The 49,918-nt window shown below is 59.1% G+C and carries 45 protein-coding genes and 6 pseudogenes; 19 read left to right on the top strand and 32 right to left on the bottom strand.

Features of this window, described 5'->3' with window-relative positions; genetic code table 11:
- The 3 genes from ASD36_RS17920 to ASD36_RS17910 all read right to left on the bottom strand — a co-directional run.
- The coding region (locus ASD36_RS17920) for an IS66 family transposase (protein ID WP_060510665.1) at nucleotides 1-1,178 on the bottom strand (1,178 nt) is incomplete at its 3' end.
- 62 nt (nucleotides 1,179-1,240) lie between these two features.
- A complete protein-coding gene (gene tnpB, locus ASD36_RS17915) occupies nucleotides 1,241-1,594 on the bottom strand; it encodes an IS66 family insertion sequence element accessory protein TnpB (protein WP_047637286.1) in 354 nt (117 codons plus the stop codon).
- Nucleotides 1,591-2,022 (bottom strand): transposase, encoded by a 432-nt coding sequence (locus ASD36_RS17910; protein WP_060641740.1) that lies wholly within the window; start codon nucleotides 2,020-2,022, stop codon nucleotides 1,591-1,593. The genes tnpB (ASD36_RS17915) and ASD36_RS17910 overlap by 4 nt, the downstream gene beginning before the upstream one ends.
- Nucleotides 2,023-2,324: 302 nt before the next feature.
- Between ASD36_RS17910 and tnpB (ASD36_RS17905) the strand changes: the two genes are divergently transcribed.
- From tnpB (ASD36_RS17905) to ASD36_RS30250, 4 genes and pseudogenes are all read left to right on the top strand, one after another.
- Nucleotides 2,325-2,678 (top strand): IS66 family insertion sequence element accessory protein TnpB, encoded by a 354-nt coding sequence (gene tnpB / locus ASD36_RS17905; protein WP_060510663.1) that lies wholly within the window; start codon nucleotides 2,325-2,327, stop codon nucleotides 2,676-2,678.
- A gap of 49 nt (nucleotides 2,679-2,727) precedes the next feature.
- A pseudogene (locus ASD36_RS17900) lies at nucleotides 2,728-4,298 on the top strand (IS66 family transposase).
- A pseudogene (locus ASD36_RS17895) lies at nucleotides 4,295-4,867 on the top strand (YecA family protein); the annotation flags it as partial. The pseudogenes ASD36_RS17900 and ASD36_RS17895, both read left to right, overlap by 4 nt.
- Before the next feature lie 101 nt (nucleotides 4,868-4,968).
- Nucleotides 4,969-5,151: pseudogene (locus ASD36_RS30250) on the top strand (aldehyde dehydrogenase family protein); the annotation flags it as partial.
- Nucleotides 5,152-5,254: 103 nt separating this feature from the next.
- On the opposite strand, the gene ASD36_RS17890 reads toward ASD36_RS30250, so the two are convergent.
- The 3 genes from ASD36_RS17890 to ASD36_RS17880 all read right to left on the bottom strand — a co-directional run bounded on the left by ASD36_RS17890 (nucleotide 5,255) and on the right by ASD36_RS17880 (nucleotide 8,785).
- Nucleotides 5,255-6,631, bottom strand: coding sequence for an aspartate aminotransferase family protein (locus ASD36_RS17890; protein WP_060510657.1), 1,377 nt, complete (start codon nucleotides 6,629-6,631; stop codon nucleotides 5,255-5,257).
- Between the two features lie 40 nt (nucleotides 6,632-6,671).
- Nucleotides 6,672-8,168, bottom strand: a complete 1,497-nt coding sequence (locus ASD36_RS17885) for an NAD-dependent succinate-semialdehyde dehydrogenase (RefSeq protein ID WP_060510655.1) — start codon at nucleotides 8,166-8,168, stop codon at nucleotides 6,672-6,674.
- Between the two features lie 122 nt (nucleotides 8,169-8,290).
- Entirely contained in the window at nucleotides 8,291-8,785 is a 495-nt protein-coding gene (locus ASD36_RS17880) for an Lrp/AsnC family transcriptional regulator (RefSeq protein ID WP_060504914.1), read from the bottom strand.
- 106 nt (nucleotides 8,786-8,891) lie between these two features.
- Here ASD36_RS17880 and ASD36_RS17875 point away from each other — a divergent pair, with 106 nt between their 5' ends.
- From ASD36_RS17875 to doeB, 10 genes are all read left to right on the top strand, one after another.
- Complete coding sequence (locus ASD36_RS17875) at nucleotides 8,892-10,277, top strand: PLP-dependent aminotransferase family protein (protein WP_060510653.1); 1,386 nt, start codon at nucleotides 8,892-8,894, stop codon at nucleotides 10,275-10,277.
- A gap of 121 nt (nucleotides 10,278-10,398) precedes the next feature.
- Nucleotides 10,399-11,184, top strand: coding sequence for an ectoine/hydroxyectoine ABC transporter ATP-binding protein EhuA (gene ehuA, locus ASD36_RS17870; RefSeq protein WP_060510651.1), 786 nt, complete (start codon nucleotides 10,399-10,401; stop codon nucleotides 11,182-11,184).
- A 61-nt stretch (nucleotides 11,185-11,245) separates the two neighbouring features.
- Entirely contained in the window at nucleotides 11,246-12,100 is an 855-nt protein-coding gene (gene ehuB / locus ASD36_RS17865; RefSeq protein ID WP_060510649.1) for an ectoine/hydroxyectoine ABC transporter substrate-binding protein EhuB, read from the top strand.
- Between the two features lie 90 nt (nucleotides 12,101-12,190).
- On the top strand, nucleotides 12,191-12,850 hold the full coding sequence (ehuC, locus tag ASD36_RS17860; RefSeq protein ID WP_060504918.1) for an ectoine/hydroxyectoine ABC transporter permease subunit EhuC: 660 nt from the start codon (nucleotides 12,191-12,193) through the stop codon (nucleotides 12,848-12,850).
- Between the two features lie 2 nt (nucleotides 12,851-12,852).
- Nucleotides 12,853-13,515 (top strand): ectoine/hydroxyectoine ABC transporter permease subunit EhuD, encoded by a 663-nt coding sequence (ehuD, locus tag ASD36_RS17855; protein ID WP_060510647.1) that lies wholly within the window; start codon nucleotides 12,853-12,855, stop codon nucleotides 13,513-13,515.
- On the top strand, nucleotides 13,515-14,294 hold the full coding sequence (eutA, locus tag ASD36_RS17850; protein WP_060510727.1) for an ectoine utilization protein EutA: 780 nt from the start codon (nucleotides 13,515-13,517) through the stop codon (nucleotides 14,292-14,294). Before ehuD ends, eutA begins: the two co-directional genes overlap by 1 nt.
- A gap of 3 nt (nucleotides 14,295-14,297) precedes the next feature.
- Nucleotides 14,298-15,302 carry a hydroxyectoine utilization dehydratase EutB gene (eutB, locus tag ASD36_RS17845; protein ID WP_060510646.1) on the top strand — a complete coding sequence of 335 codons (1,005 nt, stop codon included), beginning with the start codon at nucleotides 14,298-14,300 and terminating at the stop codon, nucleotides 15,300-15,302.
- Nucleotides 15,299-16,291 carry an ectoine utilization protein EutC gene (eutC, locus tag ASD36_RS17840; protein WP_060510644.1) on the top strand — a complete coding sequence of 331 codons (993 nt, stop codon included), beginning with the start codon at nucleotides 15,299-15,301 and terminating at the stop codon, nucleotides 16,289-16,291. The genes eutB and eutC overlap by 4 nt, the downstream gene beginning before the upstream one ends.
- A gap of 31 nt (nucleotides 16,292-16,322) precedes the next feature.
- Entirely contained in the window at nucleotides 16,323-17,504 is a 1,182-nt protein-coding gene (doeA, locus tag ASD36_RS17835) for an ectoine hydrolase DoeA (RefSeq protein ID WP_060510642.1), read from the top strand.
- A gap of 7 nt (nucleotides 17,505-17,511) precedes the next feature.
- Complete coding sequence (doeB, locus tag ASD36_RS17830) at nucleotides 17,512-18,516, top strand: N(2)-acetyl-L-2,4-diaminobutanoate deacetylase DoeB (protein WP_060510640.1); 1,005 nt, start codon at nucleotides 17,512-17,514, stop codon at nucleotides 18,514-18,516.
- Between the two features lie 578 nt (nucleotides 18,517-19,094).
- On the opposite strand, the gene ASD36_RS17825 is transcribed toward doeB, so the two are convergent.
- The 3 genes and pseudogenes from ASD36_RS17825 to ASD36_RS17820 all read right to left on the bottom strand — a co-directional run.
- Complete coding sequence (locus tag ASD36_RS17825; RefSeq protein ID WP_060510638.1) at nucleotides 19,095-20,018, bottom strand: homocysteine S-methyltransferase family protein; 924 nt, start codon at nucleotides 20,016-20,018, stop codon at nucleotides 19,095-19,097.
- A gap of 832 nt (nucleotides 20,019-20,850) precedes the next feature.
- On the bottom strand, nucleotides 20,851-20,994 hold the full coding sequence (locus ASD36_RS31135) for a hypothetical protein (RefSeq protein WP_200954912.1): 144 nt from the start codon (nucleotides 20,992-20,994) through the stop codon (nucleotides 20,851-20,853).
- Between the two features lie 146 nt (nucleotides 20,995-21,140).
- A pseudogene (locus ASD36_RS17820) lies at nucleotides 21,141-21,413 on the bottom strand (integrase core domain-containing protein); the annotation flags it as partial.
- A gap of 135 nt (nucleotides 21,414-21,548) precedes the next feature.
- Between ASD36_RS17820 and ASD36_RS17815 the strand changes: the two are divergent.
- Nucleotides 21,549-22,808 carry an IS110 family transposase gene (locus tag ASD36_RS17815; protein ID WP_060510636.1) on the top strand — a complete coding sequence of 420 codons (1,260 nt, stop codon included), beginning with the start codon at nucleotides 21,549-21,551 and terminating at the stop codon, nucleotides 22,806-22,808.
- Nucleotides 22,809-23,050: 242 nt separating this feature from the next.
- Here the strand turns inward: ASD36_RS17815 and ASD36_RS30240 are convergent.
- The 8 genes and pseudogenes from ASD36_RS30240 to ASD36_RS17780 form a co-directional block, all read right to left on the bottom strand.
- Nucleotides 23,051-23,920, bottom strand: a pseudogene (locus ASD36_RS30240) (IS3 family transposase); the annotation flags it as partial.
- A gap of 211 nt (nucleotides 23,921-24,131) precedes the next feature.
- Entirely contained in the window at nucleotides 24,132-24,575 is a 444-nt protein-coding gene (locus ASD36_RS31510; protein ID WP_244489856.1) for a hypothetical protein, read from the bottom strand.
- A 464-nt stretch (nucleotides 24,576-25,039) separates the two neighbouring features.
- Nucleotides 25,040-25,459, bottom strand: coding sequence for a sulfatase-like hydrolase/transferase (locus ASD36_RS31715; RefSeq protein WP_277996006.1), 420 nt, complete (start codon nucleotides 25,457-25,459; stop codon nucleotides 25,040-25,042).
- Between the two features lie 5 nt (nucleotides 25,460-25,464).
- Nucleotides 25,465-26,052: a sulfatase-like hydrolase/transferase gene (locus ASD36_RS31710; protein ID WP_277996005.1), complete on the bottom strand. Its 588-nt coding sequence runs from the start codon at nucleotides 26,050-26,052 to the stop codon at nucleotides 25,465-25,467.
- Between the two features lie 373 nt (nucleotides 26,053-26,425).
- Nucleotides 26,426-27,817 (bottom strand): IS701 family transposase, encoded by a 1,392-nt coding sequence (locus ASD36_RS17795; RefSeq protein WP_082562833.1) that lies wholly within the window; start codon nucleotides 27,815-27,817, stop codon nucleotides 26,426-26,428.
- Nucleotides 27,818-28,106: 289 nt separating this feature from the next.
- Nucleotides 28,107-29,252, bottom strand: coding sequence for a site-specific integrase (locus ASD36_RS17790; protein WP_060510632.1), 1,146 nt, complete (start codon nucleotides 29,250-29,252; stop codon nucleotides 28,107-28,109).
- Entirely contained in the window at nucleotides 29,249-29,653 is a 405-nt protein-coding gene (locus ASD36_RS17785) for a type II toxin-antitoxin system VapC family toxin (protein ID WP_060510630.1), read from the bottom strand. The genes ASD36_RS17790 and ASD36_RS17785 overlap by 4 nt, the downstream gene beginning before the upstream one ends.
- Nucleotides 29,650-29,907: a type II toxin-antitoxin system VapB family antitoxin gene (locus ASD36_RS17780; protein ID WP_060510628.1), complete on the bottom strand. Its 258-nt coding sequence runs from the start codon at nucleotides 29,905-29,907 to the stop codon at nucleotides 29,650-29,652. The genes ASD36_RS17785 and ASD36_RS17780 overlap by 4 nt, the downstream gene beginning before the upstream one ends.
- 655 nt (nucleotides 29,908-30,562) lie before the next feature.
- On the opposite strand from ASD36_RS17780, the gene ASD36_RS17775 reads away from it, so the two are divergent.
- Nucleotides 30,563-31,519: a sugar-binding domain-containing protein gene (locus ASD36_RS17775; RefSeq protein ID WP_060510626.1), complete on the top strand. Its 957-nt coding sequence runs from the start codon at nucleotides 30,563-30,565 to the stop codon at nucleotides 31,517-31,519.
- Nucleotides 31,520-31,525: 6 nt separating this feature from the next.
- Here ASD36_RS17775 and dhaL read toward each other — a convergent pair whose 3' ends face one another.
- The 15 genes and pseudogenes from dhaL to ASD36_RS17705 all read right to left on the bottom strand — a co-directional run bounded on the left by dhaL (nucleotide 31,526) and on the right by ASD36_RS17705 (nucleotide 47,145).
- Nucleotides 31,526-33,292, bottom strand: a complete 1,767-nt coding sequence (dhaL, locus tag ASD36_RS17770; RefSeq protein WP_060510624.1) for a dihydroxyacetone kinase subunit DhaL — start codon at nucleotides 33,290-33,292, stop codon at nucleotides 31,526-31,528.
- Between the two features lie 37 nt (nucleotides 33,293-33,329).
- On the bottom strand, nucleotides 33,330-34,292 hold the full coding sequence (locus ASD36_RS17765) for an ABC transporter permease (protein WP_060510622.1): 963 nt from the start codon (nucleotides 34,290-34,292) through the stop codon (nucleotides 33,330-33,332).
- Nucleotides 34,282-35,781, bottom strand: coding sequence for a sugar ABC transporter ATP-binding protein (locus ASD36_RS17760; RefSeq protein WP_060510620.1), 1,500 nt, complete (start codon nucleotides 35,779-35,781; stop codon nucleotides 34,282-34,284). The genes ASD36_RS17765 and ASD36_RS17760 overlap by 11 nt, the downstream gene beginning before the upstream one ends.
- Nucleotides 35,782-35,857: 76 nt before the next feature.
- Nucleotides 35,858-36,805, bottom strand: coding sequence for a substrate-binding domain-containing protein (locus ASD36_RS17755; protein ID WP_060501562.1), 948 nt, complete (start codon nucleotides 36,803-36,805; stop codon nucleotides 35,858-35,860).
- Nucleotides 36,806-37,065: 260 nt separating this feature from the next.
- Nucleotides 37,066-37,315 (bottom strand): annotated as a pseudogene (locus ASD36_RS31500) (aspartate aminotransferase family protein); the annotation flags it as partial.
- Between the two features lie 360 nt (nucleotides 37,316-37,675).
- Nucleotides 37,676-38,074 carry a hypothetical protein gene (locus tag ASD36_RS17750; RefSeq protein ID WP_156393885.1) on the bottom strand — a complete coding sequence of 133 codons (399 nt, stop codon included), beginning with the start codon at nucleotides 38,072-38,074 and terminating at the stop codon, nucleotides 37,676-37,678.
- 415 nt (nucleotides 38,075-38,489) lie between these two features.
- Entirely contained in the window at nucleotides 38,490-39,563 is a 1,074-nt protein-coding gene (locus ASD36_RS17745) for a saccharopine dehydrogenase C-terminal domain-containing protein (RefSeq protein WP_112834638.1), read from the bottom strand.
- A gap of 7 nt (nucleotides 39,564-39,570) precedes the next feature.
- A complete protein-coding gene (locus ASD36_RS17740; protein WP_277996004.1) occupies nucleotides 39,571-40,344 on the bottom strand; it encodes an amino acid ABC transporter ATP-binding protein in 774 nt (257 codons plus the stop codon).
- Between the two features lie 19 nt (nucleotides 40,345-40,363).
- Nucleotides 40,364-41,029, bottom strand: a complete 666-nt coding sequence (locus ASD36_RS17735; protein WP_060510615.1) for an amino acid ABC transporter permease — start codon at nucleotides 41,027-41,029, stop codon at nucleotides 40,364-40,366.
- Nucleotides 41,030-41,218: 189 nt separating this feature from the next.
- Nucleotides 41,219-42,142 (bottom strand): 4-hydroxy-tetrahydrodipicolinate synthase, encoded by a 924-nt coding sequence (dapA, locus tag ASD36_RS17730; RefSeq protein WP_060510613.1) that lies wholly within the window; start codon nucleotides 42,140-42,142, stop codon nucleotides 41,219-41,221.
- Nucleotides 42,143-42,162: 20 nt separating this feature from the next.
- Entirely contained in the window at nucleotides 42,163-42,906 is a 744-nt protein-coding gene (locus ASD36_RS17725; RefSeq protein ID WP_060510610.1) for a dihydrodipicolinate reductase C-terminal domain-containing protein, read from the bottom strand.
- Between the two features lie 10 nt (nucleotides 42,907-42,916).
- Complete coding sequence (locus ASD36_RS17720) at nucleotides 42,917-44,314, bottom strand: aldehyde dehydrogenase family protein (RefSeq protein ID WP_060510609.1); 1,398 nt, start codon at nucleotides 44,312-44,314, stop codon at nucleotides 42,917-42,919.
- 14 nt (nucleotides 44,315-44,328) lie between these two features.
- The gene (locus tag ASD36_RS17715; protein WP_060510607.1) at nucleotides 44,329-45,669 is read right to left on the bottom strand and encodes an FAD-dependent oxidoreductase; all 1,341 of its coding nucleotides are present in this window, start codon (nucleotides 45,667-45,669) and stop codon (nucleotides 44,329-44,331) included.
- Nucleotides 45,662-45,916 (bottom strand): 2Fe-2S iron-sulfur cluster-binding protein, encoded by a 255-nt coding sequence (locus ASD36_RS17710; protein ID WP_060510604.1) that lies wholly within the window; start codon nucleotides 45,914-45,916, stop codon nucleotides 45,662-45,664. The genes ASD36_RS17715 and ASD36_RS17710 overlap by 8 nt, the downstream gene beginning before the upstream one ends.
- Nucleotides 45,913-47,145 (bottom strand): FAD-binding oxidoreductase, encoded by a 1,233-nt coding sequence (locus ASD36_RS17705; RefSeq protein WP_244489855.1) that lies wholly within the window; start codon nucleotides 47,143-47,145, stop codon nucleotides 45,913-45,915. Before ASD36_RS17705 ends, ASD36_RS17710 begins: the two co-directional genes overlap by 4 nt.
- Nucleotides 47,146-47,239: 94 nt before the next feature.
- Between ASD36_RS17705 and ASD36_RS17700 the strand changes: the two genes are divergently transcribed.
- From ASD36_RS17700 to ASD36_RS17690, 3 genes are all read left to right on the top strand, one after another.
- Nucleotides 47,240-48,163: a LysR family transcriptional regulator gene (locus tag ASD36_RS17700; RefSeq protein WP_060510602.1), complete on the top strand. Its 924-nt coding sequence runs from the start codon at nucleotides 47,240-47,242 to the stop codon at nucleotides 48,161-48,163.
- A gap of 167 nt (nucleotides 48,164-48,330) precedes the next feature.
- Nucleotides 48,331-49,155, top strand: a complete 825-nt coding sequence (locus ASD36_RS17695; RefSeq protein ID WP_060510600.1) for a transporter substrate-binding domain-containing protein — start codon at nucleotides 48,331-48,333, stop codon at nucleotides 49,153-49,155.
- A 204-nt stretch (nucleotides 49,156-49,359) separates the two neighbouring features.
- Nucleotides 49,360-49,689: a transposase gene (locus tag ASD36_RS17690; protein ID WP_244489854.1), complete on the top strand. Its 330-nt coding sequence runs from the start codon at nucleotides 49,360-49,362 to the stop codon at nucleotides 49,687-49,689.
- The last annotated feature ends 229 nt before the right edge of the window (nucleotides 49,690-49,918 follow it).

Here is a 49,918-nt window from a genome sequence, read left to right as displayed (position 1 = left end):
GCGGCGATGCGAATGAGCGCCTCGTCGACGATGGGTGATCCGCTCTTTGGCGTGGCCTTGATCAGCTTTCTGCGCCCATGTGCCCAACAGAAAGCCAGCTTCAAGGGAACGCCACCCATCCGGTCCGACGTGGCGAGGTGCGAATAGCCACCGTAGGCATCCACCTGGATTGTCCCGTTGAACCCGTCGAGGATTTCAGCGGCATATTCGCCTTTACGCCCGGGCCGGTAATGGAACACCACGCCCGGCGGCGCGGAGCCATTCCAGCCGCGGTCGTCACGCAACACGGCCCAGAGATAACCGGCCTTCGTCTTACCTCGCCCCGGATCAAGAACCGGAGCTGTTGTCTCGTCGACATAGAGCCGCGTGCTTTCCCACAGCAGCCGTTTGGCCATGTGGTCGACCACCGGTGCGATTTCGCTGCCCGTGCGCCCCATCCAATCGGCCAGCACCGTGCGGTCGATCGGCACGCCGTGTCGCGCCATGACCTCGGCCTGCCGGTTGAGCGGCATATGTTCGGAATGCTTGGAGACGGCAATCTCCGCCAGTAGGGCTTCGGTCGGCCAGCTTCCTTCCAGGAGATGCGCCGGCGCTCTGGCCTGGACGACGCCCGTTCGACCCTTGGGACATGCGTATTTCGGGCGGATCGTGACGATCACCTCGTAGCGCGCCGGGACCCGGTCGAGCCGTTCCGTCCGGTCCTCGCCGATCCGGACCATGTTGCCGCAACCGCAGGGACAAGCGATGCTCTCGGGCTCGATCACGCGCTCGACCCGCGGCAGGTGTTCGGGCAGTGCACGAGCCTTCCGCTCCTTGCGAGGAGCGGCCTTTTCCGGATCGGATGTGCTGGCTTCGATCTTTTTCTCGACGGCGGCGATCCGCGCCTGTGTTTCGGCGATCGCCGTTTCAAGGTCTTCCAGCGCCAGTTCCATCTGCGCCGGATCTAGCTTTTCCGATTTCGGCCCGAACTTCGTGCGCCGATAGTCGTGAACCTGCCCCTCAAGCTTCTCGATCAGTTCCTTCAACTCGGAGATGAACGCGTCCTTTTCGGCCACCACAGCCTGCTCATGCTGACGTGCAGCACGCTCGACCGACAGCTCGAACTGCATCGCCGCAAAGGCTTTGACAACCTCTGGCGGAAGGTCCGGAAACAGGCTGAGATCAAGGGGCGATGACATGCGCCCTTATAGCAAGGCAGCACGAAAAAGCCAAATAAAACAATGCAAAGACGGCCAGATATTCACCCTGCCGCCGATGGCGCAATCACCCGTTGCGCCATGACCCGCCGCCAGTCAAGACCCTCGAACAAAGCCTCGTATTGACCCCTGGAAAGACGCATCGTCCCATCCTGCACCTTGGGCCAGGCAAAGCTTCCATGTTCAAGAATTTTGTAAGTTAGCACCATTCCTGTGCCATCCCACACCAGGATCTTCAGACGATCCCCGCGCTTCGACCGGAAGATCACCGTCACCCCGGAATGCGGATCAAGCTTCAATTCGGTTTGAACCATCAAAGCCAGCGCCTGATGCCCGCAGCGGAAGTCCACCGGCCGCGTCGCGATCAGGATCGGCAGTCGTTGGCCAGCGACGATCATGCCGTCCCTCGCATCGCTCGCACCAGAGCCGCCACACGTTCAACCGGCACGTCACCGGGAACCCGCATCACAACGTCCGGGCCGATCTCCAGCGTCAAGACCGCTGAAACCGCCTCCGGCAGTTTCGGCGGCGCTAAAACACCCACAGCCTCGCTCGGCTCCGCTGTGATCGCCAAAGGCACAAATGCAGGCTCGGCATCCACGTTCTCCGAAGGGCCCGGCATAGCCTCAAAAGGCAGGGCCAAAACCCCATCTCGTGCTTGTCGCCGCCAACTGGAAAGTTGGTTTGCTATAACGTCATGACGACGCGCAACATCAACAACACGAACACCGGGCTGAAAGCTTTCCGCTACAATCCGAGCCTTAACGTCATCCGGCCAACGCCGATTTCCCCGGCGCGGCTCGACAACTTCGTTTCTGCCATGCAAATCTCCAGTTAGTCCTGGAAACCTTCTCGCACACGCAGCAAGCCTCAAAATATAGCCAATCCAATGGGGCGGAGACGGCGCTTACCGCCGCCAAGGCGAAAATCATTGTCAAAAATGACAGGCTTTCCTCGCCCGGTTCACCCGGAAAACGGCTATGCCCACCCATCAACTCCACGGCCGCCGGTAAATAGAGGTGTCCAGCTGACTGTGCGCATTGAGATTCACGGTGCTTGTGTCGTTATCGAAGGCGGCGTTGACGAGCAGGCACTACGGACGGTGTTCAGTGCGCTGYGAGGGTTGGCTTGATCTCGCTTGGATCGGATTTGCGGATCCTGATTGCTTCAAAGCCGGTGGATTTTAGGAAAGGCATCAACGGTCTAGCGGCACTGGTGTCGACAGCGCTTGGCGCGAACCCTTATTCGGGTGACGTCTATATCTTCCGCAGTAAGCGCAACGATCGTTTGAAGATGGTGGTTTGGGACGGCAGTGGCATGGTGATGGTGRCCAAGGTTTTAGAAGATCGCCACTTTACCTGGCCCGCCGTTCGTGACGGGGCGGTTCACCTTGGCGCGAGCGAATTGGCGCTTTTGCTCRATGGCCTGGACTGGACAAAGGTAGAGAAAARGCCCGTGAAACGCCCYACAAAAATAGCGTGATCCCGTTGTAATCTATCGACAATTATGTGAACTCCGGCTAGTGTTGGTCATGCTCAACCGTGGCCAACACCTGCCTCGGGACCCTGACATTTTGGTCGGCATGGTCCTGGAAAGAGACGCTGAAATCGAGCGTCTGAAAGGCATGTTGAAGGCGGCCAACGCCCAGCCTTTTGGGCAAAAATCCGAAAAGTCGATTACTGTCTTGGAAGGACAAATACGTCTCGACCTGGGGGACGCGGAGCTTAACGTTGAGGTCGCTGCGGCCAACGATGAGCCAARGCCAGCTAGGGAGCCGGGCCAAGCAAGCGCCAAATCTCAACCCCGTCGCAACCTCGGTGCCCTACCTGAACATCTTGAACGCGTCGTTGAGGTCATTGAGCCATCATCCTTGGAATGTGCCTGCTGCCAGGGACAACTCCATCGCATCGGTGAAGAAGAAAGCGAGGCGCTGGCGTCACGGCCGGCTACGCTTTATGTTTTGCGCACCGTGCGGCCGAAATACGCCTGCCGGGCCTGTGAAGCCGGCATCGTTCAAGCCAAGGCGAGGCCGCGTTTGTTCGACGGCGGCCTGGCGACGACTTCCATGATCAGCAATGTGGTCGTGTGGCGATATGCCTGGTACCTGCCGCTCCACCGCCAGGTTCAGATGCTGAAAGGACAAGGGGTCCGTTTAGACACGTCAACGCTTTGTGGCTGGGTAAAGCGCTCAGCTTGGTGGCTGAAAACGCTCTATGATAAGCTCTTGGCCTATATCCATAGCCATTCCCGTGTGTTCGTGGATGAACCCGAATGCCGGTCCTCAAAAAAGGTCGAAAACGAACGAAAACCTGTCAGTTCTGGGCCCATGCGGTGGACGATCGTCCGTGGAACGGCCCGGCCTATCCGGCAGTGGCCTATGTCTTTGCGCAAGGTCGTGGCAAGGCGGAAATCCAATCGCAACTGGTGAACTACCGCGGGCTTTTGCAGGTCGATGCCTATAAAGCCTATAAGAGTTTGACCCGATCCGGCCGTCGGGCCGGAAAGATTACCCTTGCCTATTGTCTGGCCCATGCGCGTCGTAAGTTCGTAGATGTCTTCAAAAAGTACAAATCCGAGCTGGCAAAAACGGTGCTTGAGCGCCTGGCCGAAATCTATGCGATCGAAGCCAAGATCCGCGGCACGAGCGCCGAACATCGGCTCTCTGTTCGTCAGGCCAAAACCAGAGGCCTGATGGCTGATCTGAAAGTGCTTCTGGTGGACACGATCAAGGATATATCCGCGAAGGACCCCGTCGCATCCGCCATCAGATACACGCTGGGGCTTTGGTCCGGCCTAACCCTATTCCTGGATGACGGCAGGCTTGAGGTCGATTCCAACACCGTGGAGCGCAATATGCGGAGCATTGCGCTTGGGCGCGTCAATAGCCTATTTGCCGGCAGTGATGGCGGCGCCGAATCTTGGGCCATTCTAGGATCCTTGCTGACGACAGCCAAGTTGAACGGCCTCGATCCCTATACGTGGCTGAACGACGTGCTTGAGCRCATCGTGTCGGGCGAGATAAAGTCGACCTCCCTTGAGCGTTGCCTGCCATGGCATTGGAAACGAGAACACGCAGATATGAATTTGGCGGTGGCGGCGTGAAACGGCCCAAGCGTGCGAAACTTCTAACYCTGGAACAGTTGGAGGCCTGGTTCGACAAGACTGAGCCGGCACCGCCTTGTGGCGGCGTCTCGATGATGAACGGCTTCCTGACCGGTTTGGCGGCTGGTCCGGTCTTCCTGTTGCCAAATGACTGGATGTTCCATGTCATAGGCGATCACGAGAAGAGAGCGTTCATTGGCAACAAGGTCCAGGCGGTGATCGAYACGATCGTCGATCATTACAACCTCATAGCCCACCAGCTAACGACGCCCCACCGATATGCTCCGATGTTGATGCGCACTGACGAGGAAGAGGTGCTTTCCGGAGACTGGGCTGACGGGTTCTTTGGGGCCATCGGCTTAAACTTTGAAGAATGGGCGCCCCTGTTCGCTCACAAGCAGACCGGCGAACCAATCATGGGCATTCTCATTCAATGCACAAAGCCCGATCTGATCGAAATGATCGCGACGGCGTTTCCAAAGCCGCCTGAGGCCATTCTTAAAGACGCCTGGCGTACGATTCCGTTCGCGGTCGAGAGCATCTACGCGCACTGCAAGCCGATACGCTTTAGGCGCTTCCTATGTTGCCTTTGGCGTCAGGCGACATCACGACGTAGCGAACCCATCGAACGTCAAGGCAAATTGCTGTGGGGCGCTCGCAACGGATACCCTTTACCGGTTCGATCGGTACGGGAAAGCGTGTCGCTGCTGCTTCCATCGAACATAACCGCAAGTTCCAGCTGGAAATGGGCGGCAAGAACCCGATGGTCGTGCTTGATGATACCGACCTGACCGTTGCCGTCGAGGCTGCTGCCAATTCCGGCTTCTTCGCGACCGGTCAGCGTTGCACTGCTGGAACGTTGAGCATCCTGCGCCCTGATGGCAAAAACAACTCTGCCGTGCCCCGAGGAGAGCACGGCAGCGACTATCTTTGTATTGGTATTGGGTGGCTTCTCGTCACCGGCCTAAAACGGCTTCGATGGCGCTGGCCGCAGCCTTCACGACGGTGTCGGCCTCTTCGCGGGTCAGGCAGAGGGGCGGGGCAAAGCCGAGGATGTCGCCCTGCGGCATCGCGCGGCCGATGACACCGCGCTCCAGCAGTGCCGCCGAGATCTGAGGGCCGATCTTGCGTGATGGATCGAAAAATTTCCGGTCGTCCCTGTCTTCGACGAACTCGATCGCCGCCATCAGGCCGTCGCCGCGCACCTCGCCGACATTCCTGTGGCTGGAGACGGCCTTTGCCAGTTCGGCGCGGAAATAGGCGCCGGTGGAGCCGGCATTTTCGACAAGGCCGAGTTCATCCACCAGTTCCAGATTGGCAATGCCGGCTGCGGCGCAGATCGGGTGGGCGGAATAGGTCCAGCCATGGCCGATGGCGCCCATCCTGTCGGAACCCTCGACCAGCACCTGCCACATCCTGTCCGAGACGATCGAGCCGGAGAGCGGTGCATAGGCCGATGTCAGGCCCTTGGCTATGGTGATCAGATCCGGCTTGATGCCGTAATGGCTGGAGCCGAACATCGAGCCGAGACGGCCGAAACCGGTGACGACTTCATCGGCGATCAGCAGGATGTCGTATTTTTCAAGCACGGCCTGGATCTTCTGCCAGTAGCCGGCCGGCGGTGGCACAATGCCGCCGGTCCCGAGGATCGGTTCGCCGATGAAGGCGGCAACCGTCTCCGGACCTTCTGCCAGGATCATCTCTTCCAGCGTGTCGGCGCAGTGTTGCGAAAACTGCTCTTCGCTCATCGACCGGTCGGCGCGGCGAAAATAGTAGGGGGCTTCCGTATGCAGGATCGGCGCACGCGGCAGGTCGAACAGATTGTGGAACAGGTCGAGACCGGTGAGGCTCCCGGTCATGACGCCGGAACCGTGATATCCCCGCCAGCGTGAAATGATCTTCTTCTTTTCCGGACGGCCGAGGATGTTGTTGTAGTACCATATCAGCTTGATATTGGTCTCGTTGGCATCCGATCCGGAAAGTCCAAAATAAACGCGGCTCATATGCGATGGCGCCCGGTCGATGATCATCTTCGACAGGGTTATTGAGGCTTCCGTGCCGTGGCCGACATAGGCGTGATAATAGGCCAGGTTCTTTGCCTGTTCGGCGATAGCATCGGAAATCTTCTGGCGGCCATAGCCGACATTGACACAATAGAGGCCGGCAAATGCATCGAGACTGGTGCGGCCGTTGGTATCGGTGATGTAGACACCTTCGCCGCCGGCAATGATCCTCGTCGAAGCCTCGCCGCGCGCGTGCATGCCCATATGGGTTGACGGATGGAAGAAGTGGTCGCGGTCCCAGGCGGTCATTTCGTTGCTGTGGTCGGACATATGCGGATTCCTTGAGTCTGTTTAAAAAGGGGGCGCGCGTTCAGGCGGCCGTGTCGATGCAAAGATATTTGAGCTCGGTGAAAGCCTCGATCCCGTGGCGCGAACCTTCGCGGCCGATACCGGATTGTTTCCAGCCGCCGAAGGGAATAGGGCCGCCGGTGACTTTCACCCGGTTGATGGCGACCATGCCATATTCGAGCGCCCGGCCGAGCCGCATCTGACGTGCACCGTTTTCGGTGACTATATAGACGACGAGGCCATACTCGGTGTCGTTGGCACGATCGATCACCTCGGCTTCTGTGTCGAATGCCGTTACGGCCGCCACTGGACCAAACGTTTCCTCGCGCATGATCAGGGCACCTTCGGGGACATTGACGAGAAGCGTCGGCGTGAAGAACAGCGGTCCGGCCTCATGGCGTTTTCCGCCGGTAAGGCAGCGTGCGCCACGCTTGATCGCGTCCGCCACATGCTCTTCAACCTTTTCCACCGCGCGATCATGCATCAGCGGGCCAATTTCCGTACCGGGTTCGAGGCCGTTGCCGATTTCCAGAGCTTCGATGCGCGCCCTGAAAGCAGCGTTGAAGGCATCGAGGATCGGGCGTTGCACGAAGATACGATTAGCGGCGAGGCAATCCTGCCCCGACGTTGCGAACTTGGCGTTGACGGCGATATCGACCGCTTTGGCGATATCCGCGTCGTCAAAGACGATCAGTGGTGCGTGGCCGCCGAGCTCCATCACCAGCCGTTTCAGCGTCGGTGCGCATTGCCCGGCGATAAGCTTGCCGATCTCGGTGGAGCCGGTGAAGCTGACGGCGCGGACACGACTGTCTTCGCACAAACGGCCGACAATGGTAGCAGCATCACCGGTAACAACGTTGAAGACGCCGGCGGGAATGCCTGCCCGTTCTCCAAGCTCTGCCAGCGCCAGCGCCGAAAGAGGGGTTTGTGAGGAGGGGTGGGCGACGACCGTGCAGCCCGCAGCCAGTGCCGCCGCCGCCTTGCGAGTGATCATGGCGGAAGGGAAGTTCCAGGGGGTGACAATGCCAGCAACACCCAGCGCTTCACGGCGTACGATCATCTCGGCGCCGGGTAGATGGCTGGTGACGTTCTCGGCGTTCAGCCGCTTTCCTTCCTCGGCGTACCATTCGATGAATGAGGCGGCGTAATCGATTTCACCTCTGGACTCTGACAGCGACTTTCCCTGTTCCAGAGTCATGATCAACGCCAGATCATCCTTGGCAGCGAGGATCAGTTCATACCAGCGGCGCAGGATTTTGGCGCGCTCCTGCGGCAATAGCGAGCGCCATTTTGGAAAGGCGCGTGTGGCAGCATCGATGGCTTGCGTGGTCTCGTCGGCGTCCAGTCCGGAAACCCAGGCAAGCGGTACGGACGTGGCGGGGTCGCACACTTCAAAAGTGCGGTTCGCAGCATTGGCAACCCAGTGCCCGCCGACATAAGCGAGCGATTTCAAGAGATGCTTGTCGTTTAGCCGCGCGAGAGCGTCGTGACAGGCGGGTCGTGCGAAAACAGCATTCATCTGCGGCTCCTCGTGCTTTCGATTGGCACCCAGTCTGACAGCTTCGAGGCGAGAGATGGTCTCTTGGGCGGGACGCCGGAAGAGGATCTGTCCAAATGAAGGGCTTGCCGCAGAGGAAATGTCTAGCCGTCCGCGGCCTCACCTTGCGACAGGAGGACTGGGAGCGGCAGGACGGTCTCTTCCTTCACTGTCTTGGTCACAATGTAGGTGAAATAGCGGGCAATCCCGATTTCGCGGTCCAGCAGGTCATCGACCAGCCGCTGATACGCATCGATGTCCGGTGCCATTATTTTCAGGATGTAATCGACACCGCCGCCAACCGACCAGCAGGCGACAATTTCGGGAATGGCGGTTACTGCGCGCTCGAAGCGATCGAAATCCATCTGACGGTGATTGCCAAGCGTAACTTCCATCATCACGCTGGCAACGGGCGCCACGCGGCGCACCGCGACCCGGGCGTGATAGCCTGAGACAATCCCTGCCTTTTCGAGCTTGCGCAGCCGCATCCAGCACGGTGTCGCCGATAAGCCGACTTCTTCTGCCAGCGCCACTTTGGTGATGCGGCCATCCCGTTGAACAGCTTCCAGAATGCGCAGGTCGATGGCGTCAAGTTTCATTCGGACTGGTATCCCGGTGTGAAAATCATGGCAGATGTTATGAAATCGAGAGGGTGAATGCAAATTTTGGATTGTCAATTGACCTGAATTTTAGCACTGTAAAATCATGACAAATTGGCGCCCCGATCCACAGCAGCTTCGCCGTCCGGCCTATCTCTCACTTGCTGAGCAGATTGCCAACGCGATTCACGACGGCAAGCTGATCAATGGCGAACGATTGCCGACGCATAGAAGGCTCGCGGAAGATCTGAAGCTGTCGATCCAGACGGTCAGTCGCGCCTATGACGAGTTGATCCGTCGCGGCATGATCGCCGGCGAAATCGGACGTGGCAGTTTCGTGCAGACCCAGCCAAAAGAGCCGGAGCCGCCTTATCTGCCGGAACGGTTGGGCGAGGTCATCGACCTGTCGATCCTGAAGCCGGTTTGTGAGCAGATTCACCTTGATAGAATGCGCGAGGCCTTCGGCTGGCTGGCAGAGAACCTGCCGTCGAGTTCGGCCTTGTCGTTTCGGCCGAACATGGTGTTTCCGCGCCATCGGGCAGTAGCGGCCGAGTGGCTGGCGCAATGCGGATTGGAGGTTTCTCCGCTCAACGTCAATCTCACCAATGGTGCCACCTCGGGTATGACAGTGGCGTTGATGAGCGTCGCGCCACCAGGGTCAACCGTGGCAACCGAGGCGATCAGCCACCACACGCTGGTCCCACTCTCAAGCTATCTGGGCATTCATCTGGAAGGCCTGGCCATCGACGAAGACGGAATGATCCCGGAGGCCTTGGACGAAGCCTGCCGGAAGGGGCCGATCCGGGCCGTTTTCCTTCAGCCTTCGGTGGTTAATCCGACCGCAACATTGATGAGCGCCGAAAGGCGTCAAGCGCTGGCGGCCGTTGCGGCCAGGCATGATATTGCCATCATCGAAAACGATATCCTCGGCCCATTGGTCGAAAATAGGCCGCCGCCGCTGCAAACCTTTGCGCCTGAGCGCACGCTCTATGTCACGAGTTTCACCAAGATCACCGTACCGGGCTTGCGCATCGGTTATCTCGTCGCGCCCGACCGCTACGTTGCGGCGGTTGCCAATCGGCATCTCGTTTCCAACTGGATGGCGACGCCCGCGATTGCCGAGATCGCAACGCGTTGGGTCAGTAACGGTACCGCGTTGGAACTGGTCAACTGGCAGCGCCGTGCGCTGGCGCGGCGTCATGAGATTGCGACGGAAGCCTTGGGCGCGCTTGTTTACCATTCTCATCCACAAAGCCTGCATATCTGGCTGCCGCTGACCTGCCAGCATACGGAAGAAGGGTTCGTGGCGCAGGCGCGGCTGCGCGGCGTGGCGATCGCGCCGGGCATCTCTTTCCAGACGGCTGATCATGGCCGCGCGCCTGCGGTGCGTATCTCGCTTGGTTCGACATCCGAGACGGAGCTGCGCACAGGGCTCGGCATCGTCGCATCGCTGGCGCACGGAAATCCGGAAGCGCTGCTGCTTGCGATTTGACAGCTTCGCCCGTCAAATGGGCAGGGAAAGAATAATTGTCATGAGATTATTTTGACAATTGACATGATTTGATACGCTCGTCATCGTTAGGCATCGCTCGTCTCAACAGGAAGAGATCTGCATGCCTTCGCCCATTATCCGCATCGACAATATATTAAAGACCTACGGGCCGTTGACAGTGCTCGACGGTCTGTCGATGGATGTCATGCCGGGTGAGAAACTGGCGCTGATCGGCCCCTCCGGGTCGGGCAAGACGACCATCCTGCGTATCCTCATGACGCTGGAAAAGATCAATGGCGGTCATATTGAGGTCGATGGGGATCAACTGTACCACATGCAGAAGGCGGGCAGCCTGGCAGCTGCCGATGAAAAGCATCTGCAAAAGATGCGCACGAAGATCGGCATGGTCTTCCAGCACTTCAATCTGTTCCCGCATAAATGTGTGCTCGACAATATCACGCTGGCACCGATGCTGACCAAGGGCGAGACAAAAACCGCCGCTGAAGCAAGGGCGATGGAGCTTCTCGATATGGTCGGCATGGCGGAGAAGGCAAAACACATGCCTGCGCAACTGTCCGGCGGACAGAAGCAGCGCGTCGCCATCGCCCGTGCCTTGGCACTTTCGCCGAAGATCATGCTGTTCGATGAGGTGACCTCTGCGCTCGATCCGGAACTGGTCGAGGAAGTCCTGAACGTCATGCGCAAACTTGCTGCCGAGACCGACATGACCATGCTGCTTGTTACCCACGAAATGGGCTTTGCCCATGACTTTGCCGATCGTGTGTTGTTCTTCGACAAGGGAAGGATCGTCGAGGAGGGCAAGCCGGACGACATATTCCGAAATCCCAGGCAGGAGCGCACGCAGAATTTCCTGCGCAAGATAATCGCGGCGGGGCACCGCGTCTGATCGTTGCGGCGATCGGTCAATGCCCCGATAAAAATAGAAAAAATCCAGAGGAGTTGGAACGATGAGATTGAAGCATTTCATGACGATGGCAGCCGGCGCCACGGCGTTGATGACTGTTCTTGCTACAGCCCCGGCGAACGCCGACGATGCCAATCTGGAAGCGTTGAAGGCGCAAGGCTTCGCCCGCATCGCCATCGCCAACGAGCCGCCGTTCACGGCTGTTGGCGCCGACGGCAAGGTTTCCGGTGCGGCCCCCGACGTCGCCCGCGAAGTCTTCAAGCGGCTTGGTGTGCCGGATGTGGTAGCGTCGATCTCGGAATATGGCGCGATGATCCCGGGCCTGCAGGCCGGCCGGCACGATGCCGTCACCGCCGGTCTGTTCATGAAGCCAGAGCGTTGTGCAGCCGTCGCGTATTCCGAGCCGGTCCTGTGTGATGCAGAAGCGATGCTCGTCAAGAAGGGCAACCCGAAGGGCTTCAAGAGTTATGCCGATGTAGCCAACGATCAGTCCGCCACCATCGGCGCGCCGGGCGGCGGCACGGAAGAAAAGCTGGCGCTGGAAGCCGGCGTTCCGCGCGACCGCGTCATCGTCGTGCCGGATGGTCAGAGCGGTCTGAAGATGCTGCAGGACGGTCGCATCGACGCCTACTCGCTACCGGTGCTGTCAATCAACGATCTCGTCAAGAAGGCCAATGATCCCAACCTGGAGGTTATCGCTCCGGTTCAAGGCGCGCCGGTTTACTGCGATGGCGCAGCTTTCAAGAAGGGCGACGAGGCTCTGCGCGATGCCTTTGACGTCGAATTGGCAAAACTCAAGGAATCCGGCGAGTTCGCCAAGATTATCGAGCCTTATGGTTTTTCGGCCGCGGCGGCGATGTCGACGACGCGCGAAAAGCTTTGTGCTGCTGCCAACTGACGGCCAACCGGAGAGGGGGGCGCCGCCTCTCCTTTTCCACCCGGGCCCGGCAGGACCTGGCTTTGAAACGGCAGGGACAGAGAAAGCAAGATGATCGACTGGTCCGGCTATATAGGGCTGATACTGCAAGGTGCGCTGGTGACCGTCGAGCTGACGGTCATGGGGTCAGCATTGGCGCTGGTCATGGCGTTTACTGCCGGCCTTGGCCGCATGTCGCGCTTTGCCGCCGTGCGCGCACTTGCCACGGTCTACATCGAGTTCTTTCGTGGCACCTCGATCTTCGTCCAGTTGTTCTGGGCCTATTTCGTCCTGCCGTTTGCCGGGATCACACTGACGCCGATGCAGGCGGGCGTTCTGGCGTTGGGCCTGAATGTCGGCGCTTATGGAGCAGAGGTGGTGCGGGGGGCCGTCCGGGCTATCGGCCGGGAGCAGCTCGAGGCGTGCGTCGCCCTCAATCTCGGCCGTTATCACCGGATGCGGCACGTGATCTTGCCGCAGGCGTTGCCGCTGATGCTGCCGACCTTTGGCAACAATGCCATCGAATTGTTGAAAGGCACGGCCGTGGTCTCGCTGATCTCGCTGACCGACATGACCTTCCAGGCGCAAGTGGTGCGCGCGCAGACAGGCAGCACGCTGATCCCGTTTGCGACAATTCTCGTTCTCTATTTCGCCATGGCCATGGCTGTTTCTGCCGGTGTGCGGTGGCTGGAGCGCCGCGCTTCGCGCGGTCTTGATGGAATGAGGGTCTGATCATGGAATGGGATTGGGCATTCGTCTGGCAGATCATGCCGCCCCTTCTCGAAGGGTTGAAGATCACCATCCTTGCGACTGTGCTTGGGGCGATCGTTGCCGCGGTCGTGGGCCTGGTCCTGGCAATCGCAAGACGCTCGCCGAGCCCGGCAATTGCCCGTCCGGTCGGACTTCTGGCCGATTTCATTCGCGGTACGCCGCTTCTGGTGCAGCTCTATTTCATTTTCTACGTGCTGCCGGATATCGGCATTCGCTTGTCGCCGCTGGTCGCCGGTGTCATCGGCCTTGGAACCCATTACGGGACCTATGCCGCCGAGGTTTATCGGGCCGGCATAGACAATGTGCCGCGCGGCCAGTGGGAGGCAGCGCGTGCCACCAATCTCAGCATCCGGCAGACATGGATCCATGTCGTGCTGCCGCAGGCAATTCCACCGATGATCCCGGCGCTCGCCAACTATTTCATTGCCATGTTCAAGGAGACGCCGCTGCTCTCCGCCATCACCGTGCTGGAACTGATGAACCAGGCAAAGAGCGTCGCTAACAGCAGCTATCGTTATATCGAGCCGATCACCATGGTCGGCGTGTTCTTCCTGGTCATCAGCCTGATCTCGGTGGTTGCGCTGCGTTTCCTGGAAGAACGTTATGCCCGGGTGGATGAACGATGATGACAGACAATATCCAGCTTGAAATGGCAAGCCGTACGCCCGGCCTCGACGATCGCCCGCTGGCAAAACGCATCGGCCTGATCATTTTGGCGACGGACCACACGACCGAGGTCGACTTCCAGCGCATTGTGGCCAGTGAGCGCATCGGCGTCTATGTCACCCGCATCCCCTATGCCAATCCGGTGACGCCGGAAAACCTGCTGAAGATGCAGCCGTCACTAACCGCAGGTGCCGCGTTGATCCTGCCGGACGAGCCGCTCGACGTGGTCATGTATTCCTGCACCTCGGCGTCCGTCGTCATCGGGGATGCGCAGATCGAGGCTGCGGTTCAGGCAGCAAAACCCGGCGTTCCGGTTGTCACACCCACGGATGCGGCTGTCCGTGCCCTGAAGGCTGTGGGCGCCAAGCGAATTTCGGTACTGACGCCCTATACCGTCGAAACCAGCCGCCCGATGGCCGCTTATTTCGCCAATCTCGGTTTCGAGATCGACCGCTTCACGTGTCTTGGCCTGACTGATGATCGGGAAATGGCGCGCATTTCTCATGTCGAGATCGCCGCCTTCGCCGAAGAAGCCATGGCGCCGGAATCCGATGCATTGTTCATTTCCTGCACCGCCGTTCGCGCCGCAGAGGTCGTTCCCCGTATCGAAAGGGTGCTTGGAAAACCGGTGGTGAGCAGCAATCTGGCGACCGCTTGGGCGTGCATCAGGATCTGCGGCGATGTTGTTTCGCGACCGGATCTCGGCATTCTCATGACCAAGCCCTATCCGGAGCGGTGACAGATGAGCCAGCACCGGCAATTGGTTTCACTGGATGACATCAGGACAGCGGCCGCTCGCATTGCCGGGCATGTCTTTCACACGCCGATGATGCAGTCTGCGGCACTTGGAGAGCTGGCAGGTGTTTCGGTCCATCTCAAGCTTGAACATCACCAGATCACCGGCAGCTTCAAACTGCGCGGTGCAACCAATGCATTCTTGTCGCTGACATCTGCCGAGCGCGCTCGTGGTGTTGTGGCCGCATCCACCGGCAATCATGGCCGGGCGCTTGCGCATGCGGCAAGGGCGCAGGGCGCGGTCGCGACGATCTGCATGTCGCGCCTGGTGCCTGACAACAAGGTTTCAGAAATCCGCAAGCTCGGCGCCGAGATCCGCATTGCCGGGAATTCGCAGGACGAAGCGCAGGAAGAGGTCGACCGGCTTGTTGCCGAGAAGGGCATGGTCATGGTGCCACCGTTCGATGACGCGGCTGTCATCGCCGGGCAGGGAACGCTCGGGCTCGAGATCGTGGATCAAGTGCCCGAGGTGGAAACCGTGCTTGTGCCGCTATCCGGTGGTGGGCTGGCGGCAGGCGTTGCCTGTGCCATCAAGGCTTTGAGACCAAACACCAAGATCATCGGTCTGACCATGGAGCGCGGGGCAGCGATGAAAGCGAGCCTTGATGCGGGGCACCCGGTTCAAATCGAGGAACTGCCGAGCCTTGCGGATTCGCTTGGCGGCGGTATCGGGCTCGGTAATGCGCTGACCTTTGCCATGTGCCGGGATTTGCTGGACGACGTGATCCTTCTATCCGAAGAAGAGATTGCCGCCGGTCTGCGTCATGCCTACGCGGCCGAGCGCGAGATCGTTGAAGGCGCCGGTACCGTCGGTATCGCCGCCCTTCTGTCCGGACGAGTGACATCGACCGGCCCCATCGTCGCCATCCTGTCCGGACGCAACATCGACATGGATCTGCATCGCCGGATCATCAACGGCGCGTCCGCCTTGCCCGTAGAGGTGGCGGCATGAGCCGGATGATCATTTTGACAGAGGCAGATCTGCGAGCCGTGGTGAAACTGGATATGGACGCAATTGCTTGCGTGGAAGACGCCTTCCGGGCGCTTGCGACCAAAGAGGTTGTCATGCCGCCAATCCTCAGGCTCGACATTCCCGAACATCGCGGCGAGGTCGATGTGAAGACCGCCTATGTGCCCGGCCTTGATGGTTTCGCCATCAAAATCAGCCCAGGTTTCTTCAACAATCCGGCGATCGGTCTGCCGAGCACCAATGGCATGATGGTTCTTCTGTCGGCAACAACCGGCCTCGTGCAGGCGCTGTTGCTCGATAACGGTTACCTGACGGATGTGCGCACTGCCGCTGCCGGCGCTGTCGCCGCAAGACACCTGTCGAGGCCGGATGCCCGTATTGCCACGATCTGCGGTGCGGGCATGCAGGCACGGCTGCAATTGCAGGCGCTAACCCTGGTGCGGCCGATCCGCGAGGCACGGATTTGGGCGCGGGACATGGCAAAGGCAGAAAAGACGGCCATCGATCTGACGCGGGCGCTTGGCATCACTGTCGTCGCCATGGCTGATCCGCAGCGTGCCATCGCTGGCGCGGATATCGTCGTCACGACGACGCCCTCGGAAACGCCGATCCTCAAGGCGGAATGGCTGGAGCCGGGGCAGCACGTTACTGCAATGGGATCCGATGCCGAGCATAAGAACGAGATCGAACCGGCGGCGATTGCCAAGGCCGGTCTCTACGTTGCCGATCGTCTGGCACAGACCCGGCGGCTCGGCGAGTTGCATCACGCAATCAGAACTGGCGCCGTCGCTCCGAATGCTGATTTTCCCGAGCTCGGTCAGATCGTCGCCGGTGAGAAGCAGGGGCGCACCGCCCCTAACCAAATCACCATCGCCGACCTCACCGGGACCGGTATCCAGGACACGGCCATTGCAACACTCGCCCTTGCGCGTGCCGGCCTTGCCGGCGCGGGCACGCCATTTGAAAGCTGAGACCGGCAAAGCCGGAGAATGAGGGAGAAAGATGACCCAACCGAACCTCAAATTTTCCCTTGGGGAATACGAGAGGCGTCTCGCCAAGACGCGCAAGGCCATGGAAGCAAAAGGCATCGATCTGCTGATCTGTAGCGATCCTTCCAATATGGCGTGGCTCACCGGCTATGACGGCTGGTCGTTCTATGTGCATCAGGCCGTCATCGTGCCGCCGAGCGGCGAACCGATCTGGTTCGGCCGTGGGCAGGACGCCAACGGCGCCAAGCTGACAGCCTATTTGAAACACGAGAACATTATCGGTTACCCCGATCACTATGTGCAATCGACCGAGCGTCATCCGATGGATTATCTGTCTGCCAAGCTCGTCGAGCGCGGCTACGACAGGCTAACGATCGGCGTTGAAATGGACAATTACTGGTTTTCGGCGGCCGCCTTCGCAGCCCTGGTCAAGCATCTGCCTCATGCGCGTTTCGTTGATGCAACGGCACTGGTCAACTGGCAGCGGGCAGAAAAAAGCGAGACCGAGATCAAGTACATGCGCAACGCTGCCCGTATCGTGGAAGGCATGCACCAGCGCATCTTCGATAAAATCGAAGTCGGAATGCGCAAATGCGATCTGGTTGCCGAAATCTACGATGCCGGTACCCGCGGCGTCGATGGCATCGGTGGTGATTACCCGGCCATCGTGCCGCTGCTTCCGTCAGGCGTCGATGCTTCTGCACCGCACCTGACCTGGGATGACAGGCCGATGAAGCGGGGCGAGGGAACGTTTTTCGAGATTGCCGGTTGCTACAATCGCTACCATGTGCCGTTGTCGCGCACCGTCTTCCTCGGCAAGCCGACGCAGGAATTCCTCGACGCGGAGAAGGCAACGCTCGAAGGCATGGATGCGGGACTGGCTGCGGCCAAACCCGGAAATACCTGTGAGGATATCGCCAACGGCTTCTTCGCGGTGCTGAAGAAATACGGCATCGTCAAGGATAACCGAACCGGCTACGGCATCGGTATCTCTTATCCGCCGGATTGGGGCGAGCGCACCATGAGCCTGCGCCCCGGCGATCGGACGGAGCTAAAGCCCGGCATGACCTTCCATTTCATGACCGGGCTCTGGCTGGAAACGATGGGGCTGGAAATTACCGAAAGCATCTTGATTACCGATACTGGCGTCGAATGCCTTGCGAATGTACCGCGCAAACTGTTCGTCAAGGATTGAACCTGCCATGAACGACACAGGACTGCGACCGTCCCCAATCACGCCAATGGTCGATTTTTCGGCCGAGGGTATCCAGCATGGCTTCCTGCGGCTGCCCTATAGCCGTGACGATTCGGCCTGGGGCTCTGTGATGATCCCGATCACGGTCATCAAGAACGGGGCGGGCCCAACGGCCCTTCTCACCGGCGGCAATCATGGCGACGAATATGAAGGGCCGATTGCCCTGTTCGATCTCGCACGCACATTGCAGGCGGACGATGTGTCCGGGCGCGTCATCATCGTTCCGGCGATGAATTATCCCGCGTTCCTGGCAGGCACGCGAACGTCGCCGATCGACAGGGGCAATCTCAATCGCAGCTTTCCGGGCAGGCCCGATGGCACCGTGACCCAGAAAATCGCCGATTATTTTCAGCGTGAACTCTTGCCCCTTGCCGACATCGTTCTCGATTTCCATTCCGGAGGCAAGACACTCGATTTCCTGCCTTTCTGTGCCGCCCACATCCTGTCCGACAAGGCGCAGGAGGCGCGCTCCTTCGAACTCGTCGAGGCATTCTCGGCACCTTACTCCATGAAGATGCTGGAAATCGACGCCGTCGGAATGTACGATACCGCAGCAGAAGAGATGGGCAAGATCTTCATCACCACCGAACTCGGCGGCGGAGGTACGGCAACGGCGAAAAGTGCTGGCATTGCCAAGCGCGGCGTCAGGAACATTCTATCCAAGGCCGGGATCGTCAAAGGCGCCCTTGACGTAGCGCAGACACAGTGGCTCGACATGCCGGATGGCGATTGTTTCTGTTTTGCAGAAGACGCCGGGCTCATCGAACCGCTTGCGGATTTAGGCGATACTGTCAGCAGAGGCCAGGCTGTAGCCCTCATCCATCCTGTCGGGCGCACCGGCCAGGCGCCGATCGAAATCTCTGCAAAGATGGATGGTGTTTTCTGCGCACGGCACTTTCCCGGTCTTGTCAAGGCAGGGGATTGCGTCGCGGTCCTTGCAATAACCGTCTGATGGCGGCTGCGGTGCCGCAATGGGTATGGCGCCGTATATCGGCCATGCCTCGGCGTCGCGTCTAGAACGATGGCGTGGCGTGGCTTACCGAAGTCTGGCAAATGATGGACTTCAACCTGAAGCGGCTGGCTTGGCGCGCCCGCTATGGAAAAACTCGAGGGCGTCAGGATGGGAAACAGCACCTTGATCGTGGCACCGCACGCCAGCGACGTTGCTGCCGGGGCAGAAGTCCGTTCGGCCGTAGCGCAGGGTTTTGAACCGCTCTTGTTCTAACTTCAGCAGGCGGCTATCGACCAGGGTTTGAGCCCTGGATGCGAACATAGTCACTAGATTTCAAGATCACTTGCTTTCGTCGTCTCGAACCACTCGCGATGGCGCTGCTCGTCCTGCACTGCCTTGAGAAAAGGGCTTTCAATCCGGATATCGCGTCCTCTTGCAGGGAAGCCAGCTCGTAAGCCGTCTTGCCTTTAGTATCACGCAGTCACCCGCTAAGTCGGCAAGCGCGACCTTGCTCGCCGTTTGCTGGTAGTTCCCACGCAGAACAGGGCCTGTTATTAAAAAGTTTGGACATTCGGGGCTCAGACCCCCGCCGCGATCAAAGCCTTGATGTGTCGAATATCTGAGCCGCAGCATCCGCCCACAACGCGCAGGCCAGGGAGGCGCTGTGCCATTTCAGCGTAAAGCGTGCCGAACTCCTGTGGATCACCGTCGTCAAGGTCGGTGGCTTCGTCCAATTCGGCATGGCTCCGGCGGGAGGCGTTTGGCCGGACCATGCCGATCCGGCTGAGCCAGCGCGACGGCATTAGTTTGCTGAAATGATCAGGATGAGCGCAGTTGATCCCGTAATAGCGAGCGTAGCCGCCAGTTGCGGCTTCGACCTCACTCAGTGCGGAGTCAAGGTCTTGCCCGGTCGGCAAACGTCCGTCGGTCTCCACTGTAAATGAAAGCGTAAAAGGCAGGCCCAGTTCACGCGCCCGGTTGACTATTCCAATCGCCTCGCCAGGATGGGTGATGGTAAATGCTGATGCGATGTCGACACCTTCCTCGGCAAAGGTCTCGAGCTGGGCGGTGTGCAGGTGGGCCGCTTCACTCGGGGTTAAAAGGTGCTCGGGAGCGTAGCCGTCGCCGGCTGGCCCGAGCGCTCCCTCGATCAATATGTGGTCACCCCAGGGATGGCTCCGTCGCAAATCTTGTGCAAACGCGACAGCGCGCCGGTTAACGTTTCGGATGCCAGCGTCGTCCAGTCCCAGCTTCGGCCCCCAGCCGCCATTGGCCCGCCAGGTCGGCGTGCCCATCACAAAGCCTCGGCTCGCTGCTTGGGCCATGTCGAAATAGGAAACCGCGTAGCTCCGCAGCATCTCGCGACCCTCTGGGCTGTCAAGCAAGACGAACGAGGCGAACAGCGGCAAATCGGCGCCCTTGTGGAAGATGAGGTCGGTCTCCATGCCCCCGTCGCTGATGAAGGGGTTTGTTGATAACAAGAGGCGGTCAACTAGATCCATGATATCCTTCCCCAAAGGAAATATTTTAAATTCTGGTGACGCGGTAGAGCTACGAAGCACAGCGCGACGGGAGTATTCCACACGCCGTCGCCTTGGTGTTGATCTACCGCCCATGGCCGTCAGCCCCCTTTCTGGCGGCCGACATCTCTTATCGGGACCGGGAAGTCGAGGTCGAGGTGGTTTTAGATCAACCGGGTCCGCGCAGCCTGCATCACATCGTTCTTGCTGCCACGAATGAAGGCAACGCGCGCGTTCTCGGTAACGACCTTTCCGTCGAATGCTCCGTCCGAGTACTGGACTTTAACTGCTTCAGGCCATTCAGATTTGTTGATGCCAGAGTAACCCTATTCTTATCCGCAACTAAATAACAGTGATACCTAAAACACAAGGCGCATGATGCGGGACCTGACCCATCAACTTTTCGACGGGAAACTGCCAAAAAGAGAAAAGGCCGGTGAAACTCACATCGACTTCCGTCGTCACTCACGCCGCCGCCAATACATCTGTGGTCAACATTGCGAGGAACTTTGAAAGTAACAGGGCCCCGTAAATCAGGACCGGCAGCGACTGATTGTTCGAAACCCAGTCATTCGGTTTAATGATGCAGTGGCCCAATTGGTTGCGAAGCGTGCCCGACACCTGCTAACGAATGGCCCACTCCCCCAGTCACGCATCCCGCGTTGCCAAACTCGCAAGCCGCAGAGTCCGTAATCAGCGTCAATATCGCAGACTTAAAATTCTTCGATGGCTGCTTCAGGTTGAACTACAGGCGCAGCTCAAATGCGTTAACAGCCGTCAATCACCGGAAAAAGGCGTAACGGTTAGGAGCCTTTCACCAATCGTCAGGACGCTTCGGATCAACGGTTGCAGCGTAGATGTGCCATTTTCCAGGAACGCCACACAGATCCGTTTCACCACGTGTCTCGAACGCAACGCCGGAGCCAACGACGAGGTCCTTCACCGTCCCCGAGGCCACGACTTCTCCGGCATCGGCGTGAGCTAGAAGGCGCGAAGCAAGATGGACGGCTATCCCGCCCAATTCGCCACCGCGCCTTTCAAACTCGCCAGTGTGTAGGGCGGCACGGTAGTCCCCCCGTTTTTAACGGGCCCGGTCAGTAGAATTTACGCTGCCATTTTCAATTTCTGCATCGGCGTTATGCCGCCGATAGCCATATTGGGTCGGTCATTGTTGTATGTCCAGAGCCAGTGTGTGGCGTGATCCTGCACCTCCTTGATGGTATCGAACATGAAGCATCCCAGCCACTCATGCCGAACCGTGCGGTTGTAACGCTCGATATAGGCATTTTGCTGCGGTTTGCCCGGCTGGATATGGGCGATGGTGATGTTTCGCTTTTCCGCCCATGCCAGAAGCGTGCCGCTGACATATTCCGGGCCGTAACACCTTCGGAACTTTGCGCTTGTTGAGGCTGTGACCGGCTGCGTAGCCCCACTCAGGCGAAGCAGGTGGTCATAGCCGGGCATCAGGCCTCACAGTGGTTTTGCAAAGCCACACTGCAAAGGAGACCGGCTATGACCAATGGCAACATTACCGCATCTGCTCCCGTTCTGGCAGCTATCGATATTGCAAAGGAACGCCATGAGGTATTGATCGAAGCGCCAGACAAAAAGCGTCGACGTCGAGTGAGCGTGCTCAACAATCTCGATGAATTCGATCGCCTCATAGGCCTGCTGCGTAGCTATCAGCGTCCTGTTCGCGTCGCCTTCGAGGCAACGGGAAACTATCATCGCGCATTGGCATACCAGCTCGGCTGCGCCGGCTTCGAGGTCAAACTGATCTCGTCTATCGCGCTGGCCCGGACCCGGGAGGCCTTGCATAATTCATGGGATAAAAATGATCCGAAGGATGCCCAGGTTATCCTCCATATGATGACCATTGGTGCCGAGCAGTTTTACCATGACCCATTGATGCACGGCACCAATGACATTCAGGAGCTGTCAAAGACGCACGACATGGTCTCAAGGTCGAAGACAGAACTTTGGCATCGGATCCTGACACATTACCTGCCATTGTATTTCCCTGAAGCGGACCGTTTTCACCGCAGCTCGCGCAGCGATTGGTTCTTCGCTTTCCTCGAACTGTTCCCGTCCCCGCACTTTATTGCAGCCATGAGCAAGGGAGCTTTCATCGAAGCGGCCTGGGATGTCGTCGGACGCAAGGTTGGCAAAGAGCGTTTGCTGGCAGACATTTACACCACGTCCACACGTTCGATCGGCCTTCCAGTTACACCGGACTCTGGCGCTATCTGCATGTTTCGTATGATCCTGGCCGAGGGCAGAAGCCTGATCGCCCAACGTAATCAGATTGAGACGCGTGCGGTTGCGATGCTGAAGGACAACGCAGATTACCAGCTCTTATGCACAATCCCCGGCATTGGCCCAATCAATGCTCTGACAATCCTGGCAGAGGCCGGAGACCTGCGCCGCTTTCAACACCATCGCCAGTTCCTGAAGTTTTGCGGCATGGATCTTGCGACAATCCAGTCAGGGATGTTTCGAGGCCAGACCAAGCTCTCCAAATATGGAAATGCACGGCTGAGGCGAACCTTATGGATGGCAGCTCAAGTCGCGATATTGCAGCGCGCCAACAGCTTCCGCGACAAGTTCGAGCGATACATCACAAAGGACCGCCACAACACCCATTTACGTCGCAAGGCGTCAACAGCAATCGCCGCCAAGATGGCCCGCACCGTACATGCGGTTATCAAGAGCGGTGAACCCTATCACCCCTTCTTTGAAGGGACGATCCACAGCGGAAGGACCATTCTCTGACAGTGCCGTGGAGGCGTTGAGCTGCTCAGCGACCTCGTAGATAATATTCAGGCCTTCCGCTCGACGGCAAAAGGATCTCGTCTTAAGGACGGTGAGAGCCGCGATCATGCGTACTCTGTGTTTGTTATGGGAGAGACCGTTCGTTGACGATCGGCCGGGCCTACATCATAATTCAAACGCATCGGGAGACCGACGCGATTACGACCTGCTGCCAAAACGGCGCTTCATTCCGAATATAGGACGTTATCGACGCGAATAATATCCGGCTTGCCACGCCACGCCACTCCACGCCACTCAATGATGCGGTTGAGGGATCGAACGACGCGCTCGGCTGGTAATGAGAAATCGACCTCGATACCGAGCCCCTCGCGGTTGAAGTCATCAATGACGTTCAAAGTCCTGAACGAGCGACCGTCGACCAACTGGTCGGCCATGAAGTCCATAGACCAGGTCTGGTTGGGTTGTTCCGGCACTGCCAGCGGTTCGGGTCGCTCCCGCACAAGACGTTTCCTGGGCTTGATCCTGAGGTTGAGCTCCAGTTCGCGATAGATGCGGTAAACCCTTTTATGGTTCCAACCGAACCCCTTGATGTTGCGTAGATAAAGGAAGCACAGGCCGAACCCCACGCCTTCCGGGCTGCCGTCAGACGCAGTAGCCAGTCGGCAATGTCTTCGTTCTCGCTGTCGAGCTTGCATCCATAGCGGTAGCACGTCTCGCTGATCGAGAACGTCCGGCACGCGAGCGCCACGTTGATATTATGCATCCGGACCGCTTGCATGGCCATCCCTTGGCCGACAGGCAAATGCTCCTGCATTTGCCGTAAGGCTCCTTGCGTTGAGACGGCCTCAGCGCTTTTTTCCAAGCGCTTCCTTCAGCAGATCGTTCTGCATGCTCAATTCCGCATACATCTTCTTCAACCGCCGGTTCTCGTCCTCCATCCTCTTGATTTGGCTGACCATGGACGCGTCCATGCCGCCGAACTTCGCTCGCCACTTGTAAAAGCTGGCATCGCTCATGCCATGCTCCCGGCACAACTGTGCGACCGCAATGCCGTCCTCCGCCTGCTTGAGGATCGCCATGATCTGCGCGTCGCTGAATCGTGATGTCTTCATCGGAATCTTCTCCAAAATCATTGTAAGAAAATTCTACTTTTAAACCCGATTAGTTTGCGGGGGGATTACCGACGTTCGGGCAAACTTTGCCCCCTCAAAAGGGGACGTCGTGGCCGCGTCGCCCCTTTGATCGCTTCGCGCGACTACTGATAACGGGTCTGTATGTATCGACATGCTTTACAAGCCGGCGCACGCCACGGCCCACGGTTCATCAATAAGCGGGGGTTGCCAGATGTTGGTGATATTGGTGCACCAGTTCCACCCGCACCTGATCAATCTTGCCATCGAACTCGAACGGCCCCTTGTCAAAGTATGTTTGCGAGACTGGTGATCCGAGATCAGCACCGACATCGAAGGTTTCCGTCGCGGTGAACGCAACCGGTACCGTCCGCTTGACAAGGGTTTTCGCCGCCTCTTTCCCGTCAACCTTGATAAGCACGTCGGCTGGGCCGCCGGGTTTCGGGATTGTGGTCGATATCTCGATATCGTGCGTTCCGGTGGGAAGCTTGCCTGTCCTCACCTGGTAGTTCTCGATGATCATCATGTTGTATTCGTAAACGAGGTGCCCGTCCTGCATATAGAGGGAAAGCCCGCCTCCGGCCCCTCCGACGGCATAGAGAACGCCGTTCGCGGCCTCTCCAATCTGAACTTTCATCTGGACCCTGGTGCTTTGCCGTCCAATACCTGGCGCGGCGAACTCCGACGTTCGCCGTGTCGTCTGGCTGAAGGTCCATGTGTCGTAATCCGACTTTATGCGGTCCTGCGGATGAACTACCGGCTCCGATGGGGAAGTCGTTGTTGTCTTCCGCCACCTTTAGGAAACGCGCCTTCAGTTCTTCCAGCTTCGCCGGATTGGCTTTCGCAAGGTCCGTCGACTGCGAAAAGTCCGACTTCAAATCATAGAGTTCCCACTCATCCTTGGCTGAGTCCCAGCCGGCGAGACGGCTGGCCGAGGCCGGCGTGTCCCAAGGGAGGAAGGGACCGGGTACATCTGCGAACCAGCCGCCGAGGTAGAGGCCACGGCTGCCGTTGTTGTCAAAAAATTGCTCGTACTTCTTCGTCGCGGAATGGGCATCGGCAAACGTATAGGCAAGGCTGGTTCCATCGATCGGCAGTTGGTTATAGCCGTTGACCCTTTGGTGGTTCGATCTTCAGGATTTCGTAGATCGTCGGAGCAATATCGACAACATGATGGAACTGTTGACGGAACTTGCCGTCATGCTGGATGTGCCCCGGCCACGAAACCACCATCGGATTCGGCGCCCCGCCAAAATAGGACCCCATCAGTTTCGTGCCTTTGAACGGCGTGCCTCCGGCCCAAGCCCAGCCTGCATGGTACATGTTGTCGGTATTGCCGGTGCCGAGCGCGTCGAGACCGCCTATCCGGTTTAGGGCTTCGATCTGCTGCTCGACGGTGTTGTCGATGTTGTTTTGCGCGAGCAGTTCGCTGATCGATCCACGTTGGCCCTCGGCACTGGAGCCGTTGTCGCCGAAGACGTAGAAGAGCAGCGTATTATCGCGCAGGCCACGGCTTTCCATGCCCGTTATGAGGCGGCCGACCTGGGTGTCCGTATATGTTCGACATAACCCGCTAACACTTCCATCAGCCGCTCCTGGAACGGTCGCTGGGCGTCTGGGATGCTGTCCCAGGAATCCATCGTCGGATCGCGCTCGGTGAGTTTCGTCCCGGCCGGGATCACGCCCATCTCAAGCTGACGCTTGTAAGTCCGATCCCGGTACGCATCCCAACCACTGTCGAACTTGCCCTTGTACTTGTCAGCCCACTCCGGAAAGACGTGATGGGGACCGTGAACGCCGCCTGGGGCCCAGTACATCATGAAGGGTTTCTTTGGGTCGTACGCCCGGTAGTCGTCGAGCCACTTCAGCGCCTTGTCGACAAGGTCTTCGGTCAGATGATACTTTGGGTCGCCGCGGGGTGGCTCGACCGCGTCGAAATTCTCCGTCAGCCGGGGTTCCCACTGCGACGTCTCGCCGCCCAGAAACCCGTAGAAATACTCAAACCCGTAGGCATTGGGCCAGCGATCCTTGGGGCCGATCGACGTCGTCTCGGTCGCGGGCGTGTTGTGCCACTTGCCGAACGCCGATGTATGGTAGCCATAGTTCTTCAGCACCTCGGCGATCGTGGCAGCCGTCTTCGGGATGACACCCGTGTAGCCGTCGAATGCGACCGCGCGCTCTGCGATCGTGCCTGACCCGACGCGGGTAGGCTAAGATCCGGCGAGCGCGATCACGTTATCGCGGTATTCGATCAAAATAGCCTTGCTTACGACGTCGTAAATGATGGTGGCTGAGTTTCCTGCCATGCGTAACTCGCTTCAATGCAGCACCGTGAGAAAGCCGCAGTGAAAGCCGGCGAGCAGTTCCCAGCGTGACATACGGATAGGCCAATGCAATTGTTCCACCCGCTGCCCAAATACGCCAGGACTTTAGCCCCCGCTATTTGCGACGGGAGCCTAATCTTACTGCGTCACAAGTTTGTGGATTTTAGCGGGCATTGTCCTGGTGCAGCATGGACATCGCTGAAGGCTGCGACTGAGTGCGACGGTCAAGTGCCTTCGGACGGTGGCGATCGAATTTGGCGCGTGGCGTTCGGGTCGGATCGGGGGATCCGCGGGGTCGATAACCTTGGGGAACGGCAGGTTCCGGGCGGTCTTTGGTTTTGGTCGGCGCTGATGGGGGAATCGCCTCCCTTTGGGAGATGAGGAATCCGTAAGCGGCGATGCAGAGGCTTGCATGATGATGGAAACCGCGCCAGCCGCGCCCCTCATAATGGCCGAGCCCGAGTTCCTGCTTGAGTTCTTGATAGTCGCGCTCGATACGCCAGCGCAGTTTGGCGGTGCTGACGAGCTTTGCGAGCGAAGCGTCGGCGGCAAGTGTGGACAGCCAATATTTGAGCGGCTCGGCATCGCCCTCGGGCCATTCGATCAGCAGCCATTCCTCGGCGCGGGGCGTTGTGAGATTATAATCCCTGGACGCCGGCCTCACGCGTACAGCGGCGAACCGAGAGCCGAGGTCAGTGTTCGTTCCTTCCCGCCAGGCAATGGTCTGCCAGGCATCTTGCGGCAGTTCCTGAGCCAACGCCTTGGCCGATACCGGGCTGTGCTCGGGGCTGCGGCGCATCAGCGAGGTTGGTCGCCCCTTTCCGCGCCAAGGCTTGGGCGGCAATGGTCCCTCGCCGGGTCGCCAGACACTGAGTGTCGGTTGCACGCCCACGACATAGTCGAGACCGAGTGCCGACAGGCCGGTGCGGAATGCGCCGTCCGCGCCATAGCCGGCGTCTGCCAACACTACGCCGGGTGCAACTCCGGCCACTTGAGCGGCGCGGATCTGGTCGAGCGCGATTGCGGGCTTGGTCTGGAACGCAACGCTGTCAGGGATCTTCGCCTTGCGCCGCCGTTCGGGATCATCGGCCCAGATCTCCGGCAAATACAGCCGGTAGGCGATCGGCAAGCTCGCCGCAACGTTGGCGATCGAGAGGCTAACCGCGACCTGGCAGTTGTCCTGCTTGCCGAGCTGGCCGCAATATTGCCGCGCAACCCCGACCGAATTCCTGCCCTTCTTGGGAAAGCCCGTATCGTCCACGATCCACGCCTCAATCGGTCCATGCCGCTCGATCTGCGGCAGCACCAGGTCGCCAACCCGCGCCAGAAGTGCCTCGTCCGACCACGGCGCTTGGCCGACGAAATGCAGGAGCGATTGATGCTTGGACGATACTCGCGCTGGCGCTGTTATCGCTGCGAGTGGCTCGACACTCTTGCGGTCCATCGGCAGCATTAGTCCGAGGCAGTAATCGTTGAGCGGCTCCGCCCGATCGGCGTGGCCGATCACATCGACCAGCCTATGGACATAATCCGCAAAGGCTGCTTCACTTCCCATGCTCACGCCATTCATCTCAGCTTTCTCCTGCTGACCACGAATCGATTACGCTAGCACATCGTGGCCCAGCCCGAATCTCCGGATTTTGTGACTCAGTAAGACTAAAGTCCTGGGTACTCAAATGCAGGGTCCGCACCCGGCATGATTGTTATGTCACACCGATCCACGGTTGTGTGAGAAGTCGAGTATTAGGTTATCTAGTAGGGTTAAACCCAGACGATCTCGGCTTAGATTATGACTGAGATGCGCAAGCCTGATGATTGATGATCGCTGGCTTTGCAGCAAGGTTTCATGAGAGCAGGCGGGCAGCTTTTCCACTGCGTTGCGTTGCATTGTTGTAGTAGCCTGACGCCTGTTGCAAAGAGCGATGTTTGGACTGCTCCATCGCCTCGGGCAGGGGAACGCCGCGATCGGCGGCCTCCGTGAGATAACCCGACCGAAGACCATGCGCGGAAAATTCACTCGGATCGAGACCGGCCATTCCGGCCCGCAGCTTGACGATATCATTGATCGCCTTCGGATCGAGCGGCCGGCGGGAGACGTTTCCCCAGCGATCGATGCCGCGAAAGACGCTGCCATATTCGATCTTTGCCGCGGTAAGCCAGGCATTGAGCGCCTCGACGGGGCGACCTGTCAGATAGACGATTTCATCGTCTTCCGTCCCGCTGGTCTTGGTGCGGCCGAGATGGATCGACAGGGAGGGCAGGGGAGGGTCGTCCTCGACAGAGACCGGCTGCTCGACAGTCAATTGCTCTCTCCTCAGCCCAGCAATCTCGCTCCGCCGACGGCCGCCGGATGCGAAGCCCAGCATCAGGATTGCCCGGTCGCGCAGATCACGAAGTTCGGCGCGGGCACAGGTGGCGAGCATTTTCGCGAGGACATCGCCGGTGACAGCCTTGGCGCTCTTGCGCCGCCGTTTGCGCGGCGTGGCGCGAACGGCGAGGCGGATGGCGGACTTGACGGCGGGGGAGGAAAACAGGCCGTCGAGCCCCCGCCATTTCGTCAGCGTTGACCAACTGGCCAACCGGCGCTGCACCGTCGCCGGTGCATGCGGTCCGTCGTTTCGCAAGAAGCCCTGCTCACGAAGGCTGCGTTCAACGTCCGGCGGCATGCCGTGATCCGGATTGAGCTCTCGCTGCGCCCGATCCCACAGGTGATGGGCAACGAATTTGAGCAGCAGTGCTTCCGGCGCCGGCCATGGCAGGGCATTATGGGTGGCGGCGAGCGACCAGGCCTGCAGGTAAGCCAAGTCCGAGGTCAAGGCCCTGAGTGTGTTGTCGCCCATGCCTTCGTTGACCAGATGCCGCAGCGTCTCAACATCCTGGTCGGTCGGCAGCTCCGCCAGCTCGTCACGCCGCTCGATCGGCAGCACGGCGGCGATCGTATCAAGTTCGTGAGCACGGCGATCGACAGGATTTCGTCCGGCGCTTTTCATGTCATCGACGACGCGGGATGGAGTTTCAGATCCGTCTGCCCGAAATCGTGCCCTTTGAACAAGAGCGGCGCCTTGGCGATAGCGGCGATGGCGTAAGAGTAGCAGTCGCCCATGTTGAGGCTGGCCGGATGGCGGCCCTTACCAAACTGGTCAAATGCCTTCTCAGCGGCGTGATAGTGACGCTCTCCGAACGCCACTGCGGTCACGTTTGGCAGAGCAACGAGTTGCTCAATGATTGCCGAAGGGTTGGAAAAACCCCTTCCGGCGAGCACCATTCTGGTTTCCAGAAGCGTCGGCCAGCCAATAACAATTTCCTCGCGGGTGACGAGCGAATGAAAGCGCTCGGCTTCAGGTTCACGCAACGAAGTCGCCAGGATCACCGACGTATCGATGGCGATCATTTCGGCAGGCCGAATTCGTCGTAGAAATCGTCATGGGCGGATGTGGTGCCTGGGGGCACGGATCGGCGGCCTTCCGCCATCAGGTCCCAGAGAGCGTCACCGGGCGTTTTCGCCGGCTCGTCGCTCAGCTCTCGTTCATAACGCTCAAGCGCCAGCTCGACGAGCCGGTTGATCGGCTGGCCGGTGCGACGGGACAGTGCGTGGGCCAGATCGCGGGCCTTGCTGCTGCGAATGGAGAGCTGCGGTTCGGACATGGTGAGCCTCATCGGATTTCTGTGTCCAAGATAGCGATCGCGTACCGAGATGGCAAGGAGTTTGACGAAAGATGGCTTATTTCCGATAAACGATAGTTATCGGTGGTGAGCGATCGCGGAGGACTGAGTAACATGTCACGGACAATAAATGTGTTGCCGCATGATCGCCGCCGGAGTTGACAAGCGGATTTGAGGCCAAATTTCGCCAGCCGTTCCAACACTGTCTGAAACGACATTTCGACCCCGCGTTCGGCACGCAGGTCTTCGACATCGCGAAACTCAGCGGAACTCAATAATAAAGCCAATCGGCATCGGCGATAATCGCCGCTAGAAAACGACGGCGGTGGTAACGGGTAAGCGGTTTTTCGGTCATGCTAGCCAAATATCACCTCGATCGTCGTCCAACCATCGACAGGTCGGTTATGTTGACGGTGCGGTGCAGGGCGGTTTCGAGTATTCAATTGAGGGTGGCGCAATCGATGGCAACTTTTGTATGCTGAATAATCCAGAAAAGCTTGTGACAAACCCTTTCAACACAATTCACTCCCCGCAATCCGGTGATTTAAGGGACGGTGACGTAAGTTGCTAAGCTGGAGTTGCCTGCCTTACCCGAACTCGTTATTCGAAGAATGCGTGATTAGGAGTGTGCTGGTTAATGCCAAATCAATCGGAATTTCTAGACGACGATCTAGAGAGGGCCCGTGTCGCCTGGCTCTATTTCATCGGCGGACAGACCCAGCAGGAAATCGCTCAACGCATGAACATCACGCGTTTGAAGGTCAACAAGATCATCGGCCAGGTGCGTGATTCCGGCAGCGTGCAAGTGAGGGTTTCTCTGCCTCTGACAGACTGCATTGATCTGGCGGAAAAGGTATCCGCACGTTATGGACTCAGAGATGCCGTCGTCGTGCCGGATCTGGATGATTATCTCGAGCAGAAGCGCGTCATTGGGGAAGCGGCCGGAGCGCTTGCGAGTGAACTCATCGAAGATCGAGACATGGGGGTCGGCATCGGTTCCGGGCGAACCTTGAGCTTCGCCGTTCGCGCTCTTCGCGCCCGGCCGAGGACCGAGAGCTGGGTCGTGGGGCTCACCGGCGGCGTTACCAGCGGGTCATCGACCAACACTTTCGAGGTGGCGACGGCCTTTGCTCGCGCACTCGGCATCGAATGTCACTATCTGACAGCGCCGATCTATTGCGCCAATCCCGAAAGTCGCAACGCCCTATTACTCAATGACGAGTTGACTGACGTCCTTGCGCGTACGGAGATCGCCGATGTGGGCATCGTTTCCTGTGGTTCGCTAGCGCAGGACACCTCGCTCACCCAGATCCGCGTCGTGAAGGACAATCTCGATACAGTGCTGAAACGTGGCGCAGTGGGTGAGTTCATGGGATGGTTTCTGGACGCGCGTGGTCAGGCGATCGATCATTTCCTGAATGAATCGATTATTGCGCTTCCGCCGGACAAGCTCAAACTCAAGCCGATTTCCGTGCTGGTCTCTGGCGGAATCCGTAAGATTCCGATCATCCGCGCCATTCTTCGCGCCGGCTACGTCAACCGGCTGGTTACCAATGAAGGTGTTGCGCGGGCCCTCCTGCAAGGCCCGCGCTGATATCGGTCAGACGAGTGCCTTCTCAAGTGCCGCCGACATGGCGCGCAGCGTGAGAAAGGTCGAGGCAGCACCGGGGTCAATATGGCCAACGGAGCGCTCGCCGAGCTTGGCGGAACGGCCGCGGCGTGATTCCAGCGCAGCCGTTGCCTTCATACCCGCCTCGCCGCCGTCTCTTGCCGCGACCAGCACAGCAAGCGAGGAGCCACCATTGGCGGCGGCCTTTGCCGCGGCTTCGACGGCAGGCACCCATGCATCGATCATCGTCTTGTCGCCAGGTTCGGCCCGGCCACGGTCGCGAATGCCCTGGCAGGCGGCGTTCAGCCATTCCGCCATGCCGACGCCATCGAGATTGAGACGGTTGCCGACCGCCGTGCCCGCGCGCAGGAATGCCGTGGCATACAGCGGGCCGGAGGAAGCGCCGACGGCATCCAGAAACGCTTTTGCCATACGCTTGCAGATTGATTCGATCGTCTCGTCTTCTTGGGCATCCTTCAAAGCCAGTTGCACTGCTTTCCAGCCTATTTCCATAGTAATGCCGTGGTCGCCGTCGCCGATCACGCCATCGAGTTCAGAAAGCCAGTTCTTCTCGGCGATGATTTGCTCGCCGACCGTGTGCATCATCGCTTTGAAAATCGCAGGGGTCACGTCGCCTTCGGTGATGAGGATACGCGGCTTCTCTTGGGACGGCGCTGCGCCTTCAGCAGGTTTGGCTGTCTGGCGGTTACGTGAAGGGGTACCGCGGGTCTTCTCGAAAGCGCCGACGACGAGAGCCTGGGTGTGGCAGGGATGATCCAGCAGCGCCTGCAGCGTGTCATCAAGCTTGATCAGCGTAACCGACGCGCCGGCCATTTCCAGAGATGTCGCGTATTCGCCGACCCAAGAGGCATGGATCTCGACGCCATGTGCATCCAGCCGCTGCTTGACGCGGCGGAAGATGATATAGAGCTCGATTTGCGAGGTCGCACCGAGACCATTGACCAGAACCGCAACCCGTTCACCCGCCTTGACCTGAAGTTCCTTCAGAATGGCATCGACAAGCTCATCGGTGACTTCATCGGCTGTTGCGAGCTGCTGGCGGCGAATGCCAGGCTCGCCGTGGAGCCCCATGCCGATTTCCATCTCGTCGTTGCCGATCGTGAAATTGGGTTTGCCTGTCTGCGGCAGCGAACAGGGGCTGAGCGCGACACCCATGGAACGGGTGGCATCGTTTGCGGCATGAGCAAGCGCCTCGACGCGCGCCAGCGGTTCACCAAGGTCGGCGGCGGCACCGGCGATCTTGAAGACGAAGAAGTCGCCGGCAATACCGCGGCGTTCGGACTTGCGGTCGATCGGAGCGGAGGCAACATCGTCGGCAACAGCCACATGACGCACGGGAATGCCGACCTGCTCTAGCTCTTCCGCTGCCATGGTAAAGTTGAGAACGTCACCGGTGTAGTTGCCGTAGAGCATCACGATACCGACGCCGCCATCCACGGCGCGAGCCGCTTCGACAATGTGCGACGGGGAGGGGGAAGCGAAGATGTTGCCGACAGCCGCGGCATCGGCAAGACCACGGCCGACGTAGCCGGCGAAGGCAGGCTCATGGCCTGATCCGCCGCCAACGACGATACCGACCTTGCCATCACGCGGACCATCGACTGCAACGACCGCGCGGCCGGTTTCCCCCTCGACGCGCAATATGTCCGGATGGGCGCCGACCATGCCCTCGATCATCTCAGCGACGATGTTTTCCGGCGCGTTGATCAGTTTCTTGGTTTTGACTTCCTGGTTCATTCTTTTTTCTTTCGTCAGAGCGAAGCAGCCGGATGCGTCAAGCGTCGCGACGGAGATAGCGGCGGGAAATGGCGTCGAAGGAAATGGCGAGTACGACGATCGCGCCCGAAACTATACCCTGCCAGTAGGGCGAGACACCGAAGAGCACGATGATGTTTTCGATGATGGCGATGATGCCAGCACCGAAGATGGCCCCGATCGGGCTGCCGATGCCACCGGTCGTGGCGACGCCGCCGATGACCGAAGCTGCGATGGGAGCCAGCACCCAGGTCTCGCCGATCGACGGTTGCGCCGTGCCGAGACGGGCGACCATCAGTACGCCGGCCAGGGCAGCGATCGCGCCGGCGACTCCGAAGACTAGTAGGCGAACTTTGTCGACCTTGATGCCGAGCATGCGGGCGCCGGCTTGGTTGTTGCCGATCGCATACATGTAGCGACCGAAGGGCGTCTTCAGCATGACGAAGGTGGCGACGGCGAGCGCGACGAGCATGATCACGAAGGGTACGGGCATGCCGAGGAAATCGCCACGGCCCAGATAATGCAAGTTCTTCGGGATGCCGGTGATCGCGACGCCGCGTGTAAGAACAAGGTTGGCGCCACCGAAGATGCCGGCTGTGCCGATGGTCAGGACCAGCGAGTGAAGCCGCAGCACTGTCACCAGAAGGCCGTTGAGAAGGCCCAGAAACGCGCCGAGCAAGATCGCGAGAAACATCGCTGAATAGGGCTCAAGCCCGAGCCGCACCATAAGGATTCCGGAAATGACGCCACACAGGCCACCGATCACGCCGAGCGACAGGTCAAGTTCGCCAAGCACCATCAGCATGGACTGTGCGATTGTGATAAGGCCGACGAAGGCGAGACCGCGCGCAATAACCGAGAGGTTATAGGGCGTGAGAAAATAGGGGGAGATCAGCGCCGAGAGCGTGAAGATGACAGCGAGCGCGACGAAAACGCCGGCAAGCGGGCTGCGCGTCAGGAGGGACAGGGAATTAGTTTGCATCGGCTTTCACCTCCGTGCCGAAAATGGCGCCTACGAGTGTTTCATTGTTCGTTCCGGCGGTGTCGAATGCGCCGGTGATGCGACCATGGTGCATCGTGATGATGCGGCTGGCGCACTTCTTGAGTTCGTCGAGTTCCGAGGAAACGAGAATGACGCCGACGCCTTCTTCGGCCAGACCCTTCATGATCCTGTAGATCTCGGTCTTGGTCCGGATGTCGATGCCCTTCGTCGGCTCGTCGAAGATCAGCACGCGCGGCCGTGTCGCCATGGCTCTGCCAATGATGGCCTTCTGCTGGTTGCCGCCGGACAACTGCGAGATGCGCTTGCCCATGCCTGACGTGCGGATGCCGTAGTCGTCGATGATCTTCTGGACGGCCTCGCGCTCCCGCCCGCCGCTGATGCCGAGGGAACCCCTGGTCAGCGACAGGATGGAAATCCCGATGTTTTCGCGCAGCGAAAGCAGCGGGAAGATGCCGTGATGCTTGCGTTCTTCCGAGAGGTAGAGCATGCCGCCATCGACCGACGAGGCCGTATCGTTGAGCGTCCAGGGCTTTCCCTCGACCGTCACAGTGCCTGCCTTGGCTTTCAGGAAACCGAAAATCGTCTGCATGATTTCCGAGCGGCCGGCGCCGACGAGGCCGGCAAAGCCAAGAATTTCTCCACGGCGCAACTCGAAATTGACATCCCGGAAGCGGGAGCCGGAAAGGCCGCGCACCGTCATGATCGTGTCGGTGGCAACACCTTGGGGGCGGAAATGGTCGTCAAAAGCGATGTCGCGGCCGGACATGGCGCGGATCAGATCCGCTTCGGAAATATCGGCGATCTTGCCACTTTCGATCTTTTCGCCATTGCGCAGCACGGTGTAGTTGTCGCCGATGGAGAAGACTTCGTCCATCTTGTGGCTGATGAAGACGATGGCGTGGTCGCGGTCGAGCAGGCCCCGGATGACCTTGAAGACCCGGTCTACCTCGACGCGCGTCAGGGATGACGTCGGTTCGTCGAGAATAAGCACCTTCATATCCGCGTTGGTACAGGCGCGGGCGATCTGGAGGAGTTGCTGGTCGGAGACCGAGATATTTGCCACGAGCTCGCGCGGGTCTGCCTCGATGCCGAACCGTTCAAGATAGCTGCGAGCCTCCTCGACGAGAGCACTGCGGTTTACGAGAAGCCCGCCGTGACCTGTCCGGCTGAACGGCATAAACAAGTTCTCTGCAACGCTCATCTGCGGAAAGAGATTGAGCTCCTGAGGAACGTAGGCGACATTCTTGTAAAGAGCGGGATCGTCGACAGGGTTGCGGCCATCGATCAGGATATCGCCGCGCGAAGCCCGGTCGGTGCCGGTCAGGATCTTTACGAGAGTGGATTTGCCGGCACCGTTCTCGCCCGCGAAAATGTGCGTGCGGCCAAGTTCGATCGAAAGATCGACCCCGTTGAGTGCGGTGACGCCGGGAAAATCCCGGCCAAGGCCGCGGGTTTCAAGATAAGCCATGGGGCACCTCAGCGTCGTAGTGAGATGGAAGAGGCACGGGAATCCCGTGCCTCACGGCAGGTCCGGTCTTACCGGATCACTTGCCTACGTTTTCCTTGGTGAGGAAAGCGTTGCCGGTGTCGAGGTAACCCGGCACCTTGGCACCCGTTGCCTGCGCCCAGAGCAACATGACTGACCAATAGCCCTGCAGTTCCGGCTGCGAGGCCGACGAGCTGTCAGCAACGCCGTCGCGGATCATGTCGAGCATTTCCGGCAGGTTGTCGAGCCCAACGAGAGTAACCTTGCCCTGCTTGCCGGCTTCGACGATCGCCTGGCCGATACCGATCGGGCCGGCGGCATCGGATGCGACCCAACCCTTGAGGTTCGGGTTTGATTGCATGATGGCGGCTGCCTGCTGCTGCGCCGTCTCGATGCTGTCATTGTCGATGCCTTCTGCAACAACCTTGATGCCTGGATGTTCGGCAAAGATCTGGCGGTGGCATTCGGCGCGGATCGAGTGGTTCGGCGCGGTCGGAACGCCCTGCATGATGGCGACTTCGCCTTCACCGCCGAGAACCTCGACGAGGCGACGAGCGGCAATCTTCGCCTGCTCGCAGAAGTCCGAACCAATATAGGGAATAGCCATGCCTTCCGGGGGAATAGAATCGAAAATGACCAGAGGGATATTCTGGTTCTGTGCTTCTTCGAGTGAAGCGCGGTTGCCCGAGGGATCGAGCAGGTCGAGCGCCAGTCCATCGGGTTGCGTCGCAAGGGCGCTGTCAATGATCTGGTTCTGCTGAACGACGTCCGCGGACTGCGGTGCGGAATAGATGACTTCGACGCTGGAGCCGGTCTGAGCCTTGATGGCCGCGGCCGCGGCCTGCGCGCCTTCATTCACCTTGTCGAACCACGGATGCACGACCTTCGGTACGACGACAAAGCGGTATGCGTCTTTCTTGATGGTGCCTTGCGCATCCTGAGCAGACGCTGTGACAGGCAGGGCAAGCGCGGTGGCGCATGCCAGCAATATGGCGAGTTTCTTCATGCTGATCTCCCTTGAGCTAGGCGAGGTCTCCTCCCGCCTGGACGGTGCGCGAGGGCTTCGAATGGATCTGGGTCCGGAAAATTCAAAGCCTGCGAGATGCAGATACATATGTAATGCTAAAAATACAAGAGTAAATCGAATCCTCGCTTCAGCTTTCGCAATGGACTGTACGTCTCATAGACACTCATCTGCACGGTCCCGCGAGCCACCGGCAATTAAATAGGTCTGCAAGTTCCCATGCGGTGGTTATCCGGCCCCATTCATTTCAAGTCTTGCCCGAGAACGGCTTTCGCAGGGCCGGCTGTTGCCTTGACGACGATGTCGGCATCCTCGCGGATGAGGCAGAGCGGGGGGCCAAAGGCCGGATATCGCCCTGCGTCATGGCGCGACCGACGCCTCGCTTTAGTAGGGCGGCAGGGCCTGCGGGCCGATTTTCTTGACGGGGTCGAAAAAGGCGCGGTCGCCTTTCTCTGCGACGAATTCGATGGCGGCTATCAGGCCGTCGTCACGCCGCCAGGAACGGGGCGCGAACTGAGATTGGCGCTGAATATACCGACGACAAAACGCGCCTGGAAACTTAGCGCGCCGTAGGTTCAATCATAGTTGCGCTCACCGCCGACGTTGTCGCGCGATTGCTCATGGACCCCAATCAAGCGCCTCCGCCTGTTTTCGCGAACTACATAGCCGATGCCGCTGCGCCCCGTGATAACAACCCTCGCGTCACGAGCGTCTCCACGGCCACGAAATTCTTGACTACTGACCACGGGGCGGAGGAACGAGTTTCGTGTGGTCCATATCATCTCGTGCCAGAAAGAGGAGAAACCCATGCCGGCGGAGAGACGCTTTGACGTAGCATTAGTTGATCGCCGTCTAATCGCGTGAGGCAAGGCAGGGGTCGAGGACCGCGTGTTTACGATCTTGGATTTCCAACGCGCCCGTCAGAACGACGTGATCGCCTGTCCTCATGCCATTGTCGGAATAGGTGACGCACATCACGCGAATTTCGGTGTCCGGACAGACTGCAAGATACCAGAGGACCTTGTCGGTATGCACGAGCGTAAGCGGACCGGAGATCCAAAGGTCAACCCGATCCCGCTGTGGCTGGAAGCCATCCAGTGTCTGTTTGATGGTTTCGCAGGTCGCAATTTCAAGCGGGGTCCCCTCTGGCTCGGCGAGCCCTGGCCGCCCAACGTAAAGTGCCTCTTGCGAAAATGCCCGATTGCCGAGCCCCGACAAGCTGACGGCTGCCCATGTCGCAACTATCGTCATCGGTCGTATGGTCCTATACATCCAGAAGCCGGCGATATTTCGCCGCCGTGTCCGTCGTTGATCAAGCCAGTTAAGCATCAATAGTTCTCCTCCCAGAATGTCTGGTCTGCCAGCTTCTCTAGGAAATCAAAATGGCGAGAATATCATTGCAATGGAAGCATGCTGCGGGGCTCATGACCTTGGTTGACTTTTCGCAGCATGAGGACACGAAGTGCGACTGATGTCACCCAAGTACGTTCGCACTACCGGTTTGGCATCAAACCGTCACGACGATCTTGCCGAATTGTTCGTTCAATTCCCAAGCAGCCTGAGATCTATCATTCGTTCACGTCTACCGTATGATTTCGAGCAGCTCTTGTTCCAGCCCCATCCGCACTCCGACACGACCGGAATGGACCCGGCTATTGCAGCGTGGTCACGAGAGCAAGGGTCCGAGGAAGGGCTCCCTGAGCAAGGACTTCGTGTCGAAGCGATGATGCGCCACAAAACCGCTGGGCTCAATGTCGCCTCGACTCAGCATCGACAGCAGGGTTGCTGCGTAACCGGTTGCGACGGAGGTCAGCGCATTGAATGGACCCACGACGTGGTTCGGTGAGAACTGATGGCAGATCGTCCGTTCGGTCGGTTTTCGGCCACGCAGGCCGCGGGCGGTGATGACAAGAAGCAGAACGTCATCCTCGATGACTGGCAGGCCGTTGTACAGGAGAGACTTTAGCATGTCCCGACGATGGCGAAGTCCAAGATCGTCGAGCAGAAAGCGCATATATTCAAGGTGCCCGGGATAGCGAATGGTCTTGATTGTCACGTTCTTTGGGGAGGCCTGCGAAAATATTGAGAGATCCTCGACACCACCTGACGTGATGAATTCCTCGTAGGTGACGCCGCCGATGATAATCTGGCCGTATTCTTCAAGCGGAGATATCCACACCGGCTTTCCGTCGCGAACGGCAGCGCTGGGCCGGGTGTACTCGCTGATCAGTCCGTCGACATTCCAGATCTGGCCGTAGCCAAGCCGGTTTGTTGGATACTGTGGAACGGAACCGACACGAATGGTCAAGTCTGTTGCGGATACAAAAGACGCAAGCAGACCCCAGGCGACATTTTCGATGATCCCAGGTGACACACCACAGCCGTTAAAAACGGCGCGATGCTGAGCCAAAGGCTCGAGTATCTCCAGCGTCCCCGGTTTGGCGCCAACGAAATCGAGATAATGCACGCCCGCTCGCGCCGCAGCCCGGGCGATTTCATTAATCGCGGCCTCCGGCACGGCCGCAACCGCAACATTCTGGCCCAGCAGGACCGCCTGCAGATCGTCGGGATGGCTTAAAACGCGCGCTTTCGCTCTCGTTTGCATCGCCCGCACGCGATCGAGCGCGCCCTCCGATCGGTCGACGATCGTAACCGAGAAGCTTTCCGTTCTTGCCAATGCAACGGCGAGCGCCGTACCGATTTCGCCCGCCCCGAATATGCACACATTCAATTTCTTCACGTCGCGCTTATCCATTGAATCGCGCCACGAAGCCCTGAAGTCTTGGGTTTTTCGGGTTGAGGATAACATCTTCGGCGGAGCCGGTCTCAGCGATCACACCCTGATCGAGGAAAAGGATGCGGGTTGCAACGTCGGCTGCGAACGCCATTTCGTGTGTGACGATCGCCATTGTCATACCCTTATCGGCAAGACCACGAATGACGGACAGCACCTCGCCGACAAGTTCCGGGTCGAGCGCGCTGGTGACTTCGTCAAGCAACAGCACCTCGGGTTCCATGGCGAGCGCGCGGGCAATCGCGACACGTTGTTTCTGCCCACCTGATAGATGGTTCGGATATGCGGAGTGCTTCTCGGCCAGGCCGACCTGGGAGAGCAAATCCATTGCCAGTTCCTCCGCCTCTTTCCGAGTCCGCCTGCAAACGATGATCGGCCCCTCGGTAACGTTTTGTAGAACCGTCTTGTGCGGAAAAAGATTGAAGTGCTGGAACACCATGCCAACATGGCGGCGCAATGTGCCAATGCCGATCTCCTCGCCCTTGTCGGCGAACCTTCTGCTGACGGATTTTTCTCGGAACCGGATTGTTCCCTGTGTCGGTGTTTCCATCATGTTGAGACAACGAATGAAGGTAGACTTGCCTGAACCGGACGGGCCGATCAGCGCGACCACCTCTCCCCGTGCCAGACTGAGGTCGAGCCCTTTAAGGACTTCATGTGTGCCATAGCTTTTGCGCAGGCTGATGGCTTCGATCACGGGGGCGTTCATTTCGGGATTGAGTGTCATGTTCGTGCATCCGTTTCCGTTAGTCGCTGACCTTGAGGCGTCGCTCGATCCAGTCCGCGGCCTGGGTCAGCGGCAGCAACATCGCGATGTAGAGACCAGCCATCAAAGTGTAGGATTCGAGCGGCCTGTACGTCTGTCCGTTAACCACAGCCGCCATGTAGGCGAGGTCCGCCACCGAGATGACCGAAACAAGAGAGGTGTTCTTGAATTGGATAACGGATTGATTGATGAATGATGGCAGCACGCGTTTCATGGCCTGTGGCAGAATAATCCGGTACATGGATTGCCAAGAACTCATACCGATCGCAGCTGCGGCCTCATGTTGTCCCTTGTCGATCGATACGATGCCTCCACGAAAAATTTCGGCGTAGAATGCGCCGACATAGAGCGACAGCGTCAGCAAGGCCGCAACGCGGTTGTCGATCGAACCGCCGATGAGCAGCGGGAAAGCATAATAGAACCACAAAAGCTGGACGAGTAGAGGCGTGCAGCGGAACATTTCCTGATAAACGCGGGCAATGGCATTGACGCCCCACAGGCCCGACAGCCGGGCCGCGCACGTCAAGAATCCGATTACAACGCCAAATAGGATGGACCCGAAGGTATAGATGATCGTGATCCAAAGCCCCCAGAGGAAGAGGTCCCAGGACTGCAAGACAGCATGAAAATCCCAATTGTAATTCATTACACCCCCCCCGCTTGACCGCTCGGACAGGCCGCGGATTTGTCATTCGTCCGGGAACACCGGTGTTGGCCGTGGTGGGCTTTCATTTTATTCCCCTGGTCATTTTTGCCGATCCCCGACAGAACTGGGATCGGCAGTTGATAGTCGTACGCCCGTTTCTAACGGGCAATGCAAAGCTGATGCACGCGCTTAGCGATTTTCTTGGAAGACGGCAGTGGCTGAAGCGAAGCGGACGAGGATGCCGCCAAGGCGTTCAAGATTGGCAGGCGAGACCGGCACCATCGGCAACCGCATTTCCGCGCCGGCGAGTTTGGAGAGCGCCAATGCCGTCTTGACGGGTGCGGGATTGGATTCGATGAACATGCCGTCAGTGAGTTCGGCGATGAGCTCGTGCAGCGCCAATGCACGCGCCATGTCACCATTTTGCCAGGCTTCAACCAGTTGAACCATTTCGCGCGGCGCAACATTGGCGACCACGCTGGTCACCCCGACAGCACCGAGTGAGAGAAATGGCAGCGTCAGGGCATCGTCGCCGGAATGGATGATCAACCGATCGCCGCAAGCCGAACGAAGCTGGGTGACGCGGGTGGCAGATCCGCCAGCTTCCTTGATAGCAACGATATTCTCATGACGATCTATTAGAGCGGCACAGGTTTCCGGGGTAATCTCCACGCCGCAGCGCCCAGGCACGGAGTAAAGCATGATGGGCAGCGACGTAGCGCTTGCTGCAGCGCTGTAGTGGGCGATCAGCCCGTCCTGGGTTGGTCTGTTATAGTATGGGGTAACGATTAGGACGGCATCGGCACCCGCCTTTTCTGCCCGCTGCACTTTTCCGATGGTCGCTCTCGTGTCGTTGCCACCGGCGCCTGCCATTGTCAGGACGCGGCCGGCCGACAGTTCAACGGTCCGGGCAATCAAAGCATTAGCCTCATCATCGGAAAGGGTCGCAGCTTCACCCGTCGTGCCGACCGGAACAAGGCCCGCGACACCGGCGCTGATCTGCCGCTCAACAAGGGCATCAAACGCAGCGTAATCAACTTCGCCGTTCTTGAACGGCGTGACGAGGGCGGTAAAGACACCGTTGAACCGGTGGCCGAGGCTCTGCTTGGTCATTGTCATATTCCTCTCTATTATCAAACGTTAAGGCAATCAGCGAGGCTATAGAGCCTGGCGGGGCGCCGTCTGGAAACCAGCCATTGCGCAGCCGCAAGCGCGCCCACAGCATAGGCACCGAGCGTATGAACGCGGTAGGTGAACACAGCTTCGGCAGTACCCATATCGAACCGGATTTCATTCACCCCGACGGTATCGCCTTCGCGGTGAACAGCGATGACCGGTTCAGGCGCGGCAAAACCCATCGCACGGCTACGTGCCTCGAAAAGTTCGGTGGCAAGCAGGCGCGACGTGCCGGATGGATCGGCCTTCTTGCGTGCGTGATAGGTTTCGCTGACGGTCGCGTCGGCATCCGGGGCACTCTGAGCGAAATCAACGGCCGCTTTCCGGAACACTTCGAAACCATGGGCAAAATTGGCGCTCAACAGCAACGGCCGGTGTGCACTGAACGCGGCCAGCCGCACATTCTCTTCAGGCGAGAATCCGGTGGTGCCAATCACGAACGGGATCGCCTTGCTGCCGATATCCTGTTGCAGCGCGAGGCTCGCGGCCGGGGTCGAAAAATCAATGATGACGTCGCAATGGCTTCGCATCGCGGCATCCGCCGAACGGTACTCGATGCTGCCACCGGCGACCGGCGAACCGATCCTCCCTGATTTCGGAGAAACCAGCGCTGAAGCAAGCTCCAGCCCCGGGTTGGCGAGGATGACCTCGACGAGCCGGGTACCGACACGGCCTGAGGCCCCCATAATGGCTATTCGCATAACCCGCTCCTCAGTCGATCACGACCTTTGGCTCCGACATTTCGCGAAGAGCGATGCGAACACCTTCGCGACCGAGGCCGGAGCGCTTGACGCCGCCGAAGGGCACATGTTCTGCACGGAAGTCCGGGCCTTCGTTGATCATCACGCCACCGACGACCAAATCACGCGAGAAGGCTTTGATCAGCGCATGGTCGTTGGTAAAGACTCCCGCCTGCAGCCCGTAGGACCCGGCATTGACCTCGGCTATCGCGGCGTGAGGATCTGTAAAGCTGCGGATCGCGATAATCGGACCGAAAGTTTCGTCGGTAATGACCGGTGCATCGGCGGCGACATTGGCAATCACAGTCGGTGCGAAAACCGTGCCGTCGTGCGTGCCGCCCGCCAACAACTGGCCGGCATTGTTGGAAATTGTAGCGTTGACGCGCTCGGCGACAATGCGTGCAGCAGCCAGATCGATGACAGTGCCCATGTCGGTGTCTTCGCGCGCCGGATCGCCGAACTCGACGGCATCGACCGAGGCAAGCAACTTTTCGACGAAGGCCTTCTCGATATCCTTGTGCAAGTAGAGCTTCTTGACGGCAGCGCAGCTTTGGCCGGCGATCTCGAACCGGTGCCCGATCGTCGTTGCAACAGCCTTGTCGAGGTCTGCGTCAGGCAAGACGAAGAGCGGGTCGTTGCCACCAAGCTCCATCAGGCATCGTACCAGCCCGCTGGCATTCTTCAATGCAAGGCCTGCGGCCGGGCCGCCGGTAAAGGAGAGGAGATCAATCGGGGAAGCGGCAAGCGAGAGGGCGGCGTCCGCCGTGCCGTGTACAATCTGGAACAGATCGGCTGGCCAGCCGGCCTTCAGCGCCAGTTTGCGCAAACGCGCGGCGGCAAGGGGAGCCTTTGGAGACGGCTTGGCGACCACCGCGTTTCCGGCAGCAATCGCCGGCCCAACCTTGTGGCAAAGAAGATTGAGTGGGTAGTTGAACGGCGTGATGGCACCGACCACACCGACAGGTTCATAGGTGATCGTTGCAAGCCGTTCCGCGCCACCTTCGACAATCGCGCAATGAAGCGCTTCCCCATCGAGGAAGGTTGCCGCATCCCCGGAGAGTTTCAGCGTGTTCTGGGCCCGACGCACCTCGTTGCGAGCCTCGCGAATGGTCTTGCCCACCTCATTGGAGATTATCCGGGCCAGGTCCTCTGCGTCCGCAGCAATCTCCGCGGCCAAAGCATTCAGCAGGGACCGGCGGACGGCGGGCGTGGAGCGCCTGAACTCCCACTGCGCGGCTTTGGCACGAACGACGGCTGCGTTGATCTCGGCTGCCGTATCGAAGCCAATTTCGCCGACCGGCGAACCATCGAACGGGTTGCGCACGAGAAAAGCGGCGGTGTGCGAAGCGATACGCTGGGTTTGCGGCATCTGGAAATTCCTTATCATTCGTGTTCTGTGCTGGTGGCGCGGGCGCCAGTCAGCGCGGCGATGGAAACGGGGCGTATGGGCCAGCGGCGGCCGGTCAGATCTTCTGCGACCGGAGCCGGCGCTTGCGGCCAGATTTCTGCCATGAGTGCTGCAGTGTTGGCAGCGCAGAACCGGCCCTGGCACAGCCCCATGGCGAACCGGCCATTGTGTTTGATTTCCCGTCCCGTCAGGCGATCTGCGCGCTCACAGAGACTACGCAGGTCTCCGACAGTCTTGCCTTCGCAGCGGCACAGGATTGTGTCGGCAGGAAGTGACGAGATCGGGCATGCGCCGCCAACCGGGGCAAAGAGCGTAGACAGGACTTCCTGCGCGCGGCGAGCGCGCTCGATTTTCACACACCCAAGATCTGCGCGCTCATGTCCACCTGATAAAATCTCTGCAACTGCTCGGCCCGCCCGGCGCCCGTCCGCTTCGGCTGCAAACGCACCAAGCGATTCCCGGCAATCGCCCGCTCGTAATATTACTGGCCCAGCAACGGACGTTGCCTTCTCATTTGGCAGGGCAAAATCATTCGGTCGTATCCCGTCGTGGAGGCCGATCCGGTCGACCGGGATTCGCTGTTCCCTGCCGTTTGCTCGTCGGACCACTGCAATGAGGCTTGTGTCATCCCGCTCGATCGCTGTGAGTTGTGAGGCGCGCATCCAAGGTATGCCGCGCAAATAGATTGTCCTGAGGTAGCCGAACGCTTCCCGCACGAGGGACATGTGGCCGAGCATTGAGAAACCAGCACCTGTACGACCAAGTGGATCGCCGGCCTCGACGATGGCCACCGGCGGATTGCCGAGACGGGCCATCTGAGCTGTCACGGCGATGAGAAGCGGACCGTTCCCGGCAAGCAAGACACGCCCCTTAGGTGCGCGTCCCGTCTCCTTCATCATCACCTGCAGACCACCGGCGGTCGAAACTTTGGCCATATGCCAGCCCGGTCGCGGCAGGACTTTTTCGACGGCGCCCGTTGCTACGATGACGGCTTTCGCCTGAAGACGTTCCACGCTGCAGGCGAGGCGGTTTTCGAACAGCACTAGCCCGTCCGCATCAACGCCAAGAAAGATAGAGCGGTAGCGAACAGGAATGCGAGCGGAAGCAAAATCGTCCGAAAGCGCACGCCAGCGAGCCTTGGGACCGGAAGCCTGGCTGATCGGCGCAACTCCTTTGATCGGCTGGCGATGAATGGCCCCCCCGAGGCTGTCGCGCTGTTCAACGACTTCAACGGCATAGCCGCAACCTGCCACCTCTATGGCCGCAGCAATTCCGGCAGGCCCTCCACCGATCACAATAACCTCAGGATCAATCACGACGGACCTCCATCGTTTCGACCGTCATCTCGCTCCTGGCCGGCGTGATGCAGGCTTCGCGAACAACGCCATCGATCCGCACGAGGCAGCATTGGCAGGCGCCAATACCGCAGAAATAGCGGGTTTCCTGACCGAGGGCGTCGGCGCCGAGGGTATAGACCCCGGCGGTTTCAAGAGCGCTGGCGACTGTTTCACCGTCGCGAAAAGGGATGCACTGTCCCATCCAGCCGAAAGCGCGAGAGGTCATAGTTTCTCTCCAGAACGTTCGAACCGGGAAGGGTCGAAAGGCGTGAGATCCACCTCCGGCGCCTCGCCGCAGATCAGTTGGACGATCGACTTGCCAGTCACCGGGCCAAGACAAATGCCGTCCCCCTCGAAGCCGGTCGCGATATAGGCATTGTCAAAACCCGGCATCCGGCCAACCAGTGGGAGACCGTCAACCACAGCGGTGCGCAGTCCCGAAAAGCTGCGCAGCAGGCGCAGTGAAGCCAGTCCAGGGACGAGTGCAACCGCTTCGGCCAGAATGCGGGAAACGGCATCGATGTCGTTGCTTTGCCGGTCGCCAAACTCCTCGCGTGTACCGCCGATCAAAAACTGTCCCGTCACAAGGGGGTCGATCACCAATCCAAGGCCACGCGCTGGGGTTGAGTTTGCCATCTTTTGCGTTCCCTTGCTGAGCAGATAGCGGCCTGACATGATCGCACCCGGCATGGCTGCATTGAGCCGGGGCGCACGCTCCGTCACCAGAAGTTGCCCCTTGCGCGGTGTCAGAACCCCCGCTGCATTCAGGAATTCGGCCGAACCGGTACCCGCTGCAATCACCACCGCATCGGCTTCAATCGTGCCACGGCGTGTTGAGACGCCGGTGACGGAACGCCCGCCCTTGGCAATGGCAAGCCCGTCAACTTTTGTGTTGCGATCAACGGTAATCTGGGCTGCTGTCAGCAAACGGTGGACGATCTGGTAGCCGATTGCATGGCCGTCGTCATGCACCTCGACGCCCAGTCTCGCTTTTAGCGAAAGTACCGGAAACCGCTGATGCAAGTTGGCGGCCGACAATGTGTCGACCCGAACTCCGACTGTCGCCAAGGCGGCTGAATGGGCTTCCAGAACGGCACATTCCTCATCCGACGCAGCAACGATGAAGGTCGAACGGTGCTTGAAGGCTCCGGCAAATACCCCCTCTTTCGCCAGGGTCGCGTAGAGCCTTACCCCCGACAATGCGGCTGCCATCATCGGGCCAGGCCGCTTGCTCGCAACAGAGACTGCGCCGTCAGCGGCACCTGTGGCTTCTGAAGCGGGAGCGGATGCATCAATCAGCTGAACAGCAACGCCGCGTTTGGCCAGAAAATAGGCCGTCGATGCTCCGACGATGCCGGCACCGATGACGATTGCGCTAAAGGGTGGGTGGAATTGCATTGCTTCGCGCCGGGCATTGTTGAACTGTCGGCCAACATTGACGTCTTCACGCATCATCCGTCGATACAAGATGACGGCCCTGCTTGTTCACGAATTTTGTATCCGCTAGAAAGCCCAGACCCCTTAAAAAAGAAGGAGGGGGACCCACGCCATGGCCGAGATCAGCCTCACACTCATCCAGACTTTTTATCAGGTCGCGCGCCACGGTTCGTTTTCCGGCGCAGCACGCGAGCTGAACTTGAGCTACCAATCAGCCGCCAACCACGTGCGGCGGCTGGAGCAGATTCTTCAGGCCAAGCTGATTGAATCCGATCAAGGGGCGAAACGCATTTCGCTGACGCCACGCGGCCGTACACTGTACAGCTTGCTGCATCCCGAACTCGACATCATGCTGGAGCGCTTGACCAAGCTCATCGAGAACCAGCGGTCGTCGCTGCGTGTCGGCATGCCCCAGGCGATCTTCTTCTACTTGTTCCCGAAGGTCCTCGCGCGGTTCCGCGAGATCTTTCCCGAGATGGAATTCACCGCTTATGAGCGCGACACCGTGCTTGCCGAACTTGTTAAGAACGGCAGTCTCGACGTCTGTATTTCCGAACGCTACTTCGGTGATCCGGTCGTGCCGCAGCGGTTATTGGGCAGCTATCGCCTCAGCCTCGTCTATCCACGCGCGTGGGGCTCTCCGCCTGACCAGCAGAATATACCGAGATGGGCGATGGACCGGCCCTTCATCACGTATGAGCCGGGTCAAACGTTACGGAACCTTGCAGTCGATTTCCTCGGCCGCGACGGTGCGGCTGTTCAACCGGTTATCTCCACCTCGGGAAGCTCAAGCGTCAAGCGTTGTGTCGAGGAAGGCCTCGGCTTCTCGATCATTCCGTCATGGTGCGTCGGACCGGAGGATTCGACTATCTACAGCGCCAAGCTCACCAACCTGCCGGAAGTCAGGGTTTACTTCGGCAATGCCGGCTTCCTGCAGAAACATCCCATGGTCCAGCAACTGTTCGACGACTGTCGCCGGGAACTGGTTGGCCCCGTGCTTGAACCGCCCCGCAGCGACGAATTGGCTGTGCCGTAGTTATAGGGCCGACATACAAGAAACGCCATAAGCAGCTGGAACTCTCTAGCATTGTTCTCGCTCAATTCACCGATAGGCTGACCTCGACCGCCGATCTGACGATCGAACGCAAAACGAGCGGCAAACGGATGTCAGAGAATATCCGGGGAACATAGGAGAACACACTGATGAACTTAATTTCGAAAATCTGCGGTGTAACCGCGTTGGCCCTAACCTTGCTTGGCACAACCGCGGCGGCCGGCACGATCGAAGACATCCGCGGCAGAGGCGTCCTGCGCATCCCCGCCATCCTCAATGAGGTCCCCTATTTCAGCAAGGATCCGCGCACCGGAGAATGGCAAGGCTTTGCGATCGACATGGCAAACGACATCGCCAAAACGCTCGACGTCAAGTTGGAGGTGGTCGAATCGAGCTGGTCGAACGCCATTCTCGATGTACAGAGCGGCAAGGTGGATATGGCCTTTGCCGTGACCGCGACACCGGTGCGCGCCATGTCGGTCTCCTTCTCGGATCCGACATACTACAACAGCTTCGTCCTGATCTCGGCCAAGGATGAGTTGAAGAACAAGACCTGGACCGAACTCAACGACCCGCAATACACGTTCGCGGTCGACTTGGGCTCTGCCCAGGATCTGATCACTCAGCAGTACCTGCCAAAAGCCAATGTGCTGCGCTTCAAGACCCGCGACGAAGCGATCGTCGCCGTCTCGACCGGCAAGGCTGACGGCCTTGTGAATACAATGCTGAACGGGCTTGTGATTTCCAAGAAGGCTGCAACGGTCGGTGCCGTAATGGTTCCAACACCAATCCTGTCCACGCCATCCGTCATTGCACTGAACTATGGCGGAGACGAAACCTTCAAGAGCTTCGTCTCCGCATGGGCAGAGTACAATCGCCGCATCGGCAACAACCAGACCTGGATTCTAAAGAGCCTTGAGCCCTTCGGAATTACCTTGGCGGATATGCCCGTGGGTTTCGGTTTCGGCGGTTAACTGTTGCGGTCCCTGAGCGACCTTCCCTTCTGAAGAGGGAAGGTCGTGATACTTGACCAAGATGTTGCGCTGTCTCCGACATCGAGGTCCGAATTTCAAAGCCGAGGATATTTTTTGGCAGCTGAAGCGTGTCGCACCTAACCAGATTCAGGATTCCTGTCTGTCCTGATTTGTGATTCACTTGCCCATGGAAGGGAAACCGCCATGGGCAAGCCGCATCCGATTGAGTTGCGTGCGCGTGTCGTTGCGTTTGTGGAAGAAGGCAATAGCAACCGCGAGGCTGCCCGGCATTTCCGGGAGTCGCCGCGGTTCGTCAACAACATGATGATCCTGCATCGATCGTCCGGCTCTCTGGCTCCGGCCCGGCAAAGCCATCCACCCGGCAGCAAGCTTTCTGCGCATGGTCAATGGATCAGCGAGTGGGTGTCGGGCTTTGGCGAGATCACGCTGGAGGAGCTCTGCGTCGAACTGGCTGAGCGGGGCATCGAGGTCCATCGGGCCAGGTCGGCCGGTTTTTGCACCGGCTTGGGGTGAGCAATAAAAAAAAGTCTCAGGGCAAGCGAACAGCGCAGGCCGGACATCGCCAAGGCGCGTGACCTCTGGATCAAGCGTCGAAAACGCTTCTTCAACATCGGCTTTAAGTCTTTCAGATCCGCAGTTGCAACGTAAGCGGGTAGGCCACCCCACGTAGCGCGGTAACGCAAGATCGCTCATCTTCGGCATGAATCATGCGGAGAAACCTATGAGCGACAGTGTGAATCAG

The sequence above is a fragment of the Rhizobium sp. Root1334 genome (genome assembly GCF_001426665.1).
In the GTDB taxonomy this organism is placed as follows: domain Bacteria; phylum Pseudomonadota; class Alphaproteobacteria; order Rhizobiales; family Rhizobiaceae; genus Pararhizobium.
The sequence above is the reverse complement of the archived record's forward strand: the minus strand, read 5'-3'. Positions and strand labels throughout refer to the sequence as shown.

Excerpts from the sequence above, each read along its gene's own strand:
- ASD36_RS17815 (WP_060510636.1), top strand. The coding sequence starts at position 21,549 with ATGACCAATGGCAACATTACCGCATCTGCTCCCGTTCTGGCAGCTATC.
- ASD36_RS31715 (WP_277996006.1), bottom strand. The coding sequence starts at position 25,459 with ATGGAAAGCCGTGGCCTGCGCGATAATACGCTGCTCTTCTACGTCTTC.
- ASD36_RS31510 (WP_244489856.1), bottom strand. The coding sequence starts at position 24,575 with ATGAAAGTTCAGATTGGAGAGGCCGCGAACGGCGTTCTCTATGCCGTC.
- ASD36_RS17875 (WP_060510653.1), top strand. The coding sequence starts at position 8,892 with ATGACAAATTGGCGCCCCGATCCACAGCAGCTTCGCCGTCCGGCCTAT.
- ASD36_RS17890 (WP_060510657.1), bottom strand. The coding sequence starts at position 6,631 with ATGTCCGACCACAGCAACGAAATGACCGCCTGGGACCGCGACCACTTC.
- ASD36_RS17765 (WP_060510622.1), bottom strand. The coding sequence starts at position 34,292 with ATGCAAACTAATTCCCTGTCCCTCCTGACGCGCAGCCCGCTTGCCGGC.
- eutA (WP_060510727.1), top strand. The coding sequence starts at position 13,515 with ATGACAGACAATATCCAGCTTGAAATGGCAAGCCGTACGCCCGGCCTC.
- dhaL (WP_060510624.1), bottom strand. The coding sequence starts at position 33,292 with ATGAACCAGGAAGTCAAAACCAAGAAACTGATCAACGCGCCGGAAAAC.
- ASD36_RS17775 (WP_060510626.1), top strand. The coding sequence starts at position 30,563 with ATGCCAAATCAATCGGAATTTCTAGACGACGATCTAGAGAGGGCCCGT.
- ASD36_RS17710 (WP_060510604.1), bottom strand. The coding sequence starts at position 45,916 with ATGACCTCTCGCGCTTTCGGCTGGATGGGACAGTGCATCCCTTTTCGC.
- ASD36_RS17735 (WP_060510615.1), bottom strand. The coding sequence starts at position 41,029 with ATGAATTACAATTGGGATTTTCATGCTGTCTTGCAGTCCTGGGACCTC.
- doeA (WP_060510642.1), top strand. The coding sequence starts at position 16,323 with ATGACCCAACCGAACCTCAAATTTTCCCTTGGGGAATACGAGAGGCGT.
- ASD36_RS17695 (WP_060510600.1), top strand. The coding sequence starts at position 48,331 with ATGAACTTAATTTCGAAAATCTGCGGTGTAACCGCGTTGGCCCTAACC.
- ehuD (WP_060510647.1), top strand. The coding sequence starts at position 12,853 with ATGGAATGGGATTGGGCATTCGTCTGGCAGATCATGCCGCCCCTTCTC.
- ASD36_RS17750 (WP_156393885.1), bottom strand. The coding sequence starts at position 38,074 with ATGACGATAGTTGCGACATGGGCAGCCGTCAGCTTGTCGGGGCTCGGC.
- ASD36_RS17690 (WP_244489854.1), top strand. The coding sequence starts at position 49,360 with ATGGGCAAGCCGCATCCGATTGAGTTGCGTGCGCGTGTCGTTGCGTTT.
- ASD36_RS17885 (WP_060510655.1), bottom strand. The coding sequence starts at position 8,168 with ATGAATGCTGTTTTCGCACGACCCGCCTGTCACGACGCTCTCGCGCGG.
- ehuB (WP_060510649.1), top strand. The coding sequence starts at position 11,246 with ATGAGATTGAAGCATTTCATGACGATGGCAGCCGGCGCCACGGCGTTG.
- ASD36_RS17755 (WP_060501562.1), bottom strand. The coding sequence starts at position 36,805 with ATGAAGAAACTCGCCATATTGCTGGCATGCGCCACCGCGCTTGCCCTG.
- tnpB (WP_047637286.1), bottom strand. The coding sequence starts at position 1,594 with ATGATCGTCGCTGGCCAACGACTGCCGATCCTGATCGCGACGCGGCCG.
- ASD36_RS17760 (WP_060510620.1), bottom strand. The coding sequence starts at position 35,781 with ATGGCTTATCTTGAAACCCGCGGCCTTGGCCGGGATTTTCCCGGCGTC.
- doeB (WP_060510640.1), top strand. The coding sequence starts at position 17,512 with ATGAACGACACAGGACTGCGACCGTCCCCAATCACGCCAATGGTCGAT.
- eutB (WP_060510646.1), top strand. The coding sequence starts at position 14,298 with ATGAGCCAGCACCGGCAATTGGTTTCACTGGATGACATCAGGACAGCG.
- eutC (WP_060510644.1), top strand. The coding sequence starts at position 15,299 with ATGAGCCGGATGATCATTTTGACAGAGGCAGATCTGCGAGCCGTGGTG.
- ASD36_RS17780 (WP_060510628.1), bottom strand. The coding sequence starts at position 29,907 with ATGTCCGAACCGCAGCTCTCCATTCGCAGCAGCAAGGCCCGCGATCTG.
- ASD36_RS17785 (WP_060510630.1), bottom strand. The coding sequence starts at position 29,653 with ATGATCGCCATCGATACGTCGGTGATCCTGGCGACTTCGTTGCGTGAA.
- ASD36_RS17720 (WP_060510609.1), bottom strand. The coding sequence starts at position 44,314 with ATGCCGCAAACCCAGCGTATCGCTTCGCACACCGCCGCTTTTCTCGTG.
- ASD36_RS17740 (WP_277996004.1), bottom strand. The coding sequence starts at position 40,344 with ATGACACTCAATCCCGAAATGAACGCCCCCGTGATCGAAGCCATCAGC.
- ASD36_RS17790 (WP_060510632.1), bottom strand. The coding sequence starts at position 29,252 with ATGAAAAGCGCCGGACGAAATCCTGTCGATCGCCGTGCTCACGAACTT.
- ASD36_RS17725 (WP_060510610.1), bottom strand. The coding sequence starts at position 42,906 with ATGCGAATAGCCATTATGGGGGCCTCAGGCCGTGTCGGTACCCGGCTC.
- ehuA (WP_060510651.1), top strand. The coding sequence starts at position 10,399 with ATGCCTTCGCCCATTATCCGCATCGACAATATATTAAAGACCTACGGG.
- ASD36_RS17825 (WP_060510638.1), bottom strand. The coding sequence starts at position 20,018 with ATGGATCTAGTTGACCGCCTCTTGTTATCAACAAACCCCTTCATCAGC.
- ASD36_RS17880 (WP_060504914.1), bottom strand. The coding sequence starts at position 8,785 with ATGAAACTTGACGCCATCGACCTGCGCATTCTGGAAGCTGTTCAACGG.
- dapA (WP_060510613.1), bottom strand. The coding sequence starts at position 42,142 with ATGACCAAGCAGAGCCTCGGCCACCGGTTCAACGGTGTCTTTACCGCC.
- ASD36_RS17700 (WP_060510602.1), top strand. The coding sequence starts at position 47,240 with ATGGCCGAGATCAGCCTCACACTCATCCAGACTTTTTATCAGGTCGCG.
- ASD36_RS17705 (WP_244489855.1), bottom strand. The coding sequence starts at position 47,145 with ATGATGCGTGAAGACGTCAATGTTGGCCGACAGTTCAACAATGCCCGG.
- ehuC (WP_060504918.1), top strand. The coding sequence starts at position 12,191 with ATGATCGACTGGTCCGGCTATATAGGGCTGATACTGCAAGGTGCGCTG.
- ASD36_RS17795 (WP_082562833.1), bottom strand. The coding sequence starts at position 27,817 with ATGGGAAGTGAAGCAGCCTTTGCGGATTATGTCCATAGGCTGGTCGAT.